Annotated in this window: 45 protein-coding genes, 2 pseudogenes and 1 riboswitch; of the genes and pseudogenes, 22 read left to right on the top strand and 25 right to left on the bottom strand. The window is 71.1% G+C overall.

Annotation, left to right across the window (positions count from 1 at the left end; all coding sequences use genetic code 11):
* On the top strand, positions 1-259 hold a 259-nt coding region (locus tag K7862_RS31130), incomplete at its 5' end, for a DNA-directed RNA polymerase subunit alpha C-terminal domain-containing protein (protein ID WP_272493246.1).
* 121 nt (positions 260-380) lie between these two features.
* Here the strand turns inward: K7862_RS31130 and K7862_RS38150 are convergent.
* The 9 genes from K7862_RS38150 to K7862_RS31085 form a co-directional block, all read right to left on the bottom strand.
* Positions 381-1997: an FAD/NAD(P)-dependent oxidoreductase gene (locus K7862_RS38150; RefSeq protein WP_272493245.1), complete on the bottom strand. Its 1617-nt coding sequence runs from the start codon at positions 1995-1997 to the stop codon at positions 381-383.
* Positions 1981-2331 (bottom strand): (2Fe-2S)-binding protein, encoded by a 351-nt coding sequence (locus K7862_RS31120; protein WP_372461702.1) that lies wholly within the window; start codon positions 2329-2331, stop codon positions 1981-1983. The genes K7862_RS38150 and K7862_RS31120 overlap by 17 nt, the downstream gene beginning before the upstream one ends.
* Positions 2328-3542, bottom strand: a complete 1215-nt coding sequence (locus tag K7862_RS31115) for an NAD(P)/FAD-dependent oxidoreductase (RefSeq protein WP_222968199.1) — start codon at positions 3540-3542, stop codon at positions 2328-2330. Before K7862_RS31115 ends, K7862_RS31120 begins: the two co-directional genes overlap by 4 nt.
* Positions 3539-4228 carry a GntR family transcriptional regulator gene (locus K7862_RS31110; protein WP_222968203.1) on the bottom strand — a complete coding sequence of 230 codons (690 nt, stop codon included), beginning with the start codon at positions 4226-4228 and terminating at the stop codon, positions 3539-3541. The genes K7862_RS31115 and K7862_RS31110 overlap by 4 nt, the downstream gene beginning before the upstream one ends.
* Positions 4216-5217, bottom strand: coding sequence for a proline racemase family protein (locus K7862_RS31105; RefSeq protein ID WP_222968198.1), 1002 nt, complete (start codon positions 5215-5217; stop codon positions 4216-4218). Before K7862_RS31105 ends, K7862_RS31110 begins: the two co-directional genes overlap by 13 nt.
* Positions 5214-6119: a dihydrodipicolinate synthase family protein gene (locus K7862_RS31100; protein WP_222968196.1), complete on the bottom strand. Its 906-nt coding sequence runs from the start codon at positions 6117-6119 to the stop codon at positions 5214-5216. Before K7862_RS31100 ends, K7862_RS31105 begins: the two co-directional genes overlap by 4 nt.
* A 35-nt stretch (positions 6120-6154) precedes the next feature.
* Entirely contained in the window at positions 6155-7312 is a 1158-nt protein-coding gene (locus tag K7862_RS31095) for an aminopeptidase P family protein (protein WP_308012285.1), read from the bottom strand.
* Between the two features lie 190 nt (positions 7313-7502).
* On the bottom strand, positions 7503-8219 hold the full coding sequence (locus K7862_RS31090) for a class I SAM-dependent methyltransferase (protein WP_222968195.1): 717 nt from the start codon (positions 8217-8219) through the stop codon (positions 7503-7505).
* Between the two features lie 81 nt (positions 8220-8300).
* Complete coding sequence (locus K7862_RS31085; protein WP_262414102.1) at positions 8301-8762, bottom strand: hypothetical protein; 462 nt, start codon at positions 8760-8762, stop codon at positions 8301-8303.
* Between the two features lie 171 nt (positions 8763-8933).
* On the opposite strand from K7862_RS31085, the gene K7862_RS31080 reads away from it, so the two are divergent.
* The 3 genes from K7862_RS31080 to K7862_RS31070 all read left to right on the top strand — a co-directional run bounded on the left by K7862_RS31080 (position 8934) and on the right by K7862_RS31070 (position 13987).
* Positions 8934-10190: a sensor histidine kinase gene (locus tag K7862_RS31080; RefSeq protein WP_222968192.1), complete on the top strand. Its 1257-nt coding sequence runs from the start codon at positions 8934-8936 to the stop codon at positions 10188-10190.
* Positions 10178-10828 carry a response regulator transcription factor gene (locus tag K7862_RS31075; protein WP_222968190.1) on the top strand — a complete coding sequence of 217 codons (651 nt, stop codon included), beginning with the start codon at positions 10178-10180 and terminating at the stop codon, positions 10826-10828. Before K7862_RS31080 ends, K7862_RS31075 begins: the two co-directional genes overlap by 13 nt.
* 483 nt (positions 10829-11311) lie before the next feature.
* Complete coding sequence (locus K7862_RS31070) at positions 11312-13987, top strand: glycoside hydrolase family 130 protein (RefSeq protein WP_222968189.1); 2676 nt, start codon at positions 11312-11314, stop codon at positions 13985-13987.
* 366 nt (positions 13988-14353) lie between these two features.
* Here K7862_RS31070 and K7862_RS31065 read toward each other — a convergent pair whose 3' ends face one another.
* Both K7862_RS31065 and K7862_RS31060 read right to left on the bottom strand, forming a co-directional pair.
* The gene (locus K7862_RS31065; RefSeq protein WP_222968188.1) at positions 14354-14752 is read right to left on the bottom strand and encodes a nuclear transport factor 2 family protein; all 399 of its coding nucleotides are present in this window, start codon (positions 14750-14752) and stop codon (positions 14354-14356) included.
* 169 nt (positions 14753-14921) lie between these two features.
* A complete protein-coding gene (locus K7862_RS31060; protein ID WP_222968187.1) occupies positions 14922-15578 on the bottom strand; it encodes a hypothetical protein in 657 nt (218 codons plus the stop codon).
* Positions 15579-16290: 712 nt separating this feature from the next.
* Between K7862_RS31060 and K7862_RS31055 the strand changes: the two genes are divergently transcribed.
* The 3 genes from K7862_RS31055 to K7862_RS31045 all read left to right on the top strand — a co-directional run bounded on the left by K7862_RS31055 (position 16291) and on the right by K7862_RS31045 (position 17868).
* Complete coding sequence (locus tag K7862_RS31055; RefSeq protein ID WP_222968186.1) at positions 16291-16722, top strand: Rrf2 family transcriptional regulator; 432 nt, start codon at positions 16291-16293, stop codon at positions 16720-16722.
* Positions 16723-16790: 68 nt separating this feature from the next.
* A complete protein-coding gene (locus K7862_RS31050; protein ID WP_222968185.1) occupies positions 16791-17540 on the top strand; it encodes an SDR family oxidoreductase in 750 nt (249 codons plus the stop codon).
* Between the two features lie 82 nt (positions 17541-17622).
* Positions 17623-17868: a hypothetical protein gene (locus K7862_RS31045; RefSeq protein ID WP_222968184.1), complete on the top strand. Its 246-nt coding sequence runs from the start codon at positions 17623-17625 to the stop codon at positions 17866-17868.
* 362 nt (positions 17869-18230) lie between these two features.
* Here K7862_RS31045 and K7862_RS31040 read toward each other — a convergent pair whose 3' ends face one another.
* The 11 genes from K7862_RS31040 to K7862_RS30995 form a co-directional block, all read right to left on the bottom strand.
* Positions 18231-18890: a DUF6445 family protein gene (locus K7862_RS31040; RefSeq protein ID WP_222968183.1), complete on the bottom strand. Its 660-nt coding sequence runs from the start codon at positions 18888-18890 to the stop codon at positions 18231-18233.
* Positions 18887-20707 (bottom strand): alpha/beta hydrolase family protein, encoded by a 1821-nt coding sequence (locus K7862_RS31035; RefSeq protein WP_222968182.1) that lies wholly within the window; start codon positions 20705-20707, stop codon positions 18887-18889. Before K7862_RS31035 ends, K7862_RS31040 begins: the two co-directional genes overlap by 4 nt.
* 5 nt (positions 20708-20712) lie before the next feature.
* Positions 20713-21468 carry an ABC transporter permease gene (locus K7862_RS31030; protein ID WP_222968181.1) on the bottom strand — a complete coding sequence of 252 codons (756 nt, stop codon included), beginning with the start codon at positions 21466-21468 and terminating at the stop codon, positions 20713-20715.
* A complete protein-coding gene (locus K7862_RS31025) occupies positions 21465-22394 on the bottom strand; it encodes an ABC transporter ATP-binding protein (RefSeq protein ID WP_222968179.1) in 930 nt (309 codons plus the stop codon). The genes K7862_RS31030 and K7862_RS31025 overlap by 4 nt, the downstream gene beginning before the upstream one ends.
* Positions 22387-23268: a hypothetical protein gene (locus K7862_RS31020; protein ID WP_222968177.1), complete on the bottom strand. Its 882-nt coding sequence runs from the start codon at positions 23266-23268 to the stop codon at positions 22387-22389. The genes K7862_RS31025 and K7862_RS31020 overlap by 8 nt, the downstream gene beginning before the upstream one ends.
* Positions 23258-24085, bottom strand: a complete 828-nt coding sequence (locus K7862_RS31015; RefSeq protein WP_222968175.1) for a hypothetical protein — start codon at positions 24083-24085, stop codon at positions 23258-23260. Before K7862_RS31015 ends, K7862_RS31020 begins: the two co-directional genes overlap by 11 nt.
* Positions 24078-25631 carry a B12-binding domain-containing radical SAM protein gene (locus K7862_RS38340; RefSeq protein WP_222968173.1) on the bottom strand — a complete coding sequence of 518 codons (1554 nt, stop codon included), beginning with the start codon at positions 25629-25631 and terminating at the stop codon, positions 24078-24080. Before K7862_RS38340 ends, K7862_RS31015 begins: the two co-directional genes overlap by 8 nt.
* Before the next feature lie 108 nt (positions 25632-25739).
* Positions 25740-25865, bottom strand: coding sequence for a hypothetical protein (locus K7862_RS37945; RefSeq protein WP_262414099.1), 126 nt, complete (start codon positions 25863-25865; stop codon positions 25740-25742).
* Positions 25866-25870: 5 nt separating this feature from the next.
* A complete protein-coding gene (locus K7862_RS31005) occupies positions 25871-28216 on the bottom strand; it encodes a B12-binding domain-containing radical SAM protein (RefSeq protein ID WP_222968171.1) in 2346 nt (781 codons plus the stop codon).
* 55 nt (positions 28217-28271) lie between these two features.
* Entirely contained in the window at positions 28272-29045 is a 774-nt protein-coding gene (locus tag K7862_RS31000) for a 2OG-Fe(II) oxygenase family protein (protein ID WP_222968169.1), read from the bottom strand.
* A gap of 407 nt (positions 29046-29452) precedes the next feature.
* Entirely contained in the window at positions 29453-30154 is a 702-nt protein-coding gene (locus K7862_RS30995) for a TetR/AcrR family transcriptional regulator (RefSeq protein WP_222968167.1), read from the bottom strand.
* 556 nt (positions 30155-30710) lie between these two features.
* Here K7862_RS30995 and K7862_RS30990 point away from each other — a divergent pair.
* The 8 genes from K7862_RS30990 to K7862_RS30955 all read left to right on the top strand — a co-directional run bounded on the left by K7862_RS30990 (position 30711) and on the right by K7862_RS30955 (position 40011).
* On the top strand, positions 30711-32717 hold the full coding sequence (locus K7862_RS30990) for a glycoside hydrolase family 15 protein (RefSeq protein ID WP_222968165.1): 2007 nt from the start codon (positions 30711-30713) through the stop codon (positions 32715-32717).
* 118 nt (positions 32718-32835) lie between these two features.
* Positions 32836-33477 carry a DedA family protein gene (locus tag K7862_RS30985; RefSeq protein ID WP_222968163.1) on the top strand — a complete coding sequence of 214 codons (642 nt, stop codon included), beginning with the start codon at positions 32836-32838 and terminating at the stop codon, positions 33475-33477.
* A gap of 560 nt (positions 33478-34037) precedes the next feature.
* A riboswitch (M-box (ykoK) riboswitch) is annotated at positions 34038-34210 on the top strand.
* A 372-nt stretch (positions 34211-34582) separates the two neighbouring features.
* Positions 34583-35929 carry a magnesium transporter MgtE N-terminal domain-containing protein gene (locus K7862_RS30980; RefSeq protein WP_262414097.1) on the top strand — a complete coding sequence of 449 codons (1347 nt, stop codon included), beginning with the start codon at positions 34583-34585 and terminating at the stop codon, positions 35927-35929.
* The gene (locus tag K7862_RS30975) at positions 35926-37269 is read left to right on the top strand and encodes an NRAMP family divalent metal transporter (protein WP_308012284.1); all 1344 of its coding nucleotides are present in this window, start codon (positions 35926-35928) and stop codon (positions 37267-37269) included. Before K7862_RS30980 ends, K7862_RS30975 begins: the two co-directional genes overlap by 4 nt.
* Before the next feature lie 264 nt (positions 37270-37533).
* Entirely contained in the window at positions 37534-37920 is a 387-nt protein-coding gene (locus K7862_RS30970) for a GntR family transcriptional regulator (protein WP_222968160.1), read from the top strand.
* Between the two features lie 18 nt (positions 37921-37938).
* Positions 37939-38841, top strand: coding sequence for an ABC transporter ATP-binding protein (locus tag K7862_RS30965; protein WP_222968159.1), 903 nt, complete (start codon positions 37939-37941; stop codon positions 38839-38841).
* 14 nt (positions 38842-38855) lie between these two features.
* Positions 38856-39452: an ABC-2 transporter permease gene (locus K7862_RS30960; protein ID WP_222968158.1), complete on the top strand. Its 597-nt coding sequence runs from the start codon at positions 38856-38858 to the stop codon at positions 39450-39452.
* Between the two features lie 172 nt (positions 39453-39624).
* On the top strand, positions 39625-40011 hold the full coding sequence (locus tag K7862_RS30955) for a hypothetical protein (RefSeq protein WP_222968157.1): 387 nt from the start codon (positions 39625-39627) through the stop codon (positions 40009-40011).
* A gap of 47 nt (positions 40012-40058) precedes the next feature.
* On the opposite strand, the pseudogene K7862_RS38550 reads toward K7862_RS30955, so the two are convergent.
* Positions 40059-40160, bottom strand: a pseudogene (locus K7862_RS38550) (IS5/IS1182 family transposase); the annotation flags it as partial.
* Positions 40161-40365: 205 nt separating this feature from the next.
* Here K7862_RS38550 and K7862_RS30950 point away from each other — a divergent pair.
* Positions 40366-40836, top strand: coding sequence for a hypothetical protein (locus tag K7862_RS30950; RefSeq protein ID WP_222968156.1), 471 nt, complete (start codon positions 40366-40368; stop codon positions 40834-40836).
* 295 nt (positions 40837-41131) lie between these two features.
* Entirely contained in the window at positions 41132-41863 is a 732-nt protein-coding gene (locus tag K7862_RS30945; protein WP_262414096.1) for a DUF8832 domain-containing protein, read from the top strand.
* Between the two features lie 218 nt (positions 41864-42081).
* On the opposite strand, the gene K7862_RS30940 is transcribed toward K7862_RS30945, so the two are convergent.
* Positions 42082-42654, bottom strand: a complete 573-nt coding sequence (locus tag K7862_RS30940) for a TetR/AcrR family transcriptional regulator (protein WP_222968154.1) — start codon at positions 42652-42654, stop codon at positions 42082-42084.
* A gap of 104 nt (positions 42655-42758) precedes the next feature.
* On the opposite strand from K7862_RS30940, the gene K7862_RS30935 reads away from it, so the two are divergent.
* The 3 genes from K7862_RS30935 (at position 42759) to K7862_RS30925 (ending at position 44489) form a co-directional block, all read left to right on the top strand.
* Complete coding sequence (locus tag K7862_RS30935; protein WP_222968153.1) at positions 42759-43394, top strand: class I SAM-dependent methyltransferase; 636 nt, start codon at positions 42759-42761, stop codon at positions 43392-43394.
* 26 nt (positions 43395-43420) lie between these two features.
* Positions 43421-44092 (top strand): DUF2218 domain-containing protein, encoded by a 672-nt coding sequence (locus K7862_RS30930; RefSeq protein WP_222968152.1) that lies wholly within the window; start codon positions 43421-43423, stop codon positions 44090-44092.
* Between the two features lie 127 nt (positions 44093-44219).
* A complete protein-coding gene (locus K7862_RS30925; RefSeq protein ID WP_308012283.1) occupies positions 44220-44489 on the top strand; it encodes an MDR/zinc-dependent alcohol dehydrogenase-like family protein in 270 nt (89 codons plus the stop codon).
* A gap of 280 nt (positions 44490-44769) precedes the next feature.
* On the opposite strand, the gene K7862_RS30920 is transcribed toward K7862_RS30925, so the two are convergent.
* Positions 44770-46428: an FG-GAP repeat domain-containing protein gene (locus K7862_RS30920; RefSeq protein WP_222968151.1), complete on the bottom strand. Its 1659-nt coding sequence runs from the start codon at positions 46426-46428 to the stop codon at positions 44770-44772.
* 515 nt (positions 46429-46943) lie between these two features.
* Between K7862_RS30920 and K7862_RS30915 the strand changes: the two genes are divergently transcribed.
* The gene (locus tag K7862_RS30915; protein ID WP_222968150.1) at positions 46944-48242 is read left to right on the top strand and encodes a carbohydrate-binding protein; all 1299 of its coding nucleotides are present in this window, start codon (positions 46944-46946) and stop codon (positions 48240-48242) included.
* A 444-nt stretch (positions 48243-48686) separates the two neighbouring features.
* Positions 48687-49004, top strand: a pseudogene (locus K7862_RS37940) (hypothetical protein); the annotation flags it as partial.
* Between the last annotated feature and the right edge of the window lie 110 nt (positions 49005-49114).

The raw sequence follows: 49114 nt of genomic DNA, 5'->3' as shown, positions 1-49114 counted from the left end.
GCTCACGGTCCGCTCCTACAACTGCCTCAAGCGCGAGGGCGTCCACTCCGTGGGTGAGCTCGTCGCCCGTTCCGAGGCCGACCTGCTCGACATCCGCAACTTCGGTGCGAAGTCGATCGACGAGGTCAAGGCGAAGCTGGCCGGCATGGGCATGGGCCTCAAGGACAGCCCGCCCGGATTCGACCCCACTGCCGCGGCCGACGCGTTCGGCGCCGACGACGACGGCGACGCCGGTTTCGTGGAGACCGAGCAGTACTGAACCTTGAACCGGGCCGCGCTGAGCCGGGAGTCGCTTCCCGCACCGCACGGCCGGTTCAGTCAAACAGTCATGACTGCCGTGGGCCGCGTAGGCGGCCCACGGCAGTCGTGCGCTACGGCGTTCAGGGGCCGGCCGGGTCGGCCGTCACGGTCTCGGCGAGGGCGGCGAGTTCGCCGAGCCGTACCGGGACCGCGGGGGTGCGGCCGGAGAGGGGGAGCAGGTCGTCCGCGGTGGGACGCCTGCCGTCCAGCCACGCCGCGATGCCCGCGGTCGCGTATCCGCAGATCCTGCCCTGGCACCAGCCCATGCCCGGCCTGGCCAGCATCTTCAGGGTGCGGGCGTCGGTCGCGCCGAGCTCGGCGTGGGCGTGGCGCAGGTCGCCGTAGGTGACCTCCTCGCACCGGCACACCACGGTGGCGTCCGGCAGCGACCGCGGCCAGGCGGCCGGCACGGGGTAGGTGCGGTGCATGGCGGCGGCGAACCGCCGCCCTCGCCGGATCCGGGCCTGGACGCGGCGGATCCCTGCCGGGTCGGCGGCCGCGCCAGAGGCCGCGCTCTTGTCCGCGCTCGTGTTCCCGTCCGTGGTTCCGTCCGCGTCCGTGTTCCCAGCCGCTTCCGTGTTCCTGTCCGCGTCCGCGTTCGTGCCGGGGTCCATCCGCGGGCGGCCGAGCGCGGCGGCCAGTGCGAGGGCGCTCAGCCGGCCCTCGCTGACGGACAGGGCGGCGCCGCCGACGCCGGTTGCCTCGCCGGCGACATACACGCCGTCGACGCTGCTGCGCTGCAAATCGTCGACCTCCACGACGAGGGAGCCGTCGACGTCCTGCCGGGTGGCCGCGCCGAGCATGAGCGGCAGTTCGAGCGAGGGCGTGAACCCCCAGCCCAGGGCCACCAGGTCGGCGGCGATCTCCCGTTCGGGTCCGGCCGGCCGGCCCTCGCGGTCGACCTTCACGGTCCGGACCGCTTCGACCCTGCCGTCGCCGAGGATGGCGCGGATGACGGTCCTGGTCCGGTACGGGATGCGGTGGCGGGCGAGCGTCGCCGCGTACTGCGCGGCCTCGACTCCCTTGCCGGGGGCGGACACCGCGCCGACCGGGTCGCGCAGCCAGCCGAGCGTGGCGTTGGCCTCGACGACGGCCGCGACCTGCGCACCGGCGTGCGCGAGCCCGCTCGCGACCGGCAGCAGGAAGGGCCCGGTGCCGCCGACGACGGCGCGCCGCCCGGCCAGGGCGCGATGCCCCTTGAGCAGCGCCTGGACGCCGCCGGCGGCCATGGCTCCGGGCAGGTCCCAGCCGGGGAAGGGCAGTTGGCGGTCGTAGCCGCCGGGGCACAGGATCAGCGCGCGGGCGACGACGGGGTCCTGGCCGTCGTGTCCGGTGCCCCCGTGGCCAGGGCCGGCCGGTTCCGGGTCCCGCACCGTGGGGGTGACGCGGAGGGTGAACGTCCCGGCGTCGTCACGGGTGGCGAGCCACACCTGGTGGCCCGGCAGGTAGTGGACGCGTCCCGCGTCACGCAGGACGTACAGGCGGTCGCGCAGACCGGTGAAGACCGGCCAGCCGTGGTGGCCGCGGCGGTCCTCCGGGCGGGCGCGGTCCTCGTCGAAGTGCCGCCAGTACTGGCCGCCGGGCTGGGCGGCGGCGTCGATCAGGGCGACGTCCAGTCCCGCCTCGGCGGCCTCGACGGCCGCGGCGACACCGGCGGGGCCGGCCCCGACGACGGTCACGTCATGGGTGTGCGGCATCGCCGTCCTCCTCTGCGTGGTGCGTGGCGCGGTCGCGGCCGTCGTCGCTGGCCCCCAGGGCGTCCCCGGTCCCCAGAGCGTCCCCGGTCTCCAGGGCGTCGCCCAGCCGCATGCCGTCGGCCGCGGGGATCAGGCAGGCCCGTTCGGCCCGGGTGCCGTCGACGGTGATCAGGCAGTCGAAGCAGACGCCGATGCCGCAGAACAGACCGCGCGGCCGTCCCTCCTTGCGGGTGGTGCGCCAGTCGACGATCCCGGCCGCGACCAGGGCCGCGCCGACGCTCTGCCCCGGCTCAGCGGGGATATCAGTACCGCGGAAGGTCATCCGGTAGGTCACGAGACGGCCTCCTCGGCGTCCTGGGTCCGGTCGGTGAAGCGGTCGGGGGCGAACGGCGTCAGGTCGAGGTCCGGCTGTCCGCCGGTCAGCGCCTGGGCGATGAGCTTGCCGGTCCCCGCGGACAGGCCGATCCCGGCGCCCTCGTGGCCGCAGGCGTGCCACAGCCCCGGGGCGCGCGGGTCGGCGCCGATGACCGGCAGGTGGTCGGGGCAGTACGGGCGGAAGCCGTGGTAGGTGCGCATCAGCCGGACCTCGCGCAGCATCGGGAACAGCGCGACGGCCTTGGCGGCGAGGGTGCTGATCGCGGGCACGGACACCGTGCGGTCGAAGCCGACGCGTTCACGCGAGGCGCCGATGAGGATCGTGCCGCTGTCGGTGCCCTCGACCACCGGGGAGGTCTGCAGGGCGGCGTCGGAGCTGGCGACGTCGCCGACGTACTCGGCGGCGTAGACCTTGTGCCGGACGGTGCGCGGCGGCATGGGCTCGGTGACGAGCACGAAGCCCCGCCGCGGGCGCACCGGGACGGCCACGTGGGCCAGGGCCGCGACCTCGCCGGCCCAGGTGCCGGCCGCGTTGAGGACCGCGCCCGCGGGGATGTCGCCCGCGGTGCTGCGGACGCCGGTGACCCGGTCGCCGCTGCGCAGGAACCCGGTCACCTCGGTGCCGGTGCGTACCGTGGCGCCCAGGCCGCGGGCCAGGCGCAGCAGGTGCGCGACGACCAGCATCGGCTGGACCTGGGCGTCCTGCGGGTAGAAGGCGGCGCCGGCCAGGTCCTTCGACAGGTGCGGTTCGTACTCGTGCAGGGCCGAGTGCCCGACGTCGTGGACCTCGACGCCGCTCGCGCGCTGGTGGACGCTCAGTTCCCGCAGCCCCGCGACGCTGTGCTCGGTCGCGGCGACGACCAGGCCGCCCTTGGCCTCGAACTCCCAGAGGCCGGCGTGCTCGGCGAGGTCCTCGCGCCAGACGGCCTGCGAGTACAGCGCGAGGTCGAGTTCGGGACCGGCCTCCTTGTCGGAGACCAGGAGGTTCCCCTCCCCCGCGCTGGACGTGCCGCCGGCGATGGCGCCGCGGTCGACGACGACCACCCGCCGGCCGGCGAGCGCCGCGAAGTAGGCGGCGGCCGCCCCCACGACGCCCGCGCCGACGATCACCAGGTCCGCGCTCCGGGAGAGCGTCGGCCCGGGGCCGGCTCCCTGGAGTGCGGTGCTCACGACTCCTCCGCGCCGCTCGCCCACAGCCCGCGGACGTGCCCGATGTGACGGCGCATCAGCTCCTCGGCGGCCGTCCCGTCCCGGGCCTCGACGAGGTCCATCAGCTCGTGGTGCTCGGCGGCCGAGTGGCCCAGCTGTCCGCTCTGCAGCAGCGGGGACAGGCCCAGCAGCCGGGTCTGGGTGCGCAGGTCGGACACGACGTCCACCAGGTGCCGGTTGTTGCTGTAGCCGAGCAGGGTCAGGTGGAAGACGTGGTCGGCCCGGACGTAGCCGACCAGGTCGTCGCGCTCGACCGCGTCGACGATGGCCTGGGCCAGTTCCCGCAGGGAGGGGAAGTCCTCCTCGGGGATCACGGGCACGCAGTCACGCACCGTCGGCGGTTCGATGAGCAGACGCACCGCGGCCAGGTTGTCCAGGTCCTGCTCGGAGACCTCGGTGATGCGGAAGCCCTTGTTGGGCTGCGCGACGACCAGGCCCTCCTTGGTCAGGTCCAGCATCGCCTCCCGAACCGGGGTGGGCGAGACACCGAAACGCGCGCCGAGGGTGGGCGCGGAGTAGACCACGCCCGGTTCCAGCTCGCCAGAGATGATGGCGGCCCGCAGCGCGTCCCTGACGCGTTCGCGCAGCGTCTCGCGCTGGCCGAGGGCCTGCAGGTTGGGGGTGGAGGGCACGTTCACAGCAGGAATCCCGCGGGGAAGGGGTCGGTCGGGTCGAGGTGGAACTGGGAGGTCCCGGTGACCCAGGCGCGGCCGGTGATGGAGGGGAGCACGGCCGGGTGCGTCCCGACGGTGGTCTCGCCGAGGAGGCGTCCGGTGAAGCGGGTGCCGATGAAGGACTCGTTCACGAACTCCTGGTCCAGGGCGAGTTCGCCGCGGGCGTGCAGTTGCGCCATGCGGGCGCTGGTGCCGGTGCCGCAGGGCGAGCGGTCGAACCATCCGGGGTGGATGGCCATGGCGTGCCGCGACAGGGCGGCGGTGGAGCCGGGCGCCTTGAGGTAGACGTGGTGGCAGCCCGAGATGTCGTCACGCTCGGGGTGGACCGGCAGGTTCGCCGCGTTCACGGCGTCCATGATCGCCAGTCCCGCGGACAGCAGGTCCCCGGCCCGCGCCCGGTCGAACGGCAGGCCCAGGTCGCCGAGTTCGACGATCGCGTAAAAGTTGCCGCCGAACGCCAGGTCGTAGCCGACCTCGCCGTAGCCGGGCACCTCCACCTTGGCGTCCAGCGCGTACGCGAAGGACGGCACGTTCTCGATGGTGACGGAGGTCGCGGCGCCGTCCTCGACCGCCACCGAGGCGACGACGAGCCCGGCCGGGGTGTCCAGCCGGATCGTGGTCACGGGTTCGGTGACGGGCACCATGCCCGTCTCGACCAGCACGGTGGCCACGCCGATCGTCCCGTGGCCGCACATCGGCAGCAGGCCGGAGACCTCGATGAACAGCACGCCGAAGTCGGCGTCCGGGCGGGTCGGCGGCTGCAGGATCGCGCCGCTCATCGCGCCGTGCCCGCGCGGCTCGTACATCAGCAGCGTGCGGACGTCGTCGCTGTTGTCCATGAACCACTGCCGGCGCTCGGCCATGGTGGCGCCGGGGATGGTGCCCACCCCGCCGACGACGACGCGCGTGGGCATGCCCTCGGTGTGCGAGTCGACGGCGTGGAAGGTGCGGCGGGACCTCACTGGTAGCCCTTGGCGAGGACGGCCTCGGTGTCGGCGGTGATCCGCGCGGTCTGCTCGGGCGACAACGGCAGGCGCGGCGGGCGGCAGACGCCGCCCTTGAGCCCGGCGATGTCCATCGACAGCTTGATGGACTGCACGAACTCCGTCTTGGAGTCCCAGCGCAGCAGCGGGTGCAGGTCGCGGTAGACCGGCAGCGCCTGGGCCAGGTCGGCGGGGTCGCCGGAGGTGGCCAGGCGGTACAGCTCGACGGTGCTCGCCGGGATCATGTTGGGGTAGCCGGCGATCCAGCCGACCGCGCCGGCCATGCCCAGTTCGAGCAGGACGTCGTCGGCGCCGACGAGGATGTCGAGGCCCGGCGCCAGCTCGGCGATCTGGTAGGCCCGGCGGACGTCGCCGGTGAACTCCTTGACGCCGACGATGGTGCCCTCGCCGTGGAGCTCCGCGAGCAGCTCGGGGGTGAGGTCGACCTTGGTGTCGATCGGGTTGTTGTAGGCCACGATCGGCAGTCCGACCTTGGCGACCTCGCGGTAGTGCTCCACGACGGCCGCGCGCTCCGCCCGGTAGGCGTTCGGCGGCAGCAGCAGCAGCGAGGTGGCGCCGGCCTCGGCGGCCTGCTCGGCCCAGCGGCGGGCCTCCAGCGCGCCGTACGCGGCCACGCCCGGCATCACGCCGAACCCTTCCGGCGCGGCCTGGACGGCCGTCTCGACGACGCGGGCGCGCTCCTCGTCGGTCAGCGTCTGGTACTCGCCCAGCGAACCGTTGGGCGTCACGCCGTCACAGCCGCCGGCGGCCAGGAACCGGACGTGCTCGGCGAAGGCGTCGTAGTCCACCGACAGGTCGTCGTGGAACGGCAGGGCCGTGGCGACGTGGACTCCGCGCCAGGGCCTCGCGGGGTTGGTCATGCTGCGGCTCCTTGAGTGATGGTAAGCAGAGACTATCAGTGCAATGTCACATCGCATAGACTTGGGAAGGTCCGCCAACTCACCGGCCGGCCATCCATTTCTCCAGGCCGGCGGCGTCCAGCGGCAGCGCGCGGGACAGCACCTCGGACCCTTCGGCGGTGACCAGGATGTCGTCCTCGATCCGGCGCAGCTCCGGCGGCACGGTCGTGGGCATGGAAGTACAGCCCCGGTTCGACGGTGAGCACCATCCCCTCGCCCAGGGTGGCACCCTGGTACGCCTCCGGGGCGGCCTGGGCGCAGTCGTGCACGTCCAGGCCGAGGTGGTGGCCGATGCCGCAGATCAGATAGCGGCGGTGCTGCTGCCCGGCGTCGGACAGCGCCTCGTCGCGGCCCGGGCCGACCGCCGCGAGTCCCGCCCGGTGGGCCTTCTCCACCAGGTCGTGCACCTGACGCTGGGCGTCGGAGAACCGGCCCGAGGCCGGGAACGTCCGGGTGACGTCGGCGGTGTAGTGGCTGGCGACCTCCACGCCCATGTCGAGCAGCAGGAGCTCCTCGGGGAGCACCGGGCCGTCGCAGCGCACCCAGTGCAGGGTCGGCGCGTGCTTGCCGCTGCCGACGATCGACGCGTACCCCGGGCCGTTGCCGTAGGCGCGGGCGTAGCGGTCGAAGGTGCCCTGCAGCCAGCGCTCGCCGCGCCCGGCGATCGCGGCCGGGATCTCCCGGACGACCTCGGCGAAGCCCTCGACGGTGCGGTCGACGGCCTGCCGGAGCTGGTCGATCTCCCACGCGTCCTTGTACATCCGCAGGGCGGCCAGCGTCCGGGCGACCTCGTGGTCGACCAGCACCTCGTCGCGCAGTTCCGACAGGCGCCGCACGTCGATGCCGAGCGCCCGCGCCCAGTCCTCGGGACCGGGCGCGGCGCCGGCCCACAGCTCGCCGTAGCGGGCGTCGGACCAGAAGGCCTTCTCGCCCGGGTAGGCGGGCGGCGGCATGTAGAGGACGGCGTCGCCGGAGCGCACCACCACGACGGCGTTCTCGATCGCGCAGCCGGTCAGCCAGCAGAAGTCGCTGTCCGGGCGGAAGTCGTACGCCGTGTCGTTGCTGCGGATCGGCGCCTCGCCAGCGGCGATCACCACGGTCCGGCCGGGCAGCGCCTCGGCGAGCCTGGCCCGGTGCGCGGCCGCGGCCTCCACCGCGCCCGTAACGACCGGGGGCGTGCGGTCCAGCGTGTCCCACCCCGTGCCAGCGTGTGTGCGGCGCCCGCGCCCTGGGCCACCGTCAGCGAGGTCGGCGCCAGGCTGGCCACCGGGTCTTCGCCTCCTGGAGCGGCCTATCGCGCCCCAGGTTGTCGAGCTCGCTGATCGCGGTCCCCGCGTGCCGTGCTCACGCCTCCCCGTCGCCGCTGTCCGGGCCGCTGCGGGCGAGGCGCTCGCTCCGGTGGCCTGAAACGCCGGCTCTGCAGGGTCGGAAGCGGGCGAGGTAGGCCGCGCTCGGGCCGCGGCGCTCGGTCAGGTGGAGGCCGGCGGCGTCGGCGAGCCGGTGCAGTCGGCCGAAGGGGATCCAGTGCCGGTCGAAGAACTCGCCGATCACCAGCCGCCCGCCCGGTGCCAGCACCCGTGCCGCCTCGCGCAGTACCCGATCCGGATCGGGGATCTCGCCGAGCGCGGTCACGGCGTATACGGCGTCGAATGTCCCGTCGGCGTAGGGCAGTTCACGTGCGTCCGAGCGGGTGGGCCTGATCGTCACCAGGCCGTCGCGCTCGGCGCGGCACATCACGTGGTCGAGCATCTCCTGCTGGATGTCGAGCACATCGAGCCGTCCCTCCGGCCCGAGCTGCGGGGCGACGTGCAGCGACTGCAGGCCGGTCCCCGGGCCGATCTCCAGGAACCGCTCCCCCGGCCGCGGTTGCAGTACCGCGTCCATCCGGTCGGCTGTCAGGAACGGCAACGGCACGTCGAGGAGGCCACGTTGGGCGTACGGATAGGGCGCCGTGTCGCCCAGCCACCAGGCGGCGGCCAACGCGGCGCCGACGCCGGCGGCGACCGCCCAGCGGGTCCGGGCCGGGATCGGGGCGGTGGCGGCGGTGGTGATGCGGTGCATGGTGTTCTCCGGTCGATCGATTCGGTTCGTGATCGTCGTTCGTGTCTGCGGTCGGACGGTCGGACGGTCGGACCGTCGGCGTCACGCGCGCCGGCCCAGCGCCCGCAGCGCCAGCCGGCCGCACAGCGCGGCGAGCGGCAGCTCGGCACCGAGCGCCATGACGACCGCGGTGGCGAAGTCGCCGCCCGGGGCCGCGGTCGTGGTGTCGAACCAGGCGTCCACCGCAAGCAGCGTCGCGGTCGCGGCGGCCGCCAGGGCGTGCCGCCGGTCACCGCGGGCGGCGAGGAGACCGGTGGCGATCAGACCGAGCGCCTCCAGCGCGTCGAGCCCGACCCAGGCGACCGGCCAGTGCGCCGCGGTCGCGGTGGCCGGCAGGCCGGTGGCCAGCACGTACAGCCACGGCAGCAGGCCCAGCCCGCAGCCGACCAGCAGCCCCCCGGCCCGCCGCATGCCCCGCGCCGGGCGCGGCTCCTCCGCCTCTTCGTAGAGCGGGATCACCTCGGCGCCGGCCACTTCCTCGTCGTACAAGGCCAGTTGACGCATCCTCTTCCCCCGCTCCCCGTCGGCTGTCCCCTTCACGTCCTCCAGGCTCCGGCGGGCAGGGGGGCGCCGTCAGTCACGCAGGGTGCCGAGCCGGGGTGGAGACAAGTGCACCCCGGAACCGGGCGGCAGCGTCATGGCATGGGGATGGCCTGCGGCTTTACCGTTTGACGCATGCAAATCACCACGTGGCTGAAGCTGGTGCCGGGCCGGCTGTTTCGCAGGGCGGGACACCGGACCGCGCTCGTCGCCGCCGGCCTTCCGCTCCACCTCGCCGTGGTGCCACTGTGGCTGTGGCTGGCCGGCGCGATAGCGGGGGCGCCGGCCGTGATTCCGCTGCCCGTGCTGCTCACCCTCGCGGTGACACCCGCGCTGACCGCCGGGCAGCGGCGGCGCTACCGGGCACTCGTCGGCAAGGACCTCCCACGCCCCGCCGCACCCGGGCCCGGACGCAACTGGAAGTCGGCGGTACGCCGGCTGACCACGCGGGCCTTGTGGCGGCAGGCCTGCTACCACGCCGTGGCGGGTCCGCTGCTGGCCGTCCTGGACCTCGCCGTCCTCGCCGTCTGGGCCGCCGCTCTCGTGGCCGCCTCCATCTACGTGTGGATCTGGGCGCTGCCCCCGCAATGGCGGGTCACCGACCTCGGGTACACCACGCAGGCCGCGTACATCACCGCCGGCGGCCTCGCCCTGCTGTTCCTCGGGCCCCGGCTGACCGGCGCTCTGGTGCGGCTGGACACCCGGGCGGCCGAGGTCCTGCTCGGCCCCAGCCGAACGGAGAAGCTGACCAGCCGGGTCGCCGACCTCGCCGAGAGCCGGGCCGGCGTGCTCGACGCCGCCGACGCCGAGCGGCGGCGGATCGAGCGCGACCTGCACGACGGCGTACAGCAGCGCCTCGTCTCACTCGCCGTCAACCTGGGCCTGGCCAGGGCCACCCTCGACGACCTGCCGGCCGATGCCCGCAAGGTCATCGACGAGGCCCACCGCGAGGCGAAGGAGGCCATCACCGAGCTGAACAACCTGGTACGCGGCCTGCATCCGGCCGTCCTCGAGGACCGCGGCCTCGACGCCGCGCTGTCCGGGGTCGCCGCCCGCCTCCCCATCCCGGCGCGTGTGGCGGTGGACCTGCCGCGGCGCCCCTCGCCCACGGTCGAGGCCGTCGCGTACTTCGTGGTCTCCGAGGCCCTGACGAACGTGGTCAAACACGCCCAGGCGACCCGGGCGGATGTGACCGTGGAGCGGATCGGGGAGACACTGCTGGTGGTCGTCGCGGACGACGGCGCGGGCGGCGCGGATCTCGCAGCGGCCGGCGGCGGCACCGGGCTCGCCGGGCTCGCCAAGCGCGTCGCGTCCGTCGACGGCACGTTCTCCTGCCGCAGCCCCGCCGGGGGCCCGACCGTCATCACCGTGGAGCTGCCGTGCGCGCCGTGATCGCCGAGGATTCCCTCCTGCTGCGCATCGGCGTGGTCAAGGTGCTGGAGACGGCCGGCTTCGAGATGTGCGCGCAGGTCACCGACGCGGAAGGGCTGCTGGCGGCCGTCGAGGAGCACCGGCCCGACATCGCCGTGGTCGACGTGCGCATGCCGCCCGGCTTCACCGACGAGGGAGTACGTGCCGCGCTGGTGATCCGCCGCCAGTATCCGCGAACCGCCGTGCTCCTGCTGTCGCAGTACGTGGAGGAGCGGTACGCCGCCGATCTGCTCGCCGCCAACACCTCGGGCGTCGGCTATCTGCTCAAGCAACGGGTCGCCGACGTCGAGGAGTTCGCCGAGGCGGTACGCCGGGTGGCGGCCGGCGGCACCGCCCTCGACCCGCAGGTCGTCGCGCAGCTGCTGGTGCGCCGGCACAGCGACCCACTCGACCGGCTGACACCGCGCGAGCGGGAGGTGCTGGAGCTGATGGCGGGCGGCCGGTCCAACTCCGCCATCGCCGCCGAGCTGGTGGTGAGCGAGAGCGCGGTCGCCAAGCACATCAACAGCATCTTCACCAAGCTCGACCTGCCCAGGGCCGACGCCGACCACCGCCGCGTCCTGGCGGTGCTGCGCTTCCTGGGCGTTGCGACCGCGTAGGACGCGATCCTGCCCGGACGTCCGGTCGATCACGGTGCTGATCGCCGTGCGCTGGGGAACGCGGCACCTTCGGACGGGTGCTGTCCACCAGGTCGTGCCGCGCTGGGAGTCGAAGGCGGTGGCCGTCGTGCGTGTCACGGCGGGTGGGCTTCCAAGCCGTGACGCCCGGGGGCTCGCCCGCCGCCGAACGAGCCCTGGCGCACCCGGGACCGCCGAGCGGAGCAGCGGGCAACCCGGCTGCCGCGCCGCACCCCTTGACGCCGCCGATCCGCGGTGGAATCGTCCAGCTTCGACAACGTTGTCAGAGTCATGAAGAGACATGACCCACTACCGCACCGCGTGACCCGAAGACCCCCCGGGCTTGTCGCTTCGAATGGAGAGGTTGGGACAATGGTCGGTTTTCGCCTGTTCTCCGCGCACCGTCGAAGGAGGCCGGACGTACCCGGGCCGCGGCGGACCCGGCGCGGGCCCGTCGCGGCCCGGGTGCTCGCATCGGGCGCGATCGCGCTGGCCGTCGGCGCGGCGCTCGCCAGTGCGCCCACGGCCACGGCGGCGTCGGGCGGGGCCGCGCACCCGTCGCCCGGCGCTGCCACCGCGTCCGCGGCGGCGTCGGACACCAGCGCGGCGGGGAACTCCAGTTACACCGCGGCGAACCTCCCGGACTGGGCCATCGGCCCGTTCACCCGCAGCGCGGACAACCCGCTGCTGACGCCGAGCGGCAGCGGCTACGAGGCCGCCGACCTGTACAACCCGGGCGTGCTGTACCGCGGCGGTCAGTACAAGATGCTGTACCGCGCGCAGGGCACCGACGGCGGCCCGTCGCAGATCGGCTACGCCGCCGGCACCGACGGCAGCCACTTCACGGAGGACACCGCCGACAACCCGGTGATCGATTTCGGCCTGGCCGGGCAGCAGTCCAAGTGCGGCCTGGAGGACCCGCGGCTGTTCGAACTCCAGGGCACCTACTACACGTTCTTCACCGCCGTCCACCCGAAGGCGGACGGCAGCTGCTACGGCTCGTACGACATCTCCGAGTCCACCTCGACCGACGGCGTCCACTGGAGCACCCCGTGGACGGTGGAGCCGAACGCGGGGAACAACAAGGACGCGGCGGTGGTCACCGACGCCGACGGCACGCCGCGGAAGGTGAACGGCGAGTACGTCATGTACTTCGGCCAGGGCGACACCGGTACGGACATCGCCTACTCGTCGGACCTGCGCACCTGGCACGCGAAGGGCAGCAGCACCCCGCGCACGGCCGACCCGCTCGACGTGCACTACCCCAAGGGCTGGAAGCCGTACGAGGTGGCGGTGGCGGTCACCGACTACCGCACCGTGGTGGGCCGGCCCGCCCACCAGGACATCGTGGTCTTCACCGCGGGGACGCTGATGGCCAACGGCCGCTGGTTCTACGCGATCAGCGAGGAGGAGTTCTCCGGCCAGGACCCGACGCTGATGCTCCACCAGCTCAGCGACGCGGTGCTCACCCCGACGCCGGACGTGCCCTACGAATGGAACGGGCAGACGCCGAAGACGGTGTGGACGAACAGCGTCTTCTTCCACAACGGCCAGTGGATGATGTACTACGGCGGTGGCGACCAGGTCACCGCGCTCGCCACCGCGGGGCTGCGCCGGCCGCAGCCGGCGGCCTCGGGCGGGACGCCCTTCCGGACCGGCTTCGAGCACGGCCAGCCCGCGCCGGACTGGGTCGACGGCATCGACACCTCGCCCGGCGGCGGCGGGATCGCCGGGGTCACCGCGTACGGCGGCGCCACCGGCCCGGAGGCCAGCGCGCGCCAGGTCCTCGACCACGACGGCACCAACGCGCTGATGTACTCCGGCCAGGCCACCGGCGCGGCCGACGACCACGCCTACATGCGGCTGTTCGACCTCGCCGACCGGCCGGTGCGCACCGGCCGGGACACCACGCTGACGTACTGGATCTACCCGCAGGCGCAGGGCAGCGCGGCGCCCGGCGTCAGCGGCGACAACAGCAGCTGTGTGGCCCTCGACCTCGTCTTCTCCGACGGCAGCACGCTGCACGGCCTGCCCGGCTCCCCGCTCACGCCGGCCTCGCAGTGCGGCACACTCACACTCGACCAGTGGAACCAGGTCAGTGTGGACATCGGGAAGGCGGTTGCGGGCCGCACCGTGGTCCGCGTCGACCTGGGTTACGACCGGCCCGGCAGCAACGGCGGCTACCGCGGCTACGTCGACGACGTCGCGCTCACCGACAACGCCACCCGGCCCGCGACGATCAGCGAGGTCTCGCCCGCGCAGGCGGCTCCGGGGCAGCAGGTCACCGTCACCGGCGAGGGCTTCGGCTCCTCCGCTCACGGCCGGCACCTGCTGCTGTCCGACAACGGTGTGCACTGGGGCGGCGCGGGCGACCTCGGCACGCTGCGGATCGCCCACTGGTCCGACACGTCCATCACGTTCACGGTGCCGGGGCCCAGCGGCCCGGAGGTCTCGACGTCGACGGGGCCGGGGAACATCTGGCGCGTCGAGCCGGGCAGCACGGCGAGCGTCGCGGTGGTGACCGGGCCCGGCGGGACCTCCGGCACCGGGCAGTTCACCGTCGCGGCCAGCGCCGAACTGTCGGACTACGCCAACGACGTGGGCATCTCGCCGGACAGCAACCGCGGGTGCGGCCAGCTCGACAACGGCACCGACACCTACTCGGCGGACGCGCTCGCCGCGGCCACTCCCCAGTCCCTCACCCCCGGCGCCCAGGTGAGCGTCGACGGGCTGACCTTCGCCTGGCCGCAGGCGCAGCCGTGCACCAACGACAACGTGCGGGCGCTCGGCCAGACCGTCCTGATGCCGCACCGGTCCGGCGCCACCCGGATCGGCTTCCTCGGCGCGGCGACGAACGGCGCCCACTCCGGCACCGTGACGATCCGCTACACAGACGGCAGCAGCGGCACGGCGACGCTGGCGCAGTCGGACTGGGGCAACGCGCCCGGCGCCGGGAACACGGAGGTCGCCGCGATGACCTACCGCAACCAGGCGCTCGGCAAGCAGGACCACGCCTTCTACGTCGACGAGCAGAGCGTGCCCGTCGACCCGGCGAAGGTCGTCGCGTCGATCACGCTGCCCTCCAACAAGGACATCCACATCTTCGCGACGGCGCAGGACGGCACGCCGATCGCCGGATAGCCCGCACGGGGGGGCGCCACCCGGCGCTCCCCCTTCAGCTCTGCTCCCCCTGCGGCCTGCACCAACGGTCCATTGCCCACCCAGCGCCTAGAAGTCTTCGCGCGTTCCCCCGTTACCCCAACTTCCCGTCGACCGGCGTGAACGGGCTGGTGGATCACGCCGTGTAGGGGTGGATCGCCAGCGGTGAACTCCAACCGGGGCCGCCGCGCATCGCGGCTCTCCGTCCTCCTTCACTGCCGCGTCGCCCCGGGCTCTCCGTCACCGGGGACCGAGCGCGGGCGGCGCAGTCCCTCCACCGGGCGGAAGTGCAGATCGACCGGGCCGGTGAACTCGAAGCAGGCCACGGTGTCGTGAGCGCGTCGGTCCTCATCGCCCGCCGGGGTCCGGGAGCGCGCTGGCGTGGGCGGCGAGGACACGCCAGGTGCCGTCGGTGTGCACCCAGGTGCGGGTGTAGCGCAGGCGCGCCGCAAAGGGCTGTCCCCCGGCGGTGCCCGCGAGCGCGGCCAGCACGTGGGTGATCCCCGTCCCGTCCACCACCGTCACATGCAGCTCCTGCTGGTCGAAGACCTCGACGGTCAAGGCCCGCGACCTGTGCGCGGCCAGGTCCTCGTCCTTCGTGACGGTGCTGCCGTCGGGGCCGGTATAGACGACGCGGTCGTCCAGGAGCAGGCGCAGCGCCTCGACGTCACCCGCCCGTACGGCGGCCTGGAGCCTCAGCTCCGCCTTGCGCAGGCCGGCCTCCCCGGCCACCTCGTCCGTCCCCATCAGATCCCCCCTCGCCTCGCCTGCGACCACAGCCGTGATCGGGTTTTGCCTCAGCCTGGCACGTCCTGGGGGCGCTTCGCGGCCAGATGGCCGGTGAGCGGGCCCTTGGGCTGACCGACGTCGCCGAGGTGGCCGTCGGTATGGCGCAGGGCCAAGCCGTCTGGGCCGGTCAACTCTCACGTCTCAGGGGCAGGTCGTCGGTACGTCTCAGGACTGCCCATCGCCCTCTGGACCTTTGCACCAGGTGTCCTCGCTGCTCCAGCGACTGCGCCATGCTGTGGGCGAGCCGAGTGGAGATACCGACTTCTTGTGCGTAAGTCGAAAGCGGCTGGCCCGGGCGCTGGGCCATGGCGTGCAAAAGTGCCCGTTCCTGACCCACCAAGTCCCAATGGGTCGGCCACGCCGGGATGTTGATGCTCGGCTCTCCGTTCTCCGACCACGTCACGGTGGTTGCGGGAAGCCTTGGCACGCCGGATTTGCCGAGCTCGAAGCCCCATAGTGCAGCGCTGCGCATCACATCCTCGACAGCGTCCCGCCTCCATCGCAGCAGTTCTTCCAACTCAACCTCCGGGCCGCCCGGTTCATGGGCCAGGGCGCTGATCTGCTCGTCGCTGGCCGCGGCGGCGGCCATGCTTCCCGTGGTGTCGGCGAGCGTTGCCTCAAGCTCCTGTCCACCCAGGTGCAGCCGGATGTCCCTGTTCGCTATCCACTCACGAAAGGAGGCACGAGCGTCGGGACTGCGGTGCCACCACCTTCCGAGTCCGACAGCGAGTATCAGCAGCGTGACGGGCCATTTGAGGGAGGAAATGAACTCAAGGACGCTCACGGGGTCATCCTGCCGCGACTGCGGCGTCTGCGGGCGAGGATCACACAGGTTCCCGCCTGCCGTTGTCAGCGGTCTCTGCCGTCGCCACGCCGGGGCCCTGCTGACTCGGTGAGTTTCGAGCCGGCGATCACTGTCGCCCTGCTGCTCCTCCTGCATGCGAGGCCTCAGGCCGCCGCCGCGCCGTGCGGGACCGACCAAGGCTGGCGAAGTGCCGTGATGCCGATCGGCCCGGTGTGGGCGGGAGGATCGGCCGTCAGCTCGGGCAGCCGGAAGGCGTGGGGAGTCCGGCGCAGTTCCAGCTTGAAGCCGGGCCCCTGAAGAGCGCCGCGTCGGCGTTGATCGCGTCGCAGCGTGATGTCGCCAGGAGTTCAAGCCCGAACACCCGGTGCTACCAGTCGTCGGACTCGTCGATATCACTGAAGGTTCAGTGACATTGCTCAAGGTGAACACGACCGGCTCGCTGCGCCGACGCGTGGCCCTTAGGTGCCCGCGCCACCATGCCAGGCACGCTTCAGGTCCGCTTCGCCCGAGAGGGACGGCAACGGCGCGGGACGGGTCGCGAGCGGGGAACAGAGAAGATCACCGAGGCGCAGGCCGGCGCCGCCAGGTCTCCGGGCGCGGCATTGCCGGCCTCGCTTGACGACCCTGGATGTAACTTTTATTGTTACTCTCACAATGTAACTTTTACGGTTACTTCGAAGGAGGCGATCACGTGGCCGGAAACAGCCAGCTCACCGTGGCGGCGCACGCGCTGACGTGGATCGAACTGCACCGGCGGATCGGGGAAGGAACCGCGACATCCGAAGGGGTCGCGGGGAGCGTCAACACCAACCCCGTCGTGATCCGCCGGCTGCTCGGCCGGATGCGCGATGCCGGGCTGGTGCACTCGCGGCGAGGCGCCGACGCGGGGTGGGTGCTCGCCAGGCCCCTGGAGGACATCACCCTCCGGGAGGTCTACGAGGCGATCGAGCCGCCGCCACTGTTCGCCATGCATCGCTCGGATCCCAACCTCGGCTGTCCGGTCGGGTCCGGCATCCAGCCTGCGATGCGTCCGGTGTACGCCCGCGTCGAGGAAGCCGTTCGCACCGAGCTCGACCGGATCACGCTGGCCGACGTCCTGCGCGACGTGCTGGCGTCGCGGTAACCGTTCGCATCCCTTCATTCCCCCTCGTCCGGGCCGGTCACGGCCCACAGAGAACTGGAGTTCGCACCATGGGACAGCTTGACGGAAAGACCGCCGTCGTCACCGGTGGCAACAGCGGCATCGGACTGGCCGGCGCCAAGCGCTTCGCCGCCGAGGGCGCGTATGTGTTCATCACCGGGCGACGGAAGGAGGCGCTGGACGCCGCACTGGCCGAGATCGGCCCGAACGCCACCGCCGTCCAGGGCGACATCTCCGATCCGGCCGACATCGACCGCCTCTACGCCGCCGTCGCCGACCAGGGCCGGCGCGTGGACGTGCTGTTCGCCAACGCGGGCGGCGGCGAGTTCTCCACCCTGGAACAGGTCACCGAAGAACACTTCGACACCACCTTCGGCATCAACGTGCGCGGCACGCTCTTCACCGTCCAAAAGGCACTGCCACTGCTGAACGACGGTGCCTCGGTGATCCTCACCGGCTCCACCGCGGCGACCTCCGGCGGCGAGGCGTTCGGCGTCTACGCCGCGTCCAAGGCCGCCATCCGCTCGTTCTCCCGCACCTGGGCCAACGAGCTCAGGCACCGGGGGATCCGCGTCAACACCCTCGTCCCCGGCCCGATCCAGACCCCCGGGAACGCCGGCCTCGCCCCCGACGCGGACGAGGCGGCCAAACTGTGGGGCTTCTTCGCCAGCCAGGTACCGCTGGGCCGCATGGGCCGCCCCGACGAGGCAGCCGCCGCGGCACTCTTCCTCGCCGGCGACCAGAGCAGCTTCGTCACCGGCACCGAACTCTTCGTCGACGGCGGCCTCAACCAGATCTGAAGCAGGGGCGCACGCGACCTCGGTACGCCGAGGTCGCCCGACACGTTGGGACGCGTCCACCGGTGCGCGGATCGGCAGCATCGTGGAACTGGGCGAGAACGCGGTGGCGATGACCGGTGCTTCGCTCGGCGGCGAGGGACGCCTCATGGTGACCTACCTCGATGGCCGCATGGAAGTGCGCGACGCTGCCACCGGGGGCGCCGTGGGCGGCTTTCGCGGGGTGAACCTCTCCGCTTTGACGCGCCCCGACGGGAGTGTTCTGCTGGCCGTCATCAATCCCCCAAGCGGGGAAATCCGCCTGTACCGCCTCGAGCCGACCTCCGGATGAACAAGGTCGGTGCCGTCAGACGCAAGATCACCGAGCGAGGCGAAGTCGTCGGCCGTCCGGCACCGCGGGTCCCGTCCGGCCACGTGGTGCAGCAGTCGGCCGCCCCCAGGCGACGGACTGCTTCGGCCCCCGAGACGGCTCCGTCGATGTCGATCGGAACAGTGACCACTGTCGCACCGGACGTTCAGCCGGTCTTGCGGATGTGCGCGGGTTGACAGCGCCGTTGGAACGGAAGAACGGCTGGACGCTGGCCGAGGAGGCCGGGCACGAACGACAACAAGGACAGGGTCGAGAACCGTGTGCACACCGCGGTCAGCGCCCGGCTCGTGACCGGACACCCGCCGGCCGGGGACGTCGTCGGTTCACGCCCGCCCCATGACACCGCCCGCGCCGGCGCCGTCCCGGTCGGGGTCGAAGTGGGCTGGGATGTGCCGGAAGAAGAAGTTGTGGATGAGCCGGGCCGAGGACTTGCTGTCGCCGAAGTACTCCTGGGCCTGATGGAACTGGCCGGGGTCGAACAGCACGAGCCGGTTCGGCACCATCGCCAGCGACACCAGCTCCTGCCACTGGGCGATGTCACCCCCGTCTGCGAGGATCTCCTGGGCGTCCGGGCGGTCCCGCAGTTCGAAGAAGTGCCGGATGCCCGTGCGCCGGTGGGCGTAGAGGGAGGTGCCGCCGCGGCACTGTTCCGCCGTGTTGAGATACAGCACACCGGCCCAGCGCGCCTCGTCCACGTGAATGCGCGCACCCCGGTGCAGGTTGACCTTCCAGTCCATGGCCGAGGACATGTGCAGGTGATTGGCGAGCAACTCCTCCCGGCTCCCGGGGCCGAGCACCTCGCAGATCCGGCCGATGGCCTCCTCCTCCATCCAGCGGGGCGCCGGCGCGGTGCGGTAGGCGAAGGCGCTGTCCGTCCGGGGGCTGAAGGCGCAGCCCAGGGCGGCCGCCCTAGCGCGTTCGAAGTCGGCGTAGACGTCGTCCACGACGACGAGGGAGGCGCGGTCGATGCCGGTGACGGTCACTGCGGGGCTCCTTCCAGATCATTGGCGACGGCCGGGCAACCGCGGACGAAGGCCGTCACCTCCGCCACGGCCCGGCGCGAGGCGGCCTGACAGAACCGCTCCACATGGCCGACCGGGTAGCTGCTGAGGGTCACGGACGCCCGCTCCCGCAGCCGGTCGGCCAGGCGCAGGCCGTGCCGGGCGTCGGCCCGGGTGTCGTAGGTTCCGGTCTGGATCAGCACGGGGGGCAACGGGTCGGCGGGCAGCGGCAGATGCAGGGGGGACAGCGCGGTGAGGGCGCTCAGCTGGTCGGTGCGGGACGGGTCGCCGAGCATTCCCGTCCAGTGCCGGCCGATGCCGAGATGCGGGAAACCCACCAGGTCGGTGACCGGGAAGCGCAGAATCCAGCCGTCGAACAGTCCGGGCTCCAGCAGCACCGCGCGTGCGGCGCCGACGGCGCCCATACTGTGCCCGAGGACCAGGAGAGGCCGCTGCGGCCCGCACTCCTCGCGCAGCAGGCGGGCCGCGTGCAGGAGGTCGTTGTAGCCGCGTTCCCCGCCGGACGCGCGATGGGCGGGCACCAGCGACCGGGTCACCGCCCTGGCCAGGGTCAGCTGCCCGGAGCGGGCCAGTTCCTCCAGGGCACGTTCCAGGGGCGCGTTCGCAAGAGCGGTCAGCCCGCCGTGCTCCAGCAGCAGGACGGGACCCGCGGTGCCGGACAGTTGCACGGGGACCTGGTTGCCGTCGCCCGCCGTGCAGTACCGGGTGGTGCGAGGCAGGGCAGCGGGCCACGGCGTCGCGCTCAGCGGGCGGGCCCGCTCCTCTTCGTCCGGCAGCAGCTCGGTCCGGCCGACCGCGGCGCCGTCGGGCCGCCGGGAGACCCGCAGCCACAGCGCGCAGTCCGCGGCGGGCGAAGCGGCCACCTCCGGGAACGAGTCACCGGGGCGGCCCCCGGCCACGAGGCGCGCCTCCTGCGTGTCGCCGTCGACCCGGTACAGGGCCTCGGCCGCCTGCGCCCCGCGCCCGGCGACCGTACGGACCAGCAGGCTGCGCCGCGTGCCCCAGATCCAGGCCAGTGCCGTTCCTTCGGGGAAGACGACGGTCTCGCCGGCCTCGGCATTCCCGGGCAGCCCCGCGCGCAGTACGGCTCTGGGCGTGCCGAGCGCCTCACCGTGCCACCAGCGGTCCGCGCCCAGCACCAGACGGGTGCGCGGGGTCGCCGCCGCCGGCAGCGGAGTGAGGAGGGATCGGCCCGTCGCCGGGTCGAGACGCAGCAGGCGCTGCGTCGTGACGCCGTGCGCGGTGGAGCGGACCAGCACGGCAGTGGGATCGCCCGTCGCCTCCACGGTCACCAGAGGGAGGGGGCCGTCGTCCAGGTCGACCGCACGGTCGTGTGCGAAGGGTTCACCGGTACGGTGCACCGCCACCCTGAGCCCGTCCACCGGGGGGTCGTCCAGCCGGGCCCCCGGCGCGAAGCCCGTGTACACGAACCCGGGTCCCGCCGTGCCGCCGGTCGCCGACGGCACGCGGGCCAAGTGGACGAGGCTGGGGCGGCGGGCGAGCACGGTGTCCGGGGCACCGGGGTCCGAGAGGTAGCCGTAGTCGCCGCCGGGACGGCCGTACAGCACGACCGGCGGGCCCGCATCCGCCGGGTGGACGGTCAGCGGGGTGAGGCCGGCGGGCCCGGCCGGCACGTCGCAGACGCGGACTCCGGTCGCGTCCCCGCGCAGCAGGTGGGCGCCCGACTCCGCGTCCTGCCACCAGTAGCCCGCCGTGCCGACGGTGACCAGGCCGTGCACGGCCACCCGTGCCCCGGGGCTCTCGCTCGGCTCCCGCATCCCACTCAGCCCTGCTCGTTCGAGGCCAGTTCGTGCCGGCCGGAAGCCAGGTACAGGGCTCCCGCCACGAGCAGCGCGGCCACCAGGCATCCCGCGACGGCCTGGGTCGGAAAGGTGTCGGCGGCGGGGGAACGGACCAGCAGCACGCAGTACGTGAACGGGTTCACCGCTGCCAGCACCCGCATGAAGACCGGAAGGTCGTCCAGCGAGTAGAACAGCGGCGCCGTCATGACCAGCGGCAGGCTGAACAGCGACGTCATGAGGTCGCGCTTGCTGTAGCTGTTGATCCCGAACCCCAGCGCGCACCCCGTCAGCACGGTCAGCAGACACACCAGCACGGCCAGGCCGGCCATCCGCAGGTCCTGGACGGGGTTTCCCCGCCCGAGCAGCTGTTTCAGCACCAGGATGGCCGCTACCTGCACGGAGGCGACCAGGGTGTTGGCCGCCAGGATCGAGCCGATGTACTGCGGGAAGGACACGTCGGTGGTCCGGGCGACGGCGTAGACGCCCCACTTGCGATCGTTGGCCACGTCGCCCATGCACCAGAACAGGGCGCGGATGGCGATCACCACGAGCACACCCGCGTAGGCGAAGTCGTCGTACGCCATGCCCTCGATGCGGGTGCCCGCCGCGAGGGTGTTGAGGCCGGTGACCATGAACAGGAAGTAGGCGGGGGCCTCGATGACCCGGCTGAGGTGGCTGGTCCGCCAGTTCCACACGCTGAGGAGGTGGAAGCGGGCCAGCGTCAGGGACGTCTTCACTGCTGCACCATCACACTCTCGGGGGTGGGGGTCCTTTCGGCGTAGCGCGCCAGGTAGACGTCGCGCAGGGACTGCTTCTCGGCACTGAGGTCCTGCACCTGCAGTTCCGGCGGCAGCCAGGCGAGGACCGGACGCAGTCCGGTGGCCAGCGGCACCTGCACGGACAGGCCGGTCCGGTCCGCGTCGGTCTGCAGCGTCCACTCGGGGGGCAGCGCGGTGTCGAGCCGGTCCGGGTACGGCTCGGGCATGGGCTCGGCGAACACCACGTTCACCTTCATGGTGGCGCCCGCCCGCCGGACGAATTCCTGGATCGGCAGGTGGGCGCGCAGCCTGCCCTCGTCCAGCAGTACGAGCTCGGAAGCGGTCCGCTCGACGGCGTCCAGGTCGTGCGAGGACACCAGCACGGTGGCACCCGCGGCGGCGCGTTCGCGCAGATGCTCCATGACGAGTTCACCGGCCGCCGGGTCCAGTCCCGCCGTCGGCTCGTCGAGCACGTAGACTGCCGCCTCGGCGACCAGGGCGCGGCCGATCTGCACGCGCTGCAACTGCCCGCCGGAGATGTACTCCGCCTGTCGGGATTGGACCTTGTCCAGGTCGAGCAGTTCCAGCACCCGGTCGACGGACGACCCGGGTGTTCCGGTCAACCGGGCGACGAGTTCGATGTTTTGGCGGACCGTCAGGGACCAGTCCACCATGGTGCGCTGCGGTGTCCACATCAGCCTGCCGCGCCTGGCGTCGGTGGTGACCGTGCCGGACGTGGGACGTATCAGTCCCGAGACGATGTTCAGCAGGGTGGACTTGCCCGCACCGTTGTGGCCCACCACGGCGAGCATGGTGCCGGGTTCCACGGCGAAGGAGACGCCGGACAGGGCCTCCGTCCCCGTGCGGTAGAGCTTGGTGATCTGATCGACGGTCAGGCTACGCACCGAAGTACTCCTCCACAATGTCCGCACCCGCCTGTTCGCCGCCCTCGGCGGGCAGCGTCAGCAGGCTCTGTGCTCGGTCGGTGTCGAGCGCGCCGCTCAGCCAGGACCAGGCCCCGGCCGGCCATACGCGCGGTGCGGGCCCGCCGGCCGTGAGGACCGGCGCCGCCGCACCCGAGCGCCGTACCGCGATCAGGCACACCGACCGGAGCCGGCGTGCCACGGGCACGACCGCGCCCAGGCTCTCGGGCCGGGCGAGCACCACTTCGCCGCTCACCGTGCAGAAGGAGCGGCGCTGTTCCAGGCCGGCCAGTGTCCCCTCTCGCATCGCGGCCAGCGTACGGCCCCGCACCCCGGTCGGTGTGAGATACGGCCGCGCCGCACCCGTGGCACGCTCCACGACGAGCAACTGGTCCGAGGCGAGGGCCCAGCCGCGGGCCAGGAGCGCCAGGCCGAGGCTCGTCTTGCCGCTGTGCGGAGCGCCGTGGAGAGCCAGACAACGCCCCCCGCGCTCGAGCACCGTGGCCTGCACGGCGGCGAAGTCCTCGCGCAAGACCCGGAACGGCGGCAGCGGCGAGGGCACCGACGACCAGCGGGTGAACCTGCGCTCCTCGATCACCTCGCCGTCCGCCTCGGCGCTCAGCCGGAACGACTTCGGCGCGTCGTCCTTGGCCAGCAGCGACCGCAGGAAGCCGCCGTCTCCGGCGGACAGTTCGACCCGGTAACGCGGCCGGGTACCGGCTTCCGCCCGGTGCGGGCCGAAGAAGAAGTCGAGGTCGGTGGCGTCCGCAGGAGTGCACCGGACGCGCACGACGGTGCCGAAGAAGTCGAACAGCCGCTCGGCGCCCCACGGGCCCGGCTTCGGATCAGGCGGCATGGTCGTCTCCTTCGGCGGCCGGTCGTCGGCACACGGCCAGAAGCTCTTCCAGGTGCAGTTGGGGATCCCAGGTGGCATGCGTGGTGGGGCCTTCGGCGCGCACGGTGAAGCGGGGGCCGGGCGTCAGGTGCAGGCGCCAGGCCAATCGGAGCGACCGGTCGACCGGGGCGCATCCGCCGAGGCGCTGGGCCCGCACCATCCAGGTGCGGCCCCAAAGAGTGGGCAGGCATGGGGCGTCGGCCAGCAGGGCGGCGTCCAGCCACGGCAGCAGCGGCAGGCTGCGCTCACGGATGCCGACCGGACGGCCGAAGCAGTACAGGCGCCGGCTGTCCTGCCGGTCCATGACCAGCAGATCGTCGGAGACGAACTCCCAGCCGCGACGCATCAGATGGAGGAGGACCACCGACTTGCCCGCTCCGCTGGCGCCGGTGATCGCGAGCGCCCGGCCGCTGCCGTCGGGTGCGGCCAGTGCGGCCCCGTGCCGGATGCGCACGAGTTCGCGCAGTGGGGGCAGGCCGAAGGGCGGCACCGGCGAGGGCAGCCGGGCGCGCATGCCCCACTCCTCGTACAGCCGCCACGGCTCGGCGGGCGTGCGCCACCAGACGCGTTTGGTGGCGGGCGTCCCGAGAGCCGCCGTGAAGGAACCACCGTCCGCGGCCTCCAGACGGACCGACAACTCGGGTGTCGATTCCTCCGGCACGAGGTGGTCACTGAGGTAGTACCGCAGGTGGGCGGTGTCTGCGGGGTCCGGGCAGCGGAACTCCACGGTGGTGTCCCGGAACCGGGCGACGACGGCCGCACCGCCGGCATCAGGCATCGAGGCCGACCTCCATCCCCTGCTCCCGCTGCCAGGCGGTCAGCTCCTCGCTGATCTCCCGGCGGTCGGCCCGATAGTCCAGCTCCTCGGCGGGCATGCCCCGGACCCGGCTGGGGATCAGTGAGCAGGCGTGCTCCTGCGGGCTCAGGACGCTGTCGAACATCCGCCACGGGAACTCGATGCTCAGCCCCAGCTCGCCGCGCTCGTCCCACAGCCCGCTGCCGGGGCGAAGCTCGCACTCGGTGAGGTACTTGGGTGCCGGAAGCCCCGCCTTGCGGTGAGAGCGGATCTCGCCGAGCAGGCGCCGGCGGTGATCGGGCGTCTCCTTGGGGTGGCCGATCATCACACCCCACACGCTGTGCATCCCGAACTCCTGGGCCGCGTACAGCATGCGCACGCCTTCCTCGACGGTCTGTCGTTTGTTCATCAGGTCGAGGTGGTCGTCGAGCAGCGTCTCGATGCCGAGCTGGACGGTGACACGGCCCAGGGCGGCGAGCCGGCCCAGCCGCTCCCGGCCGAAGTCGGGCCTGATCTCGCAGAACACGCGGTAGTCGTGGCGCTCGCCGGAGTCGGCGACCGCCTGGACCAACCGGGGCGGCAGAGCGGTGTCAAGGAACTGGAAACGGCGCTGTCCGTAGGCCCGGGCCAGATGGGCCATCTCCGCCAGGACGCGCCCGGGGTCGTGCATCTTGAACCGGGCGTCATAGGAGTCGTTGAAGTTGCAGAAGTCGCATTGGTCCCAGTAGCAGCCGCGAGACACCTCCATGCTCACCACCAGCCGATCGCGCAGCCACGGCCGGCGCAGCGACGCCGCCACGAGGGCGGACTGCTCTGCGTACGCGTCCTTGAAGGTGTGCGCCCGGCCCGTGACGAGCCGGCGCCGTCCACCCAGTGCGTGGTGCACGGCGTCACCGAGGATGTCCTCCGCCTCCCCGTACACCACGATGTCCACCTCCTCGTGCAGAGCGAGGACGTCGCGGGCGACCTGGAGGGAGCCGAAGTAGCCACCGAGTATCACGCGCGGCCGGGGCACACCCCTCTCCCGTGCCAGGCGCGCGAGGCGGCGGGCCAGCAACAGACTGGGCAGCAACTGGAAGTGGGTACTCGTCAGGCAGAGGACCTCGACACCGAGGACACGCTCCGCCAGCCGGTCGACGTAGCTGTCGAACAGGTCGCGCAGCCGTGCCTCGTCCTCGGTGGTGGCGAGGAACTCCGTGCGGGCCAGTTCCTCGCGTTCCGCCCGGTGCGCGGCGGTCGGCGCCGACCACAGCGGCAGCAGCGCGACATCCGCGGCGAAATGCCGGTTGGTGAACAGCTTGTACGCGCTCTCCGCCAATCCCCGGCCCCGAGCATGGGCGTAGAACTCCATGTGCGCCGGCAGGAACCGGGCCCGGCAGCCGAGCTCCCGCAGCCGCCGGGTGATGAGGACGGCCGGGTAGCAGGTCGCGAAGGGCGAGAAGAAGGGCAGCGAGACCACGGCCACGTTCACCGCGGGCGCCGTGCGGATCACCGGCCTCAGCGGCAGGAGTGCGGGGCTCTGCGTCACTGGTGTCCTTCCGTGCGCGCCGTCGTAGCGTGGTGTGCGCGATGATGGGTCAGGGGTCCGGTGCACCGGCTTGGCCCCGGTGCACCGGCCCCGGCCCGTGCGGGCGGGTCAGTCCACGACGAACTGCTTGTGCAGGCCGGAAGCCATGATGGCCTCCTCGATGGTGGGCTCGAAGAATCCGTCGTCCTCGAACTCCACCTCCGCCTCGGCGGTGTTGAGCTGCTCCTCTGCCATGTGGTTCACCTCCTCTCGGCCAGTGGGTGCGCTGACCTGTCCGGCGTCTCGACGGACAGGAGCCGGTTGACCAGCAACCGCCACACGAAGGTGCGCAGCCGCGGTACGGAGCCGGGGGCGCAGCGCGCGGCCAGGTCGGCCCACGGGCTGCCTTCGCCGGCTGCGACGAGGCGGGCCACGGCGGCACCGGACGCGGACAGCCGCAGCCGTTGCCCGGTGACCCGCGAGGTCAGGAAGACGTCGACGCCCTCGGTGGCCAACTCGGTGCCGGGACCGAGGCGCAGCAGCAGATCGCCGGTCAGCTGGGCGGTGGAGGTCAGCAGGCCGGCGGCGCCCGGCTCGGCGGCTTCCAGGCACCGGTGGTGCAGCGCGGACCGGACCAGTTCGCGCTCGGCGGCGTCGCGGCACAGCTCCTCGGCGGTCGCGGGCAGGCCGTCCAGCATCCTGCTGGGGAGGCTGAACAGTGCGCCTGCCCGGGGCTCGTACAACAGGGTCCGCTCGCCCTCGACGAGCCGGACGACCCAGCCCTCCGCGGGGCGCAGCAGCATGCGCTCCCAATGCGGCCCGGGGCATGGCACGCCCCGCGGACCGTCGCGGTCGTCGTCGCGCTCGCCCGGGCGCCGGGCTGCCGCCCGCAGGAAGACGACCTCCTCGGCGGGACGGTCCCCGTCGCCGAAGGCGCCGCCGAGGACGCGGTCCGCCCGGGCGGCGATGTCCCGGTCCTCCGCGCTCACCGGTTCGGGCAGCGGGCCCAGGTAGTCGTAGCGCAGTGCCATCTGCAGGTCGTCGCCCGGGTCCTGGTGGAGCACCCGTACCTGGAACTGCTCGGGCGCGGTGGCGACCGGGGACAGGGCGTCGAGGACGAACGGGCCGATCCCGAAGGTGCTGTCCGGCACCGCGTACCGATCGCGCGAGCGGGCCAGCGTGGCCGCCGCGAACTCCACCGTGCGTGCTGTCTGCCAGCGCGCCTCGCCCGGGAACCCGGCGATACCGAAGAGATGCACGCTGATGCCGGAGGCCAGCAACGCGTCCAGGTTGGGTGCGATCCAGGACGCCTTGATGTCCTTGCGCATCCGGTCCAGGACGTCCTGGTTGTACGATTCGAGCCCGAGGTCGAGACGGCGGCAGCCGGCGGTGTACAGCGCGTCCGTCAGCCGGCGGTCGATCGTCGGGGAGAACCGTGTCTCGCCGTACCAGCGGTAGTCGCGGTCGGCGAGCCCGCGTGCCAGCGCCCGCATGCTGCGGACGGTCAGGATCTCGTCCACGAACTGGAAGAAGCCGGTGCCGTGGCGCCGGTGCAGTTCGTCCATCTCGGCGACGACAGCCTCCGGTGCGCGGATGCGGAACTTGTCGGAGGCGAAGGGGATCGCGCAGAAAGCGCACTTCCAGGCGCAGCTGCGGGAGGCGATCACCGGGAGCACGGGGCCCGGGGCCAGATAGCCGTCGGCCAGGGGGTGGTCGGTGAAGTCGGGCACGGGCAGCTCGGCCAGCGAGGCCGTCGCGGACGGGCACCGATGCAGCTCGTCGCCGTCCGGTACGACGATGCCGGGCACGCCGTGCAGGGGCCGGCCGGTCAGCAGCCTGTCGACGAGGTCGATGATCGACTCCTCGCCCTCGTAGCACACCAGGGAGTCGACCAGCGTGAAGAACGGGTGGCCCGGCCACAACCGGTCGGCGATGCGGGTGACGAAGTTCCCCCCGACGGTGATGTGTACGTCGGGCCGCTCCCGTCGGATGAGGCGTGCGGCGGTCAGTGCGGCGATCAGCTGGGAGTCGGCCGATACGGAGAGGCCGACGACCTCCAGGTCCGGCATGGCACGCAGCCGGGGGATCAGGACGCGCTCGAAGACGTGCACGTAGGGGTTGTGCTCGGCGTCGGCCACGGCGCGGTAGACCTGCCGGCTGGAGACCGGGCGGTGGCGCAGGTCGAACCGGTCGAAGCTGAGCTCCGCGCCCGGGGTCAGCGCCGCGATGCCATCGAGGACGGCCTGGCAGATGGCCGTCGCGGCACGGTGACCGTCGACATCGGTGATGCTCAGCGGTGAGCGCAGGAAGGCCACCGCACGATCCACCGACGAGCGGGCCGCCTCGAACTGGTCGCGGGCCCGGCCGCCGAGCCCCAGGTCACGCTCGGCGGCGTAGTCGGCGGCCCCGTCCGAGCTGAGCAGGTAGCGCATCGTCTCGGCCGACAGGTCCAGCGCGGACGCCGCCACGTGGTGCTGACGCAACACCGCGAGGAGCAAGGGTACGGCGAGGTGCGGGGCGTACGGGTTCCACAGCGGCGGGTTGATCAGGAGCACTCGGGGGGAGCCGGGCTGGTGGTGCGGGGAAGTCGGCATGTGCGCGGGCATGGGCTCACCTCGCCCCCTCGCAGGGGAAAATCGGGCGGTGGGGGTCGGCACGGGCTCAGGAAGGGTCGGTGTACGTTCCTTCACCATTCCAACGAGCGATGCGGCCGGGCACGAAGGTTTCCCGCACCGCGTTCTCGTCCGGCGTCCAGGGGCTACCCAGAAGCCGGCGTGTAAACGTTTCGAGAGGGCTTTTCCCCTCCGCGTCGTCCGTGAGATTCATGGGCTCGTTCAGCGCCACGACCGGATTCGAGATGAATCGGGGCCCACCTCGTGGATTGGGTGCCGACTGGTGCGCGGTCAGCGGATGCAGGATCCAGGCGTCACCGGTTTTCCCAGTGAGGGAAAGGTGTTCCGCCGGACTGCCGACATAGTCCCGGGTGGGAATCCGCGCGCTGGTCAGTCCAGCGGGGTGGCGGGCCAGGTGCCGGAGGATGTCCGCCGTGGCCGAAGGCGCCGCCAGGGTGGCTCCCTCCCCCTCGCCGACGTCACTCCAGAGGACGAACAGCAGCAGTGCCTGTTCGGGGCTGTCGGGATGGTGCACGAAGAAGTCACCGTCCACATGCCAGCTGTCGGACAGTCGCGTGGTACGGAAATTGCAGATCAGGGCGTTGCTGAGACGGACCGGCCGCTTGATCCGGCCGGGGCCGCCGAGCAGCGCGCACACGGCCGACCAGAGCAGCGGGGCCACGTCCGCGAGGTCCGCGACGCGGCTCGGGGGCAGCGAGGTGAGGCCCGCCGGCACCGTGAGCCGACCGTCCGTGGACAGCCCCTCACGGCGGAGCGTGGTCTCGAAGAGCGTCCGGAGGCGGGATCCGGGCGTGAGGTCCACGGCATTTCTTACGCGGACATATCCGTCCCGCAGGAAAGAGGAGGAGATTTTCTCGGGTGAAATCCGGGGGGTGTGCGCACTCTCGGAGGGATGAGAAAGAGATCCATGAGAGGGTGTGGAGACATTCGCCATCGGAGCCCCCGTTACTCGTTTGACCGAACGCGGCGAGGCTAGCAACGCTCCGTTCGCAGCGTCAATGGCCATGACAAGCATCATCCTCGAACCGCAAGCCCTACAATCTGGACTTCTTGTTTTTCAAACGCGGATTTCCAGCCGTCTCCGCACACTGGTCGGCGACACGTCGGACAGGCCTTTCGGTGAGCCGTCGGCAGGTGCACCGCTCGCGCCCGCCGAGGGACCCGTACGCTCACGGTCGGCAACCGGCGAAATCTGGCCAGCAGTGGGATCTACTCGTGGAGCCTGCCTGCCACACCTTGGGTCAACGCGTTCCCGTCGAGCATTCTGGCCAACTGCGCGGGCGTGGGAGGAGCCGGCATCGGCCCCGGACGGAACGCCCCGGGCGAGGGCACCCTCAAGGCGTCAAGCATGAAAGCCAGCGGCCTTCGCCATGCGTGAGGAGCGACGTCACGCGTCGCGCGCACCACACCGGCGTTGGCCATCAGCAAGAGCGCCAGGTCCTCCAGGACGAAATCCTCACGCAGCACCCCGGATTCCTGCGCTCGGTCGATGATCTTCACGGCGGCGCGCCGCGCCCGGTCGCGCAGCTCGGCCGAGTGCTTCGCGGAGGGGAGTGACATCGTGATCAGGTCGGTGAATCCGCGGTCCTCGGCCTGCATGGAGCAGATCCGTCCGACGAGTTCGACGAACGATTCCCACGGATCACGCAGCGCAAAGGCCTCTTCGGCTGCCACCGCGTACTCGGTGAGCTTGGCCTCGAAGGCGGCGGCGACCAGTTCCTCCCGAGTCGGAAACCTGCGGTAGAGGGTGGCGATCCCCACTCCGGCACGAGCCGCGACCTCTTCGAGCGCCACGTTGAGGCCCCCCTCGGCGAAGACGCTCTGCGCTGCCTCCACCAAGCGTTCGCGGTTGCGCTCCGCATCGGCGCGAAGAGCCCGACCGCGAGGCCTCTCTCGCTCCAGCTCACCCATGGATACCAGCATACGGTCCGGAGGCCATCCTCCGGACGCCCCGCGGCTCCTGCCTCGCTCCTGTTCACCTGGTGGAACCGGGTCGGAGCGTGACGCAGAACACCGCTCATTCAGTGGATTCGGAGACCCTTCTCCGGTTCTCATGGCAGAGGAGTGCGACGGCACCGCTGAGGCGACCCCGGTACTGGGAGGGCGACATGACCACAGCACCCGCGGCGGGCAAGGGCGCGCCCGGCGACGGGCGCCGTGAATCCCGAGCCCGCGCCGCCTTTCATGGAACACCTCGCTCCTCCTGCATCTGCCCCCGTCGCCCCGGGGAGCCGGAAGCACGGCGCATCGCCCCCAGGGCCCCCAGGAGATCCGCAGCCGTGACGCCGATGACATGCGGAATAATCGGAGGACGCCTTCCATTTTCTTCCCGATGGACCGGCTCATTCGCCTCCCGCCCACCGGGCCGATAGCCCCGGCCGAACAGGAGACTGGTATGCACTCCCCCACCGCGGCCTCAAGCGAACCCTCTTCGTCCGAGGGCCACGCCGTTCTGCCCTTGCCACGCGTGGCATCCGCCGACGGTGCGCCGACCGGGACCGTGCCGACTGCCGACGGTTCCCTCGGCCCGGCTGCCGCCCCGCACTCCTTCCCCGCCATCGCCGACTACGCGGTTCTGTCCGACTGCGAGAACACCTGTCTGGTGGCCCCGGGCGGGGCGGTGGAGTGGCTGTGCCTGCCACGCCCGCACGATCCGAGTGTGTTCGGCACGCTGCTCGACCGGTCCGCGGGTTCCTTTCGGTTGGGCCCCGCCGATGCACAGGTCCCGGCCAGCCGCCGCTACCTTCCCGGGACCAAGGTGCTGGAGACCACCTGGCAGACCCGCACAGGCTGGCTGGTCGTCACCGATTTCCTCGCTGTCGGCCCCTGGCACCGCAGGCAGGAACGCTCGACCGTCCACCGCCGCACCCCGGGCGACTTCGACGCGGAACACGTCCTGATCAGGATCGCCACCTGCGTGTACGGCAGCGTGGAGACCGCGCTCGCGTGCGAGCCGACGTTCGACTACGGCCGGATGGACCCGACCTGGGAGTACACCGGAGCGGGTTACGAGGAGGCCGCCACCACCGTCTCGGACCCCGTTCGGCTGCGGATGAGCGGTGACCTACGGCTCGGGCACGAGGGCAGGGCCGTCCACGCTCGCCACCGCCTGCAGATCGGGGAATCGTGCTTCGCCGCGTTGGGCTGGGGCAATCGCCCACTGCCGGCCGACCTCCGTGAGGCGCGCGAGATGCTGGCCCACACCGAGCGCTTCTGGCGCGAGTGGCTGGACGCCGCCGCTTTCCCGGACCACACGTGGCGGGAGCCACTGCAACGCAGTGCCCTCACGCTCAAGGCCCTCACCTATACGCCTACGGGTGCGCTGCTGGCCGCCTCGACCACGTCCCTGCCCGAGCATCCGGGCGGCGAGCGCAACTGGGACTACCGCTACACCTGGATCCGCGACGCGTCCTTCACCCTCTGGGCCCTGCACAGCCTGGGACTGGATTCCGAAGCCGACGACTTCCTCGCCTTTCTCGCCGACACCCTCGAGACTCCCAGCCACGAGGGCACACCAGGCCAACTGCAGGTGCTCTACGGCGTCGACGGCGCTTCGGAAGCGCCGGAGTCGCTGCTGACCCATCTCTCCGGTTACAACGGCGCTCGTCCCGTACGCATCGGCAACGCCGCGTACCACCAGGATCAACACGACATCTACGGCGCGGTGGTTGACTGCGTCTATCAGCACACCCGCAACCGGGACGCTTTGTCCGAACGCTCATGGCAGCTCGTCCTGGTCGCCGTCGAGGCCGCACTCGATCGCTGGCGCAAGCCCGATCGGGGTATCTGGGAAGTACGCGGCGAACGACGGCACTTCACCCATTCGAAGATCATGTGCTGGGTCGCCGCCGACCGCGGCTCACAGCTGGCCGCGCTGCGCGGCGACACTGAGCGCGCCACACGGTGGCGTGAGGCCGCCGAGGAGATCCACGCCGACGTCCTCGCCAACGCCGTTGACCAACAGGGCCGCCTCACCCAGTACTACGGTGCCGACGGATTGGACGCATCCCTCCTGCTTCTGCCGCTGTTCCGTTTCCTGCCCTGCGACGACCCCCGTTTGCGCAGGACGATCCTGGCCATCGCGGACGAGCTCACCGAGGATGGTCTCGTCCTGCGGTACCGCACCGAGACCACCGACGACGGCTTGATCGGCACCGAGGGAAGCTTCCTCGCATGCTCTTTCTGGCTCGTCTCCGCCCTGGTCGAGATAGGCGAGACCGGGCGCGCCCAGGCGCTGTGCGAACGGTTGCTCGCAGCGGCCAGCCCACTCGGCCTGTACGCGGAGGAGCTCGACCCCGGAACCGGCCGGCACCTCGGCAACTTCCCCCAGGCGCTGACTCATCTGGCCCTGATCAACGCCGTGATGCACCTCGTCCGCGCGGAACAAGAGGTGCACATCGACGGCTGGCGCCCCGCGAGCTACGCGGCGGCCGCACCCGGTTCGGCCCGCCCGGCCCCCGGTGACCCCCGATGAGCACCCCGGCTCTCCGTGTCACCGGTGTCCGGCGCCTGCTGCACGACATGATCGTCGGCAAGGCCCCTCATCGCGCGGCTGATCCGGGAACGGGGCACTCGGCTCAGAAACGTCCCCGATGAACCTCAACGCGTTCATCGAGAGCGCCGGCCCCTGGTCCTACGTCATCGTGTTCGCCTTGACCGTCGGGGAGACCAGCGCCTTCACCGGCGTCGTCCTCCCCGGCGAGACCCTCATACTGCTCGCGGCCGCCTTGGCCGGCCGGGGAGAGCTCAACGCGGTCGCCCTGGCCGCCGTCGTCGTCGGCGGAGGGGTCATCGGCGACAGCGCCGGCTTCGCCCTGGGCCACTGGTACGCACACCGCCGCGGCGGGGACCGGTTGCGCCGTCGCATCCGTCCCGGCAGTCGCATCAATCACGCGCGGGACTTCCTGCAGCACCACGGCGGGGTGGCCGTCTTCACCGGCCGCTTCATCGGGTTCGTGCGTTCGTTCCTTCCTTTCGCAGCGGGTGCGGCCGACATGCGCTACCGCCGGTTTGTGGCCTTCAGCGCCGCCGCCTCACTTGTGTGGGGCGTGGGAAACGTCCTCGCGGGCTACTTCCTCGGCGCTGCCGCGGGAAGGCTGTTGCATGCCGTGGGTCTCGTGGGCGCCGTCAGCGCGGGTCTGCTCGCGGCGACAGCGGTTCTCGCCGTCCGGCTGCGGCACCACCGGACCCACGCGTCGAAAGCGGCAACGGCGGGCGACAGCGAGAGCTACTGATCCTGGGCAGGCTGCCCGCCTCACAGATCAGTGGCACGCCCACCATCAGGCGTTGGGCGGGCGTGAGCCGGCCGGCTCCGACGACATCTCCGTCTCCACGGGCCCTGCACGGTTCATTCTGAAACGACCAGTCACTCGTCCAGGGGTTGTCCTGGCGGCCTTGAGGGCCGCGCTTCATCCCGAGTGCTCTTCCTCCGGTTGGCGTCCCAAGTGGTACCCCAGGCGCATCTCGTATGTCGGCGGGAGGCGCCTTGCTGCGTGACATTCAGGCCGACTTGATCAGTCACGTGGGAAAGGAACCAGCCGATGACGTCGCCCTCCTCGCCATCCAGCGTCTTCCCGGTAGCGCGTAGGCGCGTCGAACGACGACGACACAGGTTCGGTCTGACGCCACAGGCCGCCGAGGCTCGCACCGACTCCCGCCCTGAAACCAGGCGAAAGAAGTCACGATCCGCCTCGGGACCGTTGCTGGATCGAACCCCCAGACCAACGACACGATCGCGCCCCCACCAGGGAACTTGCCTGGAGACCGCGCCGTGGGCGTATCCTTCACGCGTTGTTGGGCACCTCGTTCGGTGAGGCGTCTTCATGGACACAGGCCACTGATCCCACCCGTCGAGAGACGCTCCGGATCAGGACAGGTCTCCCCGAGTTAAGGGGTGATCCCAAGTGGCTTCCCCGGTCGGGGGATTACGCCGTGGAGTGCCAAAGCTCTGACGAGTTGGGGTGAGCCGGGATCATGTCCGGCCTGCTCCTTGCCGCGTCGCCACGGCACCCCTGCGGGGGCCGTAGACCGGGAGGAGGCGAGATGGACAGTAGTCCGGGCCATAGTCGGCCCTTCCTGTGGTGTCCTCGTCGTCCTTTCGCGGCCCGAGGCAGCCTCCCCCCTTCCTGACCCCGCTCTGTCGGTCCGGGTTCCAGCTGTAGTGCGATGCCCGTGTGTGGGCGTTGCCGGTGGCAGTGGGCTGGGCGGAGCCGTGCGCGGCTCGTGCGCTTGGCCCGTGAATGCGGCCCGGTCAGGAGGAGCGGTGCTTGCTGCCGGTCGCCCGTGTCCCGCGGTCGCGGGGCAAGGGGGTGTTGTTCTGTGTCTGCTACCGCTGTGCTCATGTCGACTTCTGCCCGGCTGCGTGATCGCCGGGTGCACCTGGAACGGCGGGCCACCGCGTCCAGGGCCGTGCGCGGGTCGCTGGTCTCGCTTGCCGGCCTGATCGGCTGCCCGGCTGAGAACCAGACTGGGGAGGAGGTGGGCCGCGTCGTGGACGTGGTCGCCCGCCTGTACGGCTCTGACCCGTACCCGCCGGTGACCGGGCTGGTGATCCGGATCGGCCGCCGTCGCACCTTTTTGACGGCCGACGCGGTGGAGAAGGTCCACGCGAAGGGGGTCACGCTGTCCACCGCGCGGGTGGACCTGCGGGAGTACGAGCGTCGCCCCGGCGAGGTGCTGCTCGCCCGGGACGTGCTGGACCACCAACTGGTGGACGTGGACGGCGTCCAGGTCACCCGCGCCGCCGATCTCTACCTCGCGCCGCTGGTCGACCGTGTCGTCCTGGTCGGGGTGGACGTTTCCCTGCCCACACTGCTGCGGCGGCTGGGCCCACGACGCTGGCAGGTGCGGCCGACGCCGGAACGGGTCCTGGACTGGCAGGCGGTCGCACCGTTCGGCCAGGACGCCACGGACGGGCCGGCCGAGGTGCGGCTGCGCGCGTCGCGGTCGGCTCTGCACCGTCTGCGTCCCGCGGACCTGGCCGACCTGCTGGAGGACCTGGGCCGCGGCGAGCGGCAGCAACTGCTGGGCTGGCTCGAGCCGGGGCAGGCCGCTGACGCGCTGGAGGAGATGGAACCGCCGGAGCTGGAGAGTCTGCTGCGCGAGGCGCCCCTGGAGCACGCCGCGCGACTGGTGGACGAGATGGAGCCCGACGAAGCCGTCGACGCCCTGCGGGACCTGAACTCCGAGGAGCGTGAGCAGCTGCTCGACCGCATGCCGCGCGGCGAGGCGGCGGAGTTGCGCGGGCTGCTGGCCCACCGCGAAGGCACCGCCGGCGGTGCGATGACCACACTGGTGGTCACCGTACGCCGGGAGCAGACCGTCGCCGAAGTGCGGGGCGAGCTGGCCGCACGGGCCGAGCACCGCAGCGAGATCGATGCGGTCGCCGTCGTTGACGGTGACGGCCGTCTGATCCGCGACATCGCCCTGTTCGATCTGGCGGTGGCCGACGACACGGCGTCGGTGGGTGATCTGGCGGACTGGCTTGCGCAGTTCGGCCGTCCGGTCACCGTCGGCGCCGACGCACGGATCGCCGAGGTCGCCCAACTCCTGGTGGCCGCCCGCGTCTCCTCACTCCTGGTGGTTGACGAGTCGGGTCGGCCGCTGGGCCGGATTCTGGCGGACGACGTCCTGGATTCCCTGCTGCCCGAGCGCGGGCGCCTGCATTTCAGGAGGATCCTGCAGTGACCCGCGACCTCGACACCACCACGGGCGCTGTCACAGGCGTGCCCGCCAGCCGGAACGGCGGCGCCCCCGCCCAGCTGCCTGCGGCGTCGCGTCCGCGCGGTCTGAAAGGCCGCTGGGCACGCATCACCATGATCGCGGCGGTCGCCGGTCCCGGCCTGGTCGCCGCGAACGCGGGCAACGACGCCGCGGGCATCGCCACCTACGCCTCGGCCGGTTCCCAGTTCACCTACGGCACGTTGTTCTTCATGGTCCTGGTCACCGTCGCGCTGGTGATGGTCCAGGAGATGGCGGTCCGGCTCGGCGCGTACACCGGCAAGGGGCTGGGCGCGTTGATCCGCGAGCAGTTCAGCCTGCGCCTGACGGCACTGGCTTTGACGTGCCTGCTGCTGGCCAACACCGGCCTGGTCGTCTCGGAGTTCGCCGGGATCGGCGCCGCCTTCGAACTCCTGGGCGTCCCCAAGTACGCGGTGATCCCGCCGGCCGCGCTGCTGCTGTGGTCGCTCGTGCTGTTCGGGTCCTACCGCCACGCCGAGCGGATCTTCCTGCTGATGTCGCTGGTGTTCTTCGCCTACCCCGTCGCGATGATCCTCGGGCACCCGCGCTGGGGGAACGTCGGCTCGCACCTGGTGATCCCGCATGTGGAGCCGAGCAAGGCGTTCATCCTGCTCGGCGTCGCCCTGATCGGCACCACGGTCAGCCCGTACATGCAGTTCTACGCCGCCGCCGGTGTGGTCGACCGCGGGGCGAAGCCGGAGGACTACCGGCTGATCCGCGCCGACGCCGTCCTCGGAGCGGTCTTCGCCTGCGCGATCAGCCTGACCATCATCATCGCCACCGCCTCGGCGATGGGCGGCACCGGCCCGCTGGACTCCGCCGCGCAGGCCGCTTCCGCGCTGAAACCGGTCGCCGGGCAGAACGCCGAACTCCTCTTCGCTTTCGGCCTGATCGGGGCTTCCGCACTCGCCGGCGCCGTCGTACCGCTCTCGGCGAGCTATGCCATCGGCGAGGCCGCCGGCGTGGAGCGGTCGGTGTCCCGCAGCTTCCGCGACGCCCCCCTGTTCCTGGGACTGTTCACCGCCCAGATCGCCCTGGGTGCCGCGATCGCCATGACACCCATCGACGTCATCAAGCTGCTCATCGGAACCCAGGTCCTGCAAGGTTTGATCAGCCCCATCGTGCTCGTCTACCTGCTGATCCTCACCAACCGCCGGTGCGTCCTCGGCCCGGCCGCCAACACCCCCCGCTACCGCCTCGCGGCGAGCCTCGTCGTGGTCGGCGTCGGCGCCATGTCCACCATCCTGCTCGTCCAGACCGTGGTCGGCTGGTTCGGGCTCGGCTGACAACTGCCTTGCGGATCGTGTGGCGAGCCGTGCCGCTGCACGCAGCGGTTGGCGTCCGGAGATCCGGACGGGCTGATCGGTCTGTCGGGCGAGTGGGAGAGCGTCGCGCCGGCGGTCGACGGTGGTGGCCATGCTGGAGCTTGCACGACCCCAGCGGGCCACCGGCTACCTGTCGGGGGGTGCCGTGCAAGGCAGACCGTAGCGTCACTAGCGTTCTTACTGTATATATTCTGCATGTACAGTTCGGGAGGATGGAGGACCGTCGTGCGGGTGGTGTTGTCCAACAGCAGCGGCGTGCCGCTCTATCAGCAGATCAAAGAGCAGATCGGCGCGGCCATCCTGTCCGGGGAACTCGCCGAGAACAGCGCCTTGCCCTCCGTGCGGGCTCTCGCTCGTGATCTGCGGATCAGCATCATCACCACCAACCGTGCGTACACCGAGCTGGCCGCCGAGGGGTTCATCGCCACGGTTCCCGGCAAGGGTGCCTACGTCCTGCCGTTGGACTCGGCGCTCGTGCGCGAGCAACTGCTGCGCCAGGTGGAGGACGGCATGCAGACCGCCCTGGACGCCGCCCGGCGGGCCGGCCTCGACCGCGAGGAACTCATCCAGATCCTGGACGGGCTGATGCGGGCCGAGCACGAGCACGCCTGAGATCAGGAGGATCCGTCAGTGTGCAGTGAGTTCGCGTTCGCCCTGCGGGGCGTGGGCGCCGAGGTGGGCAACGGCTTCGCGTTACGCGATGTGAGCTTCGAGCTGCCGACCGGCTACGTCATGGGCCTCATCGGCGCGAACGGCGCCGGCAAGACGACGACGATCCGCTGCCTGCTGGGCATGCGCGGGTTCGACACCGGTGAGATCGACCTGCTCGGCCACCGGGTGCCCGGCCCGATCGCGCTGCGCCAGGACATCGGGGTCGTGCTCGATCACACCTACCTCGTGGGCGACTGGCGACTGGCCGAGGTCGAGCGGACGCTGCGTCCCTTCTACGACCGTTGGGACGGCGACCGTTACCGGCAGTTGCTCGCGGAGTTCGGTCTGGACATGCGGGCCAAGGTCAAGGACCTGTCCCGCGGCATGGCGATGAAGCTCATGATCGCTGTGGCGCTGTCGCACCGGGCGCGGTTGCTCGTCTTCGACGAGCCGACCAGTGGTCTGGATCCTGTCGCCCGGAACGAGCTTGTCGGCATCATCGGGGACTTCCTCCTCGACGAGGGACACAGCGTCCTGTTCTCCACGCACATCACCTCCGATCTGGACCGCATCGGCGACTACCTGACGCTCATTCACGGCGGTCGCGTCGTCCGCACCGGCCCCAAGGACGAGATCCTGGACGCCTATCGAGTGGTGCGGGGCGGGCCTGAGGATCTGAGCGGCCTCATCGGGGTCGAGCTGATCGGCCTCAGGCGCACGGCTGCCGGGGCGGAAGCTCTCGTTCGCACCGAGGAAGCCACCCTTCTCGGCGGGGACGTCCTCGTCGAGGCGCCCACCCTGGAGGAGATCGCCATCCACATCGGATCGCCACCGATGAAGGCGGCAGCTACGCAGTACGGCCGAAGCGGGGCAACCACATGAGCGCCGTCGCCCGTATGACCGTGCTGCACCTGCGTACCGTCGCACCGTACCGGACTCAGGGCCTGCTGGTATTGGGCCTGTTGCTCCTGGTGCTCGCCCGCAATCCTGATCATGTCGTACCGGCGCTCGCGGTGCTGCTCGCCCCGTTGATCGCCGTACACCCATTCGTGGTCGCCGACAAGGCGGGCCTGGAGACCCTCTATGCCGTCCTGCCCCTGCCTCGCCGTACAGTGCTGCTCGGGCACTACGCCTGGGCGCTGGCGAGCTTTGTCGCCACCGTCACCGCAGGTACAGTGCCGGCCCTTCTGCTTACGCAGGCCGAGGGCGTGCCGTTCGGCGGTCGCACCCTGGCGACGATGCTGACGCTGGCCTGGGTGCTGTTCGCGGTCAACATCGCGATCCAGTTCCCGCTGCTCATCCGGTTCGGGTACGCCCGCATCAGTGTCCTGGGTACCACCATGCCGCTGGCGCTGGTCATGCTGGCGGTCTACCGGCTGCACCTGACCATTGCGTCGATCCAGGCTTGGCTGCCGCTTGTCTGGGTCGCCGGGGCAGCCGCCATAGTGACGTCCGCGGTCCTCGCGGCGCATGCGCCAAGGCCACGTGAATAGCCCGCCGTGCGTAGGGCGGCGGAGACAGCGGCGTTCCTTCGCAGCCGCGATGAACAGGCGAGTGCGACTCCCTGGCAAGGTGCTCACGTCCGATCCCCTACCCGTTCCACTTCTCCGATGGGGGCGCGGTTGCCGGGGCCTGTCCGGCGGATCACCAGGTCAAGGTGTTCACGTGAGCTACAGCATCTATCTTCAGCGGTTTTCGCATGGCGACGCTGCTCCCATGGACGATGGCTTGGGGCATGCTGTGCTGGCCCCCTACGTCGTTTCGAGGAAGCCGGAGGACGGATTCGTCCGCATTCGCGCGAACGATGGCGGCGAGGCCACGGTCTATGCCAGCCAGGGCAGCATCATGGTCGACCGCTTCGCTTGGGGTGCCGTTCTCGACATCGTGGCTGAGCTGGTCAGAGACCTGAGGGCTGTCATCCTGCTTCCTGAGGGGGTGGCCATTTTGAGCACCGCGGACGACCGCTCGCACTTGCCGGCGGAGCTTCAAGCAGACGCGGTGGTGATTGACCTCAGCGGCACCGCGATCCAAAGCGTGATCGAGAACCTTTGACCACGCCTCTGTCCTGATCGTTCACGTTCGCACCCAGAGGCGGACCCCAGCCTGCGGTGGCTGGCCCAACGGCCGCCGCGCTGCCCGGACATCGGCAGATGCGGCTTCAGCCGGGCCCACTCCTCATGCGTTGAAGCTCCCCGGCCCATGCCCATGCCAACAACCCAACGCTGCGACGGTCACCTGATCCGCCGGGCAGGCCCTAGGGTGCGCGGGCCAACGGCGAGAGACCCGCCTCACGGGAGGTACGGGGAAGGGCGGATCCAGTGGCCGTTGGTTGCGCACTCGCCACCCGGCGCGCGCGGGAAACCCCGGGGGGTATGGTGGCCGGGATCCGGGACGAGGAGGCAGTCAGTGCGCGGTGGCAGGTGGCGGGAGTCGGGCGCGGCCCGGCTGTGGGTGCTGTGTGCCGTGCTGCTCGGGCTCGTGCTGATGCACGGCAATCCGGCTGCCGCGGCCTCGGGCTGTCATGGCGCCGTGACGGTTTCCGCGGGCGCCCCCGATCCCCCCGCGACCGCCGATATGACGATGCCCGCCATGGGCAGTTCCCAGGGCGTCGATGCGGCGAGCACGGGTCCGGTCGTCGGAGTGAGTGACACGGATCACGGCGCCAGCCTTCATGACCATGCGTCGACGGAAGGCGGATCGTGCCTGGCCACACCCGCACGGGGCGGTCTGCACCTGCCGGCCCCCGGCCTGCCGGCCGGCGGTGCGCTCTCCGTTCTCCTGCTGATGAGACTCGGCGTATCGATTGCGGGTGGGCGACGCGGGCCGCCGGACAGTGGCCCGAAGCTCCTGCTGCGCGTGTGCGTGGCGCGGACGTGACAGACACACCCGGATCCGGATGACCCGGGTTCCGGGACCAGCGTCCTGTTCACGTGCGCGCTGCTGCGCGCCCGTCCGGAAAGATCACTGTCTGATGTCTGCACGCATGTCCTCTGCGCGCCGCCGTACGCTCGCGGCAACTGTCTGTTCTGCCGCCCTTGCCGGGGTCCTGGCCGCCTGCGGCTCGTCCTCCCATGCGGATCACACCTCCATGCCCGGCATGTCGCACAGCGACAGCGCCATGCCGGCCGGGCCGTCTCCGGCCACCACCTCCGCGATGCCGTCCATGCCCGGCATGGGTCCGATGCCCGCCGGCGACGGACTGTCGGAATCCGACGGCGGCTACCGCATGGCCTCCAGGACTGCACGGGTCATGGCCGGCATGGCGACGTCCTACCGCTTCACCATCAGCGGCCCCGACGGCAAACCTGTCACCTCGTTCGCCGTCGACCAGACCAAGAAGCTGCACTTCTACGCGATCCGCTCCGATCTCACCGGCTTCCAGCACCTGCACCCCGCCATGGCCGCCGACGGCACCTGGATGGCGCCTCTCGGCAATCTGCAGCCCGGAAAGTGGCGGCTGTTCGCGTCCTTCGCACCCGACTCGGGATCAGGCAAGGGCAAGGACTTCGTGCTCAGCCGGACCCTGACCGTCGCGGGTAACGCGTCCGCGACGCCGCTGCCCAAGGCCGCATCGAAGGTCACCGTCGACGGGTACACCGTGACGGTCCAGGGCGAGCTGATGGCCGGGATGGCCCACGATCTGACGGTGAGCTTCGCCAAGAACGGAAAGCCGGTCACCGACCTGCAGCCGTACCTGGACACCTACGCCCACCTGACCGCTTTCCACGCCGGTGACCAGGCCTTCGCGCACCTGCATCCGCAGACCACGGTCAACGGCGACCACGGCGGTCCTGACCTGCCCTTCCATGCCGAACTGCCCACGTCCGGTGACTGGCGGCTGTTCCTTCAGTTCCGCACCGCCGGCACCCTCCACACCGCCGCGCTGACCCTTCACGTCAGCTGAGGCTGAGCGGGCACCCGGCGGCACGAACAGGCTGATCGGGTGCCCGCCTGGCGGCCGATGCGCGTCGAGGTCCTGAACGACCTCATGTGACCCTCTGCGGCGGCCGTCCTTCCTCGGCCTCATCGGCGGCGCGGCTCTGCCGCTGACGACCGGGGCTCTTCTTCGCCGAGCGCCTTTCGTCGTGACACGGTGGTGCAGCGAACTGCTGCTGGACCGTGTCAGCGTGACGGCTGGAGTCCGGAGAGGGTGACGTCGACGAGGCGATGAACTGCCTGCTCGGAGGACAGCCGTCCGGCGGCTGACAGCGCGTGCAGGCAGTAGTCGGCCAGCTCCCCGGGCGAGACGTCGCCTCGCACCGCACCCTGCGCGGCGGCGTCGGCGATGGCGTCACGCACCAGGTCGCGCAACTGCTGCTGGGCCTGGACGACCTGCTGACCTTGATGGACGAAGGCGGCGATCTCACCGTCCTGAGGCCGCTTGTACGTGATGCGCGCGTAGCCGCGCAGGATCGCTTCCAACTGCGCCGACGGCTCTCTGGCGCGGTCCCGCGCCTGCGCGAGCTGGCCGAGGTGAGCGGCGACATGCCGCTCGTGCCACGCCATCAGGATCGACTGGACGTCGGGAAAGTACTTGTACAGCGTCGCGCGCCCGATCCCCGCCTCCTTCGCGATCTGCGACATCGTCACCGACGCCAGACCGTGCTCGGTCACGAGCGCGACGGTGGTCTCCAGGACCGTGTCCTGCACGGCGCGGCGATGCGCGTCGATCGTCTCGTCCCACAGCTTCGGCATGCCCCAAGGATACGCAACGCCGAGTTAATGACACATCGTCTTGACGAGGACAGTTTGTATCGATAAACCTGGAGGTGTCGATCGGGACGAGGAAACGAGGCTCCATGTCCGACGCGCCACCCGCCCATACCGCCGCCTCCGACGGCGCCGGCCAGCAGTCGCTGGATGCCCTGTACGCGGCCACGCCGCCCTGGGACATCGGCAGACCCCAACCGGCCCTGCTCGACCTCGCCGACAACGGAGTGCTCCGCGGCCCCCTGCTCGACGTGGGATGCGGGACCGGCGAGCACACGCTCATGGCCGCTCGGCTGGGACTCGAGGCCACCGGAATCGACCTTGCCGCGACAGCCCTGACGACGGCACGACGAAAAGCCCGGGACCGCGGCCTCACCGCACACTTCGTCCAGCACGACGTGCTGGACCTGGCTGCCCTGGAGGACCGCTTCCAGACCGTCCTCGACTCCCTCGTCTTCCACGGGTTCCATGGCCACGATCGCGCCCGCTACGTCGACTCCCTGCACGCCGTGACCGCGCCGGGCGGACAGTGCTTCGTGCTCTCCTTCCGCGACGAGCCGCCGAACCGCTCCGGACGCGTCCACAAGGTGACACCCGACGAGATCCGTGGCGCGTTCGCCGAGGGCTGGCAAGTCGACGCCATCGACCCGGTCACAGTCGACAGCTCCCTGCGCGACCTTGCGGACGGAATCCGCGGCTGGCGCACCCGCCTGACCAGGCGTTAACGAGAGCACGAATGAAAGGACCGGTCATGCCGACCGCCGAAGCTCATCTCACCACGGACCGCCCGAGCCGCTACCTCGTCCAGCTGTGCCGCCACCTGGCACAGATGAACCGTATGAGCCACGGACCGTTGCGCGGTCACGGCGCGGGCCGCACGCTGCCCGCGGTTCAGCACGTCGACTACACCGAGACGCATGGCGTGGTCCGGTTCGCCGAGGGCGAGTGGACCCTGGATGCCACCGCGGAAACGCTCTGCCTGCGCGTCGAAGCTGACGACGAACAGGCCCTGCAGCGTCTCCAGGACGCGATCAGCGCCCGGATCGAGAAGATCGGCCGCCGTGACGGACTCGAGGTGCAGTGGCGACCCGGAGGCCCCGATGCCCACCAGCGGCAGACCGACAGCGACCCAGCCAGCGGGACCCTGGGCGCACCTGGGCGTCACCTATCCCGCAGACCCACGTGGCTCCTGGCGGCGGCCGGCGCGGTGATCGTCGCGGTGCACCTCGGCATCGGCGGCGCTGCGTTGTCCCACGCGAAATGGACGGGCTGGACTGCGAACGCCGTCCTGGTGCTCCTTCTTGTCAAGCTGTTGCTCATGGGCAGCCACCTGCTTCTCGGACGTACAGCTCTGCGGCGCGAGATCGAGTCACGCCGCTGGAAGAAGCGTCACGAGCGCGGAGAAGCTGGAACCGCGAACTGAGTGCGGGCCTGCGGCAGCCGTCCGAGCAGCAGGTCGTGGCCGGCCGCAGATACCCGGTCTCCTGCGTCGCGGCCGCTCCCGGCCCGGACATGCTCACGGCCCGGGCGGGGCGGACCCGGAGCTCGAGGTGAGCGACCGTACAGCTCCCGTCGCCTCCTTGGACTTCGGCATGAAGATCATGGCGGCGTTCCAGAAGTCGATGTCCTTCGCCGCTTTCGGCGCGGCTACCGTCATCCGGGCCGACCTGAGTGCCGTACGCAGCGAGCAGTTCGCCGCAGCCGACCGGGGCGAGATCGAAGCCGTGGTGCACGAACTGCTGCCGCTGGACGAAGCTGTGCTGGCGCACCAGAAGATGGACGGGGGCGAAGTCTTCGGCAGGATCGTGCTGACACCGTAGTCACCTGCGCTCTCCCCTCGGTGGGGCGCCGGCGATGCGGGCTGGGCCGCGCCATGATGAGCGCTCTGGCGGAGGCCGCCGTGGCCCAGGGCGTCCGCACCGGTCTTCTCATGGCCAGTGAGGAAGGCCGGCGCCTCTGCTCCTCCCTCGGCTGGCATCCACGAAGCCGACGTCTTGATCGCCCGGGGGGCGGTGGTTCCCTCCAACCGGTACGGCCGGGCATCGGCCCGTGCGAGGGCGCGGTGGCGGGCACCACGACCGCGCCCTCATGTGCGCGTGTTCAGCTGAGTTCGCTGAACCCGTTCCATCCCGCGGTGCCGATCTCCCTGCGCGCACCGAACGCGGACGCGCCGTTGCCGGGGTAGAGCCACAGCCGGCCGGTCGAGTCCACGCCCACCAGGTCGGCCTTGCCGTCGCCGGTCAGGTCGCCAGGCGCCGCGAGCTTGCCGTATCCCTGCCAGCCGCCGCAGACGTAGTGCCGCGCGGCGAACGTTCCGTCCCCCCGGCCGGGATAGATGTACAGCGCTCCGCCGGGCGTCGTGGCCGCGATGTCCGTGCGGCCGTCCCCGGTGAAGTCGCCGGCGCCGACGATCCGGTTGTAGATGTTCCAGCCGGCTCCGACGTAGCGCTTTGTGCCGAACCCCTCGTTGCCGTCGCCGGGCAGCACGTACAGGCCCCCCGAGGTGGTCCGCACGACCAGGTCGGTGTTGCCGTCGCCGGTCAGGTCGCCGGGGGCGAAGAAGAGGGAGTACGAGCGGGCACCTTCGATGCCGCTGCCGTGCGGGAGGATGAGGTTGCCGTAACCGTCGTCGTAGAGGTATCCGAGCTGGCCGTTGTCGGTGAGCGCGGCCGGGTTGGTGACCCGCTTGGCACTCGCCATTCCGGTGTCGTAGTTCCACGGGTCGGCGCCGTACTTGGTGAGGGTGCCGTCGTTGTTCGCGTAGTACCAGGCGAAGTGGCCGTTGGTCAGATGGCCGACGAGGTTGTTCTTCCCCCAGGAGTAGATGCCTCCCTGGTCCGCGAAGGCGTCCGTCCTTTCCCGCATACCCGCCGTCGTGCGCGCCTTGTACGCGCCGTGGCCGTCGCCGGCGTAGAGGTACAGCGTGCCGTCGAGCGCCCGGGCGAGCAGGTCGAGATGGCCGTCGCCGTTCCAGTCGACGTCGCCGATGAGCTGGTTGTAGCTCTGCCAGGCGGTGCCGATCTGGTGGCGGGCGCCGAGCTTGCCGCCGCCGACCCCGGGGTACAGCCACAGCCGGCCCTGGATGTCGCGTGCGATGACGTCGCCGTACCCGTTGCCGTCGAAGTCGCCGGCGCCGAGTGTCTGGTCGTACATGTTCCAGCCGGTGCCGACCTTCACCCGGGCCTTGAACGGTGCGGTGGCGCTGCCGGTGCCGGCATAGAACCACAGGCTGCCGTCGTAGCCGCGGGCCAGCAGGTCCGGGCGCCCGTCGGCGTTCAGGTCGCCTGGGGTCAGCAGCATGCTGTACGCCTGCCAGCCGCCTCCGATGATCGTGGGCGACTTCGGATCGGTCGAACCCGGCCCGCCGTCGGTCGTCTCGTGCAGGCGGCTGGAGAAGATGCGCAGCTGGCCGGACGGCCGCACCGCGAGCACGTCGGGCAGGCCGTCGCCGTCGAGATCGCCGGGCGTCGCGATCTTCTGATAGTTGACCTCGAAACCCCGGACCTGGGTGTCGCCGCCGCCGATCATGGTCTCCGCGCCTGTGCGCCACAGCACCGCCAGCCGGTCGAACGAGTCGAGGCCGACAAGGTCGCTCCTGCCGTCCCCGTCGAAGTCGTTCGGCGCCTTGGCGGCCGTCGCCGCGGTCGCGGGCGCGGCTGAGGACATCGGTGCCACCGCCACGCTGCCGAGCACGGTTCCGGCCGCCAGGGCGGTGGCGACGGCTGTTCTGAGCAGGCGCAATGGACGTCGAGCAGTCATGGGCTCCCCCCAGGGATGCGTGTAGATCGGTGCATCATAGGGCCCGGCGCACCCGGAACTGCGAGGGGGTCGTCGGCATACGAACGAACTGGGGCCGATCTTCATCAGTGACTGCTGGAACCGGCAGCCGGCAGCATCTGCCTCCGCTGACTCCGGAGAGCACTCTGAAACGATGAGTCGGCGGGACGCGTCCGACCGTCTCGTCAGCCCTCCCGGACTGCCACACCGACGGCGCAGCTCCGGCTCCAGGGCGATGGATACGACATACGGTGACTTGCCCGGCGGACGCCACGCGATGCGGCCAACCGGCCGATGCGGCCGACTACTTGTGAAGCCCTGTGAAGCCCTGTTGAAGCCTTGACCGGCTCGCCAGCCACCCCTATAACATGGTCTGGACCAATCAGCTACCTGGTCAAGACCACTCCGTTTCCCCCACATTCACAGCGGCTGCCTTGCCGTCCACGGCCTTGCGAGGGCCGCGGCGGCCGAAGCTCCGCTCACCCCCGGGAGGGTCCATGCGAGTCGGACAGCACATTCTGCGGAAAGCTCTGGTCGCCGGCTCGGCACTCGGGCTGACAGTCGGCGGCGTGGCCTTCGCCGTGGCCTCGGCGCCCACCGCCCAGGCGGCCGCCACCTGCGCCTCGGCGTGGAGCTCCGGAACCGTCTACACCGCCGGCCAGCAGGCGAGTGAGAACGGGATCAACTACACCGCCAACTACTGGACCCAGGGCAACGACCCGGCGACCAGCAACGGCGGAAGCGGCTCCGGACAGCCGTGGACGTCCAACGGGGCGTGTACCGGCGGAGGAGGCGGCGGAACCGGGGGCACGGGAGGCACCGGCGGAACGGGCGGCGGCACGGGTACGGCCAGCGGACTGCTCTTCAGCCCGTACAAAGACGTGACCATCAACATGAACTGGAACACCTACCAGATGCAGTCGGCCGCGGCCGGCTCCGTCCAGCCGGTGGTGGGCTCCGGCAGCCTGGTGTCGCAGCACCTCCAGAAGCTGCCCGCACTCACCGTCGCGTTCGCCACCGGCGCCTGCGGCAGCGAGAACTGGGGCGGCGTGTCGGGCGCCAACTGGGCCGCCGAGAACGTGCCGCAGCTCCACGCCGCCAACCTGAACTACGTGGTGTCGACCGGCGGTGCGGCCGGCACCTTCACCTGCGGCTCGACGGCGGGCATGGAGTCGTTCATCGCCCGCTACGCCAGCCCGAACCTGGTCGGCGTCGACTTCGACATCGAGGGCGGCCAGTCCGCGTCGGACATCCAGAACCTGGTCACCGCGGCGGCCGGGGCGCAGGCGCAGTACCCGAACCTGCAGTTCTCGTTCACCCTCGCCACGCTGGGGGCGTCCGACGGCAGCTACGGCGGCGTGAACTCGCTCGGCAACACGGTCGTCAGGGCGGTGCTCGGCTCGAGTCTGAAGAAGTACGTCATCAACCTGATGACCATGGACTACGGCAACGCGTCCAGCAGCGTGTGCGTCGTCACCTCCGGCAGTTGCCAGATGGCGCAGTCGGCGATCCAGGCGGTGAAGAACCTGGAGCACACGTACGGGGTCCCGGCGAGCAAGATCGCCGTCACTCCGATGATCGGCATGAACGACGCGACCAGCGAGACCTTCACGGTCGCGGACGTGAGCACGCTGACGTCGTACGTGGTCAGCAACGGCCTGGCCGGGCTGCACTACTGGTCGCTGGACCGCGACACGCCCTGCTCCGCCTCGTACGCCTCGCCCACGTGCAACTCGATCCCCAGCACCACGCCGCTCCAATACACCAACAAGTTCCTGAGCGCCCTCGGGGTCTGACCCTCGAAGACTGATCGATCGTCAAGGGACGGGTCGCGTACGGATTATCGTGCGCGGCCCGTCCTCTTCGTTCCGAACGACGGCGACGGCGAACCAGGCGCAAGGTCCGTTCCCGGAACTACGGATTTTCCTATGACCTCCGGGCTCTTCGCCCCACGAGCGGGTGTCTGGCGCGTCCCACGGCAGGACGGTGAGCTGGTGCCGCATCAGACAACGTTCGCCCGGTCCTGACGTGTCGTCCGGTTGCAGCGCCGGGCGACACCGGACGGCCAGAATGATCATGTGACTGAGCGCGTGCAGCTCCCGGAGAGACGACGACGAGGGCAGACAGCGCGGACCGGGGCCGGGATGTGCTCCACGACGTCAACGCGGACGGCTTCGACTCGCTCTACCCCAGGTACAGGGGTGCCGCTGCCCCCGCATCGAAGCTGCCGGCCCCTTGTGGTGCTGGCGGCAGTCATCGGACTGAACTTGGGCATCGGCGACAGCCTGGACAACGCCCTCATACAGACCTCGGCCGAGCCTGCCCATCTTGGCCGTGTCACCTCCGTCGTCGTGCTCACCATGGTCGGCCTCGCACCCCTCAGCTATCCGGTGGTGGGCGCCGCCATCGCCCTGTCCTCCGGGGCAGTACGGCACGTCGAGCTGCCCCGTCGGGTAGCACACTCATCGGGCCGGCGGACAGCGCGGAAGCCGTCCAAGCTCCCTGCGGCTCGGGCAGAACCCGCAGAACCGAATCGGTGGAGACTGATTGTCATGTAGCTCGGGGGCTGCCTTGGACTGCGAGGTGGTCGGACCAGTTGCCTCCGGCAAGCCTGGCGCAAGGTTCGGCTGTGAGGCAGCACGACCTTGCCGTCCGCGCAGCCCGCAAC

It is taken from the genome of Actinacidiphila acidipaludis, from assembly GCF_019890725.1.
Classification (GTDB): domain Bacteria; phylum Actinomycetota; class Actinomycetes; order Streptomycetales; family Streptomycetaceae; genus Actinacidiphila; species Actinacidiphila acidipaludis.
This window is presented reverse-complemented; position numbering and strand designations above follow the sequence as displayed.

Coding starts and splice junctions, on each gene's coding strand:
- K7862_RS38150 (WP_272493245.1), bottom strand. CDS start 1,997: ATGCCGCACACCCATGACGTGACCGTCGTCGGGGCCGGCCCCGCCGGT.
- K7862_RS31100 (WP_222968196.1), bottom strand. CDS start 6,119: ATGACCAACCCCGCGAGGCCCTGGCGCGGAGTCCACGTCGCCACGGCC.
- K7862_RS31090 (WP_222968195.1), bottom strand. CDS start 8,219: ATGCACCGCATCACCACCGCCGCCACCGCCCCGATCCCGGCCCGGACC.
- K7862_RS31085 (WP_262414102.1), bottom strand. CDS start 8,762: ATGCGTCAACTGGCCTTGTACGACGAGGAAGTGGCCGGCGCCGAGGTG.
- K7862_RS31080 (WP_222968192.1), top strand. CDS start 8,934: ATGCAAATCACCACGTGGCTGAAGCTGGTGCCGGGCCGGCTGTTTCGC.
- K7862_RS31065 (WP_222968188.1), bottom strand. CDS start 14,752: ATGGGGACGGACGAGGTGGCCGGGGAGGCCGGCCTGCGCAAGGCGGAG.
- K7862_RS31050 (WP_222968185.1), top strand. CDS start 16,791: ATGGGACAGCTTGACGGAAAGACCGCCGTCGTCACCGGTGGCAACAGC.
- K7862_RS31035 (WP_222968182.1), bottom strand. CDS start 20,707: ATGCGGGAGCCGAGCGAGAGCCCCGGGGCACGGGTGGCCGTGCACGGC.
- K7862_RS31020 (WP_222968177.1), bottom strand. CDS start 23,268: ATGCCGCCTGATCCGAAGCCGGGCCCGTGGGGCGCCGAGCGGCTGTTC.
- K7862_RS31015 (WP_222968175.1), bottom strand. CDS start 24,085: ATGCCTGATGCCGGCGGTGCGGCCGTCGTCGCCCGGTTCCGGGACACC.
- K7862_RS37945 (WP_262414099.1), bottom strand. CDS start 25,865: ATGGCAGAGGAGCAGCTCAACACCGCCGAGGCGGAGGTGGAGTTCGAG.
- K7862_RS31005 (WP_222968171.1), bottom strand. CDS start 28,216: ATGCCCGCGCACATGCCGACTTCCCCGCACCACCAGCCCGGCTCCCCC.
- K7862_RS30995 (WP_222968167.1), bottom strand. CDS start 30,154: ATGGGTGAGCTGGAGCGAGAGAGGCCTCGCGGTCGGGCTCTTCGCGCC.
- K7862_RS30985 (WP_222968163.1), top strand. CDS start 32,836: ATGAACCTCAACGCGTTCATCGAGAGCGCCGGCCCCTGGTCCTACGTC.
- K7862_RS30980 (WP_262414097.1), top strand. CDS start 34,583: ATGTCGACTTCTGCCCGGCTGCGTGATCGCCGGGTGCACCTGGAACGG.
- K7862_RS30960 (WP_222968158.1), top strand. CDS start 38,856: ATGACCGTGCTGCACCTGCGTACCGTCGCACCGTACCGGACTCAGGGC.
- K7862_RS30945 (WP_262414096.1), top strand. CDS start 41,132: ATGGGTCCGATGCCCGCCGGCGACGGACTGTCGGAATCCGACGGCGGC.
- K7862_RS30940 (WP_222968154.1), bottom strand. CDS start 42,654: ATGCCGAAGCTGTGGGACGAGACGATCGACGCGCATCGCCGCGCCGTG.
- K7862_RS30935 (WP_222968153.1), top strand. CDS start 42,759: ATGTCCGACGCGCCACCCGCCCATACCGCCGCCTCCGACGGCGCCGGC.
- K7862_RS30930 (WP_222968152.1), top strand. CDS start 43,421: ATGCCGACCGCCGAAGCTCATCTCACCACGGACCGCCCGAGCCGCTAC.
- K7862_RS30920 (WP_222968151.1), bottom strand. CDS start 46,428: ATGACTGCTCGACGTCCATTGCGCCTGCTCAGAACAGCCGTCGCCACC.
- K7862_RS30915 (WP_222968150.1), top strand. CDS start 46,944: ATGCGAGTCGGACAGCACATTCTGCGGAAAGCTCTGGTCGCCGGCTCG.